Origin of the sequence: Streptomyces sp. NRRL S-920 (genome assembly GCF_000717945.1) — a bacterium.
Taxonomy (GTDB): Bacteria; Actinomycetota; Actinomycetes; order Streptomycetales; family Streptomycetaceae; genus Streptomyces; species Streptomyces alboniger.
On record NZ_JODF01000038.1, the window covers coordinates 1 to 55,407 of the forward strand.

55 protein-coding genes (1 of these 55 only partly in view) are annotated in these 55,407 nt (G+C 71.0%); 26 read left to right on the top strand and 29 right to left on the bottom strand.

The genetic code is table 11. The features are described 5' to 3' along the window. Positions 1-195 (bottom strand): biotin carboxylase N-terminal domain-containing protein (locus IG54_RS38275; protein WP_037897644.1); only part of this gene is annotated, 195 nt, incomplete at its 3' end. 358 nt (positions 196-553) lie between these two features. On the opposite strand from IG54_RS38275, the gene IG54_RS0124675 reads away from it, so the two are divergent. Further along, positions 554-967, top strand: coding sequence for a hypothetical protein (locus tag IG54_RS0124675; RefSeq protein ID WP_234336335.1), 414 nt, complete (start codon positions 554-556; stop codon positions 965-967). Here the strand turns inward: IG54_RS0124675 and IG54_RS0124680 are convergent. The 4 genes from IG54_RS0124680 to IG54_RS0124695 all read right to left on the bottom strand — a co-directional run bounded on the left by IG54_RS0124680 (position 948) and on the right by IG54_RS0124695 (position 3,640). After that, on the bottom strand, positions 948-1,553 hold the full coding sequence (locus IG54_RS0124680) for a nucleoside triphosphate pyrophosphatase (protein WP_030788479.1): 606 nt from the start codon (positions 1,551-1,553) through the stop codon (positions 948-950). The two genes, IG54_RS0124675 and IG54_RS0124680, sit on opposite strands and share 20 nt — an antisense overlap. A gap of 34 nt (positions 1,554-1,587) precedes the next feature. Then, on the bottom strand, positions 1,588-1,716 hold the full coding sequence (mmpB, locus tag IG54_RS43480) for a morphogenic membrane protein MmpB (protein ID WP_267883665.1): 129 nt from the start codon (positions 1,714-1,716) through the stop codon (positions 1,588-1,590). Positions 1,717-1,813: 97 nt separating this feature from the next. After that, positions 1,814-2,020 (bottom strand): acyl-CoA carboxylase subunit epsilon, encoded by a 207-nt coding sequence (locus IG54_RS0124690; RefSeq protein WP_030788482.1) that lies wholly within the window; start codon positions 2,018-2,020, stop codon positions 1,814-1,816. 36 nt (positions 2,021-2,056) lie between these two features. Continuing rightward, positions 2,057-3,640, bottom strand: a complete 1,584-nt coding sequence (locus tag IG54_RS0124695) for an acyl-CoA carboxylase subunit beta (RefSeq protein WP_030788485.1) — start codon at positions 3,638-3,640, stop codon at positions 2,057-2,059. 124 nt (positions 3,641-3,764) lie between these two features. Here IG54_RS0124695 and IG54_RS0124700 point away from each other — a divergent pair, with 124 nt between their 5' ends. From IG54_RS0124700 to hutH, 5 genes are all read left to right on the top strand, one after another. After that, entirely contained in the window at positions 3,765-4,625 is an 861-nt protein-coding gene (locus tag IG54_RS0124700; protein ID WP_030788488.1) for a biotin--[acetyl-CoA-carboxylase] ligase, read from the top strand. Between the two features lie 220 nt (positions 4,626-4,845). Then, positions 4,846-6,009 (top strand): adenylate/guanylate cyclase domain-containing protein, encoded by a 1,164-nt coding sequence (locus IG54_RS0124705; RefSeq protein ID WP_030788491.1) that lies wholly within the window; start codon positions 4,846-4,848, stop codon positions 6,007-6,009. Between the two features lie 99 nt (positions 6,010-6,108). Further along, a complete protein-coding gene (locus tag IG54_RS0124710; protein ID WP_030788494.1) occupies positions 6,109-6,906 on the top strand; it encodes an enoyl-CoA hydratase/isomerase family protein in 798 nt (265 codons plus the stop codon). 51 nt (positions 6,907-6,957) lie between these two features. Continuing rightward, positions 6,958-8,124, top strand: a complete 1,167-nt coding sequence (locus IG54_RS0124715) for a GGDEF domain-containing protein (RefSeq protein WP_030788497.1) — start codon at positions 6,958-6,960, stop codon at positions 8,122-8,124. 140 nt (positions 8,125-8,264) lie between these two features. Continuing rightward, positions 8,265-9,803, top strand: coding sequence for a histidine ammonia-lyase (hutH, locus tag IG54_RS0124720; RefSeq protein WP_420712279.1), 1,539 nt, complete (start codon positions 8,265-8,267; stop codon positions 9,801-9,803). Between the two features lie 320 nt (positions 9,804-10,123). Here hutH and IG54_RS0124725 read toward each other — a convergent pair whose 3' ends face one another. Beyond that, positions 10,124-10,414 carry an LPXTG cell wall anchor domain-containing protein gene (locus IG54_RS0124725; protein ID WP_030788503.1) on the bottom strand — a complete coding sequence of 97 codons (291 nt, stop codon included), beginning with the start codon at positions 10,412-10,414 and terminating at the stop codon, positions 10,124-10,126. A gap of 128 nt (positions 10,415-10,542) precedes the next feature. Between IG54_RS0124725 and IG54_RS0124730 the strand changes: the two genes are divergently transcribed. The 6 genes from IG54_RS0124730 to IG54_RS0124755 all read left to right on the top strand — a co-directional run bounded on the left by IG54_RS0124730 (position 10,543) and on the right by IG54_RS0124755 (position 19,771). Beyond that, the gene (locus IG54_RS0124730; RefSeq protein ID WP_030788505.1) at positions 10,543-10,878 is read left to right on the top strand and encodes a hypothetical protein; all 336 of its coding nucleotides are present in this window, start codon (positions 10,543-10,545) and stop codon (positions 10,876-10,878) included. Between the two features lie 328 nt (positions 10,879-11,206). After that, entirely contained in the window at positions 11,207-12,469 is a 1,263-nt protein-coding gene (locus tag IG54_RS0124735) for a L,D-transpeptidase (RefSeq protein WP_030788508.1), read from the top strand. Positions 12,470-12,666: 197 nt separating this feature from the next. Then, positions 12,667-15,993, top strand: a complete 3,327-nt coding sequence (locus tag IG54_RS0124740) for a S8 family peptidase (protein ID WP_030788510.1) — start codon at positions 12,667-12,669, stop codon at positions 15,991-15,993. A gap of 543 nt (positions 15,994-16,536) precedes the next feature. Then, positions 16,537-18,717 (top strand): hypothetical protein, encoded by a 2,181-nt coding sequence (locus IG54_RS0124745; RefSeq protein WP_030788513.1) that lies wholly within the window; start codon positions 16,537-16,539, stop codon positions 18,715-18,717. Position 18,718: 1 nt separating this feature from the next. After that, on the top strand, positions 18,719-19,243 hold the full coding sequence (locus IG54_RS0124750; protein ID WP_030788516.1) for a hypothetical protein: 525 nt from the start codon (positions 18,719-18,721) through the stop codon (positions 19,241-19,243). Positions 19,244-19,411: 168 nt separating this feature from the next. Further along, a complete protein-coding gene (locus IG54_RS0124755) occupies positions 19,412-19,771 on the top strand; it encodes a hypothetical protein (protein WP_030788519.1) in 360 nt (119 codons plus the stop codon). A gap of 36 nt (positions 19,772-19,807) precedes the next feature. Here the strand turns inward: IG54_RS0124755 and IG54_RS0124760 are convergent, their stop codons facing one another. Further along, complete coding sequence (locus tag IG54_RS0124760) at positions 19,808-20,200, bottom strand: YybH family protein (protein WP_030788522.1); 393 nt, start codon at positions 20,198-20,200, stop codon at positions 19,808-19,810. Positions 20,201-20,325: 125 nt separating this feature from the next. Between IG54_RS0124760 and IG54_RS0124765 the strand changes: the two genes are divergently transcribed. Genes IG54_RS0124765 through IG54_RS0124775 form a run of 3 tightly spaced genes read left to right on the top strand, consistent with a single transcriptional unit; the run spans position 20,326 to position 22,101 of the window. Next, positions 20,326-20,748 (top strand): winged helix-turn-helix transcriptional regulator, encoded by a 423-nt coding sequence (locus IG54_RS0124765; RefSeq protein WP_078594455.1) that lies wholly within the window; start codon positions 20,326-20,328, stop codon positions 20,746-20,748. Positions 20,749-20,806: 58 nt separating this feature from the next. Then, positions 20,807-21,262 (top strand): ASCH domain-containing protein, encoded by a 456-nt coding sequence (locus IG54_RS0124770; RefSeq protein ID WP_030788528.1) that lies wholly within the window; start codon positions 20,807-20,809, stop codon positions 21,260-21,262. A gap of 5 nt (positions 21,263-21,267) precedes the next feature. Next, the gene (locus tag IG54_RS0124775; RefSeq protein ID WP_051819912.1) at positions 21,268-22,101 is read left to right on the top strand and encodes an alpha/beta fold hydrolase; all 834 of its coding nucleotides are present in this window, start codon (positions 21,268-21,270) and stop codon (positions 22,099-22,101) included. On the opposite strand, the gene IG54_RS0124780 is transcribed toward IG54_RS0124775, so the two are convergent. After that, on the bottom strand, positions 22,083-22,469 hold the full coding sequence (locus IG54_RS0124780; RefSeq protein WP_030788536.1) for a VOC family protein: 387 nt from the start codon (positions 22,467-22,469) through the stop codon (positions 22,083-22,085). The genes IG54_RS0124775 and IG54_RS0124780 overlap by 19 nt on opposite strands. Before the next feature lie 176 nt (positions 22,470-22,645). Further along, positions 22,646-23,698 (bottom strand): NAD(P)-dependent alcohol dehydrogenase, encoded by a 1,053-nt coding sequence (locus IG54_RS0124785; RefSeq protein ID WP_030788538.1) that lies wholly within the window; start codon positions 23,696-23,698, stop codon positions 22,646-22,648. Between the two features lie 118 nt (positions 23,699-23,816). On the opposite strand from IG54_RS0124785, the gene IG54_RS0124790 reads away from it, so the two are divergent. Both IG54_RS0124790 and IG54_RS0124795 read left to right on the top strand, forming a co-directional pair. Then, positions 23,817-24,779 carry a helix-turn-helix domain-containing protein gene (locus tag IG54_RS0124790; RefSeq protein ID WP_030788541.1) on the top strand — a complete coding sequence of 321 codons (963 nt, stop codon included), beginning with the start codon at positions 23,817-23,819 and terminating at the stop codon, positions 24,777-24,779. Between the two features lie 102 nt (positions 24,780-24,881). Beyond that, positions 24,882-25,322, top strand: a complete 441-nt coding sequence (locus IG54_RS0124795) for a helix-turn-helix domain-containing protein (protein ID WP_030788543.1) — start codon at positions 24,882-24,884, stop codon at positions 25,320-25,322. A 6-nt stretch (positions 25,323-25,328) separates the two neighbouring features. On the opposite strand, the gene IG54_RS0124800 is transcribed toward IG54_RS0124795, so the two are convergent. The 5 genes from IG54_RS0124800 to IG54_RS0124820 form a co-directional block, all read right to left on the bottom strand. Further along, entirely contained in the window at positions 25,329-25,937 is a 609-nt protein-coding gene (locus IG54_RS0124800) for a ClpP family protease (RefSeq protein WP_030788546.1), read from the bottom strand. Positions 25,938-25,951: 14 nt separating this feature from the next. Then, positions 25,952-26,611: a ClpP family protease gene (locus IG54_RS0124805; RefSeq protein WP_030788548.1), complete on the bottom strand. Its 660-nt coding sequence runs from the start codon at positions 26,609-26,611 to the stop codon at positions 25,952-25,954. Positions 26,612-26,736: 125 nt separating this feature from the next. After that, on the bottom strand, positions 26,737-28,005 hold the full coding sequence (locus IG54_RS39705) for an HNH endonuclease signature motif containing protein (RefSeq protein WP_158708923.1): 1,269 nt from the start codon (positions 28,003-28,005) through the stop codon (positions 26,737-26,739). A gap of 40 nt (positions 28,006-28,045) precedes the next feature. After that, complete coding sequence (gene msrA, locus IG54_RS0124815) at positions 28,046-28,750, bottom strand: peptide-methionine (S)-S-oxide reductase MsrA (protein ID WP_030788554.1); 705 nt, start codon at positions 28,748-28,750, stop codon at positions 28,046-28,048. Positions 28,751-28,862: 112 nt separating this feature from the next. Then, the gene (locus tag IG54_RS0124820) at positions 28,863-29,981 is read right to left on the bottom strand and encodes a hypothetical protein (protein WP_030788557.1); all 1,119 of its coding nucleotides are present in this window, start codon (positions 29,979-29,981) and stop codon (positions 28,863-28,865) included. A gap of 124 nt (positions 29,982-30,105) precedes the next feature. On the opposite strand from IG54_RS0124820, the gene IG54_RS0124825 reads away from it, so the two are divergent. Continuing rightward, positions 30,106-31,269: a cystathionine gamma-synthase gene (locus IG54_RS0124825; protein WP_030788568.1), complete on the top strand. Its 1,164-nt coding sequence runs from the start codon at positions 30,106-30,108 to the stop codon at positions 31,267-31,269. 41 nt (positions 31,270-31,310) lie between these two features. On the opposite strand, the gene IG54_RS0124830 is transcribed toward IG54_RS0124825, so the two are convergent. The 3 genes from IG54_RS0124830 to IG54_RS0124840 all read right to left on the bottom strand — a co-directional run bounded on the left by IG54_RS0124830 (position 31,311) and on the right by IG54_RS0124840 (position 32,644). Next, entirely contained in the window at positions 31,311-31,562 is a 252-nt protein-coding gene (locus tag IG54_RS0124830) for a hypothetical protein (RefSeq protein WP_030788571.1), read from the bottom strand. After that, positions 31,559-32,041 carry a sigma factor-like helix-turn-helix DNA-binding protein gene (locus IG54_RS0124835; protein ID WP_030788575.1) on the bottom strand — a complete coding sequence of 161 codons (483 nt, stop codon included), beginning with the start codon at positions 32,039-32,041 and terminating at the stop codon, positions 31,559-31,561. The genes IG54_RS0124830 and IG54_RS0124835 overlap by 4 nt, the downstream gene beginning before the upstream one ends. Positions 32,042-32,125: 84 nt before the next feature. Further along, complete coding sequence (locus tag IG54_RS0124840) at positions 32,126-32,644, bottom strand: MarR family winged helix-turn-helix transcriptional regulator (RefSeq protein ID WP_030788578.1); 519 nt, start codon at positions 32,642-32,644, stop codon at positions 32,126-32,128. 157 nt (positions 32,645-32,801) lie between these two features. Between IG54_RS0124840 and ilvA the strand changes: the two genes are divergently transcribed. The 3 genes from ilvA (at position 32,802) to IG54_RS0124855 (ending at position 36,039) form a co-directional block, all read left to right on the top strand. Beyond that, positions 32,802-34,031 (top strand): threonine ammonia-lyase, encoded by a 1,230-nt coding sequence (gene ilvA, locus IG54_RS0124845; RefSeq protein WP_030788581.1) that lies wholly within the window; start codon positions 32,802-32,804, stop codon positions 34,029-34,031. Positions 34,032-34,183: 152 nt separating this feature from the next. Continuing rightward, positions 34,184-35,191: a daunorubicin resistance protein DrrA family ABC transporter ATP-binding protein gene (locus tag IG54_RS0124850; protein ID WP_030788585.1), complete on the top strand. Its 1,008-nt coding sequence runs from the start codon at positions 34,184-34,186 to the stop codon at positions 35,189-35,191. Beyond that, entirely contained in the window at positions 35,188-36,039 is an 852-nt protein-coding gene (locus tag IG54_RS0124855) for an ABC transporter permease (RefSeq protein ID WP_030788589.1), read from the top strand. The genes IG54_RS0124850 and IG54_RS0124855 overlap by 4 nt, the downstream gene beginning before the upstream one ends. 61 nt (positions 36,040-36,100) lie before the next feature. Here the strand turns inward: IG54_RS0124855 and greA are convergent, their stop codons facing one another. Beyond that, on the bottom strand, positions 36,101-36,598 hold the full coding sequence (gene greA / locus IG54_RS0124860) for a transcription elongation factor GreA (RefSeq protein ID WP_030788592.1): 498 nt from the start codon (positions 36,596-36,598) through the stop codon (positions 36,101-36,103). Between the two features lie 176 nt (positions 36,599-36,774). After that, the gene (locus tag IG54_RS0124865) at positions 36,775-37,173 is read right to left on the bottom strand and encodes a DUF4307 domain-containing protein (protein ID WP_030788594.1); all 399 of its coding nucleotides are present in this window, start codon (positions 37,171-37,173) and stop codon (positions 36,775-36,777) included. Between the two features lie 115 nt (positions 37,174-37,288). On the opposite strand from IG54_RS0124865, the gene mca reads away from it, so the two are divergent. Both mca and IG54_RS43075 read left to right on the top strand, forming a co-directional pair. Beyond that, the gene (gene mca / locus IG54_RS0124870) at positions 37,289-38,170 is read left to right on the top strand and encodes a mycothiol conjugate amidase Mca (RefSeq protein ID WP_078594456.1); all 882 of its coding nucleotides are present in this window, start codon (positions 37,289-37,291) and stop codon (positions 38,168-38,170) included. A 19-nt stretch (positions 38,171-38,189) separates the two neighbouring features. After that, positions 38,190-38,441: a hypothetical protein gene (locus tag IG54_RS43075; RefSeq protein WP_234336338.1), complete on the top strand. Its 252-nt coding sequence runs from the start codon at positions 38,190-38,192 to the stop codon at positions 38,439-38,441. A 20-nt stretch (positions 38,442-38,461) separates the two neighbouring features. On the opposite strand, the gene IG54_RS0124880 is transcribed toward IG54_RS43075, so the two are convergent. The 8 genes from IG54_RS0124880 to IG54_RS0124915 all read right to left on the bottom strand — a co-directional run bounded on the left by IG54_RS0124880 (position 38,462) and on the right by IG54_RS0124915 (position 48,193). After that, positions 38,462-38,896, bottom strand: a complete 435-nt coding sequence (locus tag IG54_RS0124880; protein ID WP_234336336.1) for a peptidase inhibitor family I36 protein — start codon at positions 38,894-38,896, stop codon at positions 38,462-38,464. A gap of 93 nt (positions 38,897-38,989) precedes the next feature. Continuing rightward, positions 38,990-40,267, bottom strand: a complete 1,278-nt coding sequence (locus IG54_RS0124885; protein WP_030788606.1) for a wax ester/triacylglycerol synthase domain-containing protein — start codon at positions 40,265-40,267, stop codon at positions 38,990-38,992. Between the two features lie 28 nt (positions 40,268-40,295). Continuing rightward, the gene (locus IG54_RS0124890) at positions 40,296-41,501 is read right to left on the bottom strand and encodes a beta-ketoacyl-[acyl-carrier-protein] synthase family protein (protein ID WP_030788608.1); all 1,206 of its coding nucleotides are present in this window, start codon (positions 41,499-41,501) and stop codon (positions 40,296-40,298) included. Further along, complete coding sequence (locus tag IG54_RS0124895; RefSeq protein WP_030788612.1) at positions 41,498-41,773, bottom strand: acyl carrier protein; 276 nt, start codon at positions 41,771-41,773, stop codon at positions 41,498-41,500. Before IG54_RS0124895 ends, IG54_RS0124890 begins: the two co-directional genes overlap by 4 nt. A 110-nt stretch (positions 41,774-41,883) precedes the next feature. Further along, on the bottom strand, positions 41,884-43,143 hold the full coding sequence (locus IG54_RS0124900) for a wax ester/triacylglycerol synthase domain-containing protein (RefSeq protein WP_234336337.1): 1,260 nt from the start codon (positions 43,141-43,143) through the stop codon (positions 41,884-41,886). 104 nt (positions 43,144-43,247) lie between these two features. Then, positions 43,248-44,576 (bottom strand): WS/DGAT domain-containing protein, encoded by a 1,329-nt coding sequence (locus tag IG54_RS0124905; RefSeq protein WP_158708924.1) that lies wholly within the window; start codon positions 44,574-44,576, stop codon positions 43,248-43,250. A 16-nt stretch (positions 44,577-44,592) separates the two neighbouring features. Then, complete coding sequence (locus IG54_RS0124910; protein WP_030788621.1) at positions 44,593-44,847, bottom strand: acyl carrier protein; 255 nt, start codon at positions 44,845-44,847, stop codon at positions 44,593-44,595. Positions 44,848-44,959: 112 nt separating this feature from the next. Further along, a complete protein-coding gene (locus tag IG54_RS0124915; RefSeq protein WP_030788624.1) occupies positions 44,960-48,193 on the bottom strand; it encodes a tetratricopeptide repeat protein in 3,234 nt (1,077 codons plus the stop codon). 136 nt (positions 48,194-48,329) lie between these two features. Here IG54_RS0124915 and IG54_RS0124920 point away from each other — a divergent pair, with 136 nt between their 5' ends. Continuing rightward, positions 48,330-50,351 (top strand): thioredoxin domain-containing protein, encoded by a 2,022-nt coding sequence (locus IG54_RS0124920; RefSeq protein ID WP_030788627.1) that lies wholly within the window; start codon positions 48,330-48,332, stop codon positions 50,349-50,351. A gap of 94 nt (positions 50,352-50,445) precedes the next feature. On the opposite strand, the gene trhA is transcribed toward IG54_RS0124920, so the two are convergent. After that, positions 50,446-51,162, bottom strand: a complete 717-nt coding sequence (trhA, locus tag IG54_RS0124925) for a PAQR family membrane homeostasis protein TrhA (RefSeq protein ID WP_030788630.1) — start codon at positions 51,160-51,162, stop codon at positions 50,446-50,448. A 279-nt stretch (positions 51,163-51,441) separates the two neighbouring features. Here trhA and IG54_RS0124930 point away from each other — a divergent pair, with 279 nt between their 5' ends. Beyond that, the gene (locus IG54_RS0124930; RefSeq protein ID WP_030788632.1) at positions 51,442-53,286 is read left to right on the top strand and encodes a phosphoenolpyruvate carboxykinase (GTP); all 1,845 of its coding nucleotides are present in this window, start codon (positions 51,442-51,444) and stop codon (positions 53,284-53,286) included. Between the two features lie 195 nt (positions 53,287-53,481). Further along, complete coding sequence (locus tag IG54_RS0124935; RefSeq protein WP_051819905.1) at positions 53,482-55,194, top strand: hypothetical protein; 1,713 nt, start codon at positions 53,482-53,484, stop codon at positions 55,192-55,194. Positions 55,195-55,287: 93 nt separating this feature from the next. On the opposite strand, the gene IG54_RS0124940 is transcribed toward IG54_RS0124935, so the two are convergent. Continuing rightward, a protein-coding gene (locus IG54_RS0124940; protein WP_030788636.1) for a hypothetical protein crosses the window boundary here: on the bottom strand, positions 55,288-55,407 show its 3' portion. It continues 291 nt past the right edge of the window; only the last 120 of its 411 coding nucleotides appear in the window; its start codon lies beyond the right edge, outside the window; its stop codon occupies positions 55,288-55,290.

Sequence of the window (55,407 nt, forward strand, 5' to 3'; positions counted from 1 at the left end):
CACCTTGGAGATGTCCAGGTAGCTGGTGGCCGGAGTGTCACCGCCCAGCGCGAACGCCTCATCGGCCGCCCGCACATGCAGAGCGTCCCGGTCGGGATCTGCGTAGACGGCAACACTCGCGATCCCCGCATCCCGGCATGCCCGGGCAACACGGACAGCGATTTCGCCACGGTTGGCGATGAGCACCTTGCGCACGATGGCTCCCTCCTTGAAACAAGCCGAGTTTAGGGACTGCCGACACGGCCTTACGACCCGTCCCCAAGGGTGAGCTTGCCCACACGGAGTGTGATGCGAGGTCCCCTCGTCCCGCGAAAACCCTTGTCGTACCGGAGTACGCAGGGGTCCTGCCCGGCAGCCTAGCCCTCCGGTGTGGCCAAGGTCTCTGTGAGGCCGCGCTGCGGGACGCCCGCATTCTTTGTGGAGTCCCTACGAATGGCCCAATGATTCTTTGCCCGCCGCACAGCCCTTGTCCCGGCGTTTACCGGTGGGTAGCGTGCGCGACAGCTCGACGTACCAGCGGTAACAGAGGGACGAAAGAGGGGTGGGGGCCGTGATGCGCAGACCGGTGGCCTGGGCGGGCGCGATCGTTCTCCTCGCGGAGGCGGTCGGCATCGCGCTCCTCAACTGGTTCCTCGGCCTCGTCGTCGACAAGCAGGAGATGTCGCTGGCGGGCCTCGACCCGCACGCGATGACCGTCTCGACGTGGATCGCGGGTCTCGTCTTCGGCGGCTACCTCGCGCTGTGCGGCGTCATGCTGGCCTTCGTCGGCGGCCGCGACCGCGCCCCCGGCCGCTTCGGGCGCCTCCTGCTGATCAGCTGCGCCGTCGTGCACGGGGTGCTCGGCGCCTTCTGCGTCGGCCTGGTGGGCTGGCTCGCGTTCGCGTTCATGATGGTCGTACTCGGCCTGATCGTGCTGCCGCTGGTGGCCTACGACAGGGTCGGCCGGGCTACGCCCACAACTGCGTGATGCCCACGCCCAGTTGGTCGAGCAGGCGGCGCAGCAGCGGCAGGGAGAGGCCGATCACGTTGCCGTGGTCGCCCTCGATGCCGTCGATGAAGGGTGCCGAGCGGCCGTCCAGCGTGAACGCCCCCGCCACGTGCAGCGGTTCGCCGCTCGCGACGTACGCGGCGATCTCCTCGTCGGAGGGCTCGCCGAAGCGGACCACCGTCGACGCCGTCGCCGACGCGTACTGCCCGGTGGCCGTGTCGTAGACGCAGTGGCCCGTCTGAAGGACGCCCGCGCGCCCGCGCATGGACTTCCAGCGGGCGGTCGCCTCCTCCGCGTCGGCGGGCTTGCCGAGCGCCTGCCCGTCCAGCTCCAGGACCGAGTCGCAGCCGATGACCAGGGCGCCCTTGGCCTCCGGCCGCGCGGCGACCACGGAGGCCTTGGCCTCGGCCAGGGCGAGGGCCAGCTCGGCGGGGGTCGGCGCGGAGACCTTGTCCTCGTCGACGCCGCTGACGATCACCTCGGGTGCCAGCCCCGCCTGCCGGAGCAGACCGAGGCGGGCGGGGGACTGCGAGGCGAGCACGAGACGGCGTGGCTGATCACTCATGCGGTCAGCGTAGGCGCTCGCGGCCTCGGGACGTTCAGTGGATGCCGAGGACGAACATCGCGATCAGCATGGCGAGGGCGAGGACCAGGCCCGCACGGCGCATCTTGGCCTGCATGTCGCGCATGTCCTTGGGCGGGTTGTTCTCGGGGTCCGACCACAGCATGACTCCGATACTGCGGCGGGGCGGGCCGGGGCGCCTGAGTACGCGTACTCAAGTTCCCCCGCCCGGCCCGGCCGGCCGACCCGCGTACCCGATACGACTACGCGGGCCAGTACGTGCGGCCCCACGCCGTGGGACCGGGCGCGGGCAGCCGGTGGCGGGCCACTCGCGCGGGATCGGCCCACGCGTCGGGCGGCGAGGGCGCGCCGGACGGCTGGTTGGCCACCGCCGCGGCGCGCGCCTGGACCACCGCGAGTGCGGCGGCCAGCTCCTCCGGGGTCGGGTTGCCTCGTACGACCTTGATCATGACCGCTCCCTGGGGGGACTGGAGGGGGACAGGGGGCTAGAGGGGGATGTTGCCGTGCTTCTTCGGGGGCAGGGACTCCCGCTTCGTCCGCAGCTGACGCAGTCCGCGTACGAGATGGGAGCGGGTCTCCGACGGCATGATCACGGCGTCGACGTAACCGCGCTCGGCCGCGGCGTACGGGTTGAGCAGGGCGTCCTCGTACTCCTGGATCAGCCGGGCCCGGGTCTCCTCCTGGGCCGCCTCGTCACCCGCCGCGGCGATGGTGCGGCGGTGCAGGACGTTCACCGCGCCCTGCGCGCCCATCACCGCGATCTGCGCGGTCGGCCAGGCGAGGTTCAGGTCGGCGCCCAGGTGCTTGGAGCCCATGACGTCGTAGGCGCCGCCGAAGGCCTTGCGCGTGATGATCGTGATGAGCGGGACGGTGGCCTCGGCGTAGGCGTAGATGAGCTTCGCGCCGCGGCGGATGATGCCCGTGTGCTCCTGCTCGACGCCCGGCAGGAAGCCCGGCACGTCCACGAAGGTCAGGACCGGCACGTTGAAGGCGTCGCAGGTGCGCACGAAGCGGGCGGCCTTCTCGGAGGCGTCGATGTCCAGACAGCCGGCGAACTGCATCGGCTGGTTGGCGACGATGCCCACCGGGTGGCCCTCGACGCGGCCGAAGCCGGTGAGGATGTTCGGCGCGAACAGCGGCTGCGTCTCGAAGAACTCGCTGTCGTCCAGGACGTGTTCGATCACGGTGTGCATGTCGTACGGCTGGTTCGCGCTGTCCGGGATCAGCGTGTCCAGCGCGCGGTCCTCGTCCGTGGGCGTGAGGTCCGCCTCCTCGGGGAAGGCGGGCGGCTCGCTGAGGTTGTTCGAAGGCAGGTACGACAGCAGGGACTTGACGTACTCGATGGCGTCCTTCTCGTCGCCCGCCATGTGGTGCGCCACGCCCGACGTCGAGTTGTGGGTACGAGCGCCGCCCAGCTCCTCGAAGCCGACGTCCTCGCCGGTGACCGTCTTGATGACGTCGGGCCCGGTGATGAACATGTGCGAGGTCTGGTCGACCATCACCGTGAAGTCGGTGATGGCGGGGGAGTAGACCGCGCCGCCCGCGCACGGCCCGACGACCAGGGAGATCTGCGGGATCACCCCGGAGGCGTGGGTGTTGCGGCGGAAGATCTCGCCGTACATGCCGAGGGCCATGACGCCCTCCTGGATGCGGGCGCCGCCGGAGTCGTTGATGCCGATGACCGGGCAGCCGGTCTTCAGCGCGAAGTCCATGACCTTGACGATCTTCTGCCCGAAGACCTCGCCGAGCGCGCCGCCGAAGACGGTGAAGTCCTGCGAGAACACGGCTACGGGGCGGCCGTCGACGGTGCCGTAACCGGTCACCACGCCGTCGCCGTACGGCCGGTTCTTCTCCAGGCCGAACTGGGTCGAGCGGTGCTGCGCGAACTCGTCGAACTCGACGAAGGAGCCCTCGTCGAGCAGCAGGTCGATCCGCTCGCGTGCCGTCAACTTGCCCTTGGCGTGCTGCTTCTCGACCGCGCGGGCCGATCCCGCGTGCGTCGCCTCCTCGATGCGGCGCTGGAGGTCCGCGAGCTTTCCGGCGGTCGTGTGGATGTCGATCTCGGACATAGGGATGCGGCTCCCTGCCTGCTCAAAGGTGCGTATGGCGGCTTACGGCTGGCTACTGCCCCGTAGCGTATCGGCGCGGATACGGTTCGGCAGTGCGGCGTTTACCACACCTAGGGTGGCTTGCATGACGCCGTCAGATGCTGAAGACAATCGCTGGTCCGACCTCGGACGACCGCCCCTGAACGCCGCCTCCCTGCGGCGGACCCTGCTGCGGGAGGGCGGGCTGTGGACCTCTCTGGACGTGGTGCCCGCCACCGGGTCCACCAACACCGACCTCGCGGCGCGGGCCGACGAACTGGCCGAGGGGGCGGTGCTGGTCGCCGAGGAGCAGCGCGCGGGGCGCGGGCGCCTGGACCGGCAGTGGTCGGCGCCGGCCCGCTCCGGGCTCTTCTTCTCCGTCCTGCTCAAGCCCGCGAAGGTGCCGGTCGAGCGGTGGGGGTGGCTGCCGCTGCTCACCGGCGTCGCCGTCGCGACGGGGCTCTCCCGGGTGGCCGGGGTGGACACCGCACTCAAGTGGCCCAACGACCTCCTGGTGACTGTCGGTGAGGAGGAGCGCAAGGCCGGGGGCATCCTCGCCGAGCGGGCCGGCGCGTCCGGCGCGGGCGTCGTCATCGGCATCGGCCTCAACGTGACGCTGCGTGCGGACGAGCTGCCCGTCCCCACGGCCGGTTCCCTCGCGCTCGCCGGGGCGGGCACGACGGACCGGGACCCCTTGCTGCGGGCCGTGCTGCGCTCCCTTGAGCAGTGGTACGGGGTGTGGCGGAAGGCGGACGGCGACCCGGCCGCCTCCCGGCTCCAGGAGGCGTACGCGGCGGGGTGCGCGACGCTGGGCCGACGGGTGCGCGCCGAGCTGCCGGGTGACCGGGCGATCATGGGCGAGGCGGTGGCGGTGGACGGCGACGGCCGCCTGGTCCTCGCCACGGAGCAGGGGATGCAGGAGCCGGTAGGAGCGGGCGACATCATCCACCTGAGGCCGGCCCCGTAAGGGCCCCGCAAGGGGCGCGGGGAACGGCGCGAGCAACCACGACGAACCCGCAGATGTCCCGCAGGGGCCCGCGCGGAACCACCCCGCACAGCACCCAGGCCCCCGGCCAGGAAAGGGCAGGCCCCCGACTCCCGGGGAGTCGGGAGTGAGCTGCGGCACACCTGCCGTAAAGTTGGCGCCGGTCGATACCTGACCGCGGCAGATCGGAAGGGCAGCAGGCGTGACCGTCGATGACACGGGCTCCGGCGCGGGCGCACAGCGCGGCCCCGACGCCGCCGGGACGGACGCCTCCGCGATCCCCGAGGTGGAGGACGACAAGGCGGACGGCGACTCCGCGAAGAACCCCCTCGCCCTCCAGCTCGAACAGCTGATCCTCGGAGCAGACCGCCGCTACACCCCCTTCCAGGCGGCCCGCAGCGCGGGCGTCTCGATGGAGCTGGCGTCCCGCTTCTGGCGAGCCATGGGCTTTCCCGACATCGGCCAGGCCAAGGCGCTCACGGAGGCCGACGTGCTCGCGCTGCGGCGGCTCGCGGGCCTCGTCGAGGCGGGACTGCTGAGCGAGGCCATGGCGGTGCAGGTGGCCCGGTCGACCGGGCAGACCACCGCGCGGCTCGCCGAGTGGCAGATCGACTCCTTCCTGGAGGGTCTCACCGAGCCTCCCGAGCCGGGCATGACCCGCACGGAAGTCACGTATCCGCTCATCGAGCTGCTCCTGCCCGAGCTGGAGGAGTTCCTCGTCTACGTCTGGCGCCGCCAGCTCGCCGCCGCGACGGGCCGCGTCGTGCAGGCCGCCGACGACGAGGAGATGGTCGACCGGCGGCTCGCCGTCGGCTTCGCCGATCTGGTCGGCTTCACGCGGCTGACCCGCCGGATGGAGGAGGAGGAACTCGGCGAACTCGTCGAGGCCTTCGAGACCACCGCCGCGGACCTCGTGGCCGCGCACGGCGGGCGGCTCATCAAGACCCTCGGCGACGAGGTCCTGTACGCCGCCGACGACGCGGGCACGGCCGCGGAGATCGCGCTGCGCCTCATCGAGACCATGGCCAACGACGAGACCATGCCGGAACTGCGCGTCGGGATGGCCTTCGGCACCGTGACGACGCGCATGGGCGACGTCTTCGGTACGACGGTCAACCTCGCGAGCCGCCTCACGTCGATAGCGCCCCGGGACGCCGTCCTGGTGGACGGGGCGTTCGCGGAGGACCTGACGCGCACGGGCGACGCCCCCGCCTCCGAGGCGCAGGCCGCGGAGGCGGCCGCCGCGGCGGAGAAGGAGGGCGAGGACCCGCCGTCCTACCGGTTCGCGCTCCAGCCCATGTGGCAGCGCCCCGTGCGCGGCCTCGGCGTCGTCGAGCCCTGGCTCCTCGCCCGCCGCACGCCCTGATGTGCCCCGCGCACGGACGCCGTGACGCCTCTTCCCGGCGCCGGGCCCGGCTGACATGATCTCCGGGTAACGGTCGTTAACCACGAGGAGGCGTCGGTCATGGGTGACGAGCAGCGGTACGGGGAGTACGTGGCGGTCAGGCGGCACGGTCATGTCGTCGAACTCGTCCTGGACCGCCCCAAGGCCATGAACGCCGTCTCCTCGGAGATGGCCCGCTCCGTCGCCGCCGCCTGCGCCGCCCTGTCCGAGGACCGGGACGCCCGGGTCGTGGTCGTGACGTCCACGCATGAGCGGGCGTTCTGCGTGGGCGCCGACCTCAAGGAGCGGAACTCCCTCAGCGACGCCGAGTTGCTGCGGCAGCGGCCCACCTCCCGGGCCTGCTACACCAGCGTCCTGGAGCTGCCCATGCCGACCGTCGCCGCCGTGCACGGCTTCGCGCTCGGTGGCGGGTTCGAACTCGCGCTCTCCTGCGATGTGATCGTCGCCGACCCGAGCGCGGTCGTCGGGCTGCCCGAGGTGTCCGTCGGCGTCATTCCGGGCGGTGGCGGTACGCAGCTCCTGCCGCGTCGCGTCGGTGCCGCCCGCGCCGCCGAGCTGATCTTCTCGGCGCGGCGCGTGGAGGCGGCCGAGGCGCGGGAGTTGGGGCTGGTCGACCTGCTGGTGGGCGAGGGCGAGGCGCGCACGGAAGCGCTCGCGCTGGGCGCCCGCATGGCCGCCAACTCACCGGTCGGCCTGCGGGCCGCCAAGCGTGCCCTGCGGCTGGGGCACGGCCTCGACCTGCGCGCGGGCCTGGAGGTGGAGGACGCGGCGTGGCGGACGGTGGCGTTCTCGGGCGACCGGGCGGAGGGCGTCGCGGCGTTCAACGAGAAGCGGAAGCCGGAGTGGCCCGGGGAGTAATGAATTATGTCCCGAAGTTCCACATTGCCGTAAACGTCATAGCCTGGAGTGATGGGTGAGGATGTCCGGCTGCGGGCCGTGGTGGAGCTGGCGCAGGGAATGGCCGCCGCGCAGACTCCGCGTGAGTCCTGGCGGGCCGCCGCCCTCGGCGCCTGTCGCGGGCTGAGCGGCAGCTTCGCCGCGCTGTCCGTGTGGGAGCGGGACCTGGGCCGGCTGCGGGTGCTCGTGAACGCGGGCGAACGGGCCGAGGGCGAGGAGGAGTTCCCGGAGGGGGAGGCCTACCCCGTCCACCAGTTCCCGGAGATCACCGAGTTCCTGCACGAGCGCTGGGTGGGCGGCGGCGAGCCGAACGCCTGGGTCGAGACGGCCGAGGGGCCGCGGGGCGGGCACTCCGCGGGCTACTGCCACCAGCGCGTCACGGCGCTGCGCCGCCGCGGCCGGGGCTGCTGTGTGGTCGCGCCGATCGTGCTGCACGGGCGGGCGTGGGGCGAGCTGTATGTGGCCAGGCCGGTGGGGGCGCCCGTCTTCGGCCGGTCCGACGCCGACTTCGCCACCGTCCTCGCGGCGGTGGCCGCCGCCGGGATCGCCCAGACCGAGCGCCTGGAGGAGGCGCGCAGGCTGGCCTTCACCGACGCGCTGACGGGGCTCGCCAACCGGCGGGCGGTGGACCTGCGCCTGGACGAGGCGGTGGAGCGGCACCGCGCCGACGGGGCCGTGGTGAGCCTGGTCGTCTGCGACGTGAACGGTCTCAAGCGGGTCAACGACACCCGGGGCCATGCCGTGGGCGACCGCCTCCTCGAACGCTTCGGCTCGATCCTCTCGCTGTGCGGGGCGATGCTGCCGGGGACGCTGGCGGCGCGGCTCGGCGGCGACGAGTTCTGCCTGCTCTCCGTGGGGCCCACCGCGGATGAGGTGGTGCGGGTCGCCGACGAACTGTGCGTACGGGCGGCCGAGTTGGAGCACGGCGACGGGGTCGCCTGCGGGGTCGCCTCCACCGGGGACCCGATCGGCCCGGTGCGCTCGGCCCGCCGCCTGTTCCGCCTCGCGGACGCGGCCCAGTACCGCGCGAAGGCCGCCCACGCGCCGAAGCCGGTGGTGGCGGGCCGCGAGGGCCCGGCAGGCGCCCAGGACGCGGTGATCCGCCTCGCGGACTCGCCGCCGCGGACGGACGAGCCGGGGGAGCGCCGCAGGTTCCGGGGGCGGGGGACGCCGGGCTGAGGGCCGACCCCCGGGGCAAGCGGCTCGTGTGGACCCGGGGCAAGCGGCTCGGGCGGACCCGGGGTAAGTGGCTCGGGCGGGATCCACCCGTGACACCTGGCGATTCAATCCGTACGCTGCTGAATATGGATATGCACAGCGTGGGCACCGTGGCCCTAGGGACGTCCGGGACGACCGCGGCGGACGTCATCGCCGTCGCGCGGGGGAACGCGCGGATCGAACTGACCGAGGAGGCGCGGAGCGCGCTCGCCGCCTCGCGCGAGATCGTCGACGCGCTCGCGGCCAAGCCCGACCCCGTCTACGGCGTCTCGACCGGCTTCGGCGCCCTGGCCAGCCGCCACATCGGCCCCGACCTCCGCGCCCAGCTCCAGCGCAACATCGTCCGGTCGCACGCCGCCGGCATGGGCCCGCGCGTGGAGCGCGAGGTGGTCCGCGCGCTGATGTTCCTGCGCCTGAAGACGGTCTGCTCGGGCCACACGGGCGTACGCCCCGAGGTCGCGCAGACGATGGCCGACGTCCTCAACGCCGGGATCACCCCGGTCGTCCACGAGTACGGCTCACTCGGCTGCTCCGGCGACCTCGCTCCCCTCAGCCACTGCGCGCTGACGCTGATGGGCGAGGGCGACGCCGAAGGCCCCGACGGCGAGCTGAGGCCCGCGGGCGAGCTGCTCGCCGCGCACGGCATCACCCCGGTCGAGCTGCGCGAGAAGGAGGGCCTGGCCCTCCTGAACGGCACCGACGGCATGCTGGGGATGCTCGTCATGGCCCTCGCCGACCTGGAGAACCTCTACAAGTCGGCCGACGTCACGGCGGCCCTCACCCTCGAAGCCCTGCTCGGCACGGACAAGGTCCTCGCCCCCGAGCTGCACGCCATCCGCCCGCACCCGGGCCAGGCCGCGTCCGCCGCCAACATGCTCGCGGTCCTCGCCGGTTCGGGCCTCACCGGCCACCACCAGGACGACGCGCCGCGCGTCCAGGACGCGTACTCGGTGCGCTGCGCCCCGCAGGTCGCGGGCGCCGGCCGCGACACCATGGCGCACGCCCGCACGGTCGCCGAACGCGAGCTGGCCGCCGCCGTCGACAACCCCGTCGTGCTGCCCGACGGACGGGTGGAGTCCAACGGCAACTTCCACGGCGCCCCGGTCGCGTACGTCCTCGACTTCCTCGCGATCGCCGCCGCCGACCTCGGCTCGATCGCCGAACGTCGCACGGACCGCCTCCTCGACAAGAACCGCTCGCACGGCCTGCCGCCCTTCCTCGCGGACGACGCGGGCGTCGACTCGGGCCTGATGATCGCCCAGTACACGCAGGCGGCCCTGGTCAGCGAGATGAAGCGGCTCGCGGTCCCCGCCTCGGCCGACTCCATCCCGTCCTCCGCCATGCAGGAGGACCACGTCTCCATGGGCTGGTCGGCCGCGCGCAAACTGCGTACGGCCGTCGACAACTTGACCCGCATCGTGGCGATCGAGCTGTACGCCGCCACGCGCGCCGTCGAACTGCGCGAGGGCCTCACCCCGGCCCCCGCCACCCGCGCGGTCATCGAGGCCGTCCGCAAGGCGGGCGTCGAGGGGCCGGGCCCGGACCGCTTCCTCGCCCCGGACCTGGCGGCGGCGGACGCGTTCGTCCGCTCGGGCGCACTGCTCGCGGCGGTGGAGCCGGTCACCGGGCCGCTGGCCTAGAGCGCACTCCGACCGGCAGGCCCCCGCACAGGGCCTGCCGGATGCGGGGCGTGGGCGTGCTCCAGGGGCGCGTCGACCACCGGCAGCGCGTGCAGGGCCGCCTGCCGGGCGAGCCAGTGGGAGTACGACGGCCCGCACCTCGCGCCCGGCCGCGGCGCCCTCGGGGTCCAGGGCCTCGGCGGTGGCGATCTGTAGGTCCAGGACCGTGGTGACCACCCGGACCGCGGCGACCACGTCGTCGAATTCGACGACGAACGCCTACGACTCCTCGGCCAGTTGGGCGGCGGCCCGGCTCTTGCCGATACCGGACACGCGGCCGTTCAGTACGCCGCGCCGCGCGCCGCGGCCGACCGCTCCCTGCGTACGGAGTAGGCGACGAAGCCCGCTCCCAGGCCGAGGAACGCCGTCCCGCCGACCACGTACGGAGTCGTGTCGAAGCCGCCGGTGTCCGCGAGGCGGCCGGTGGACGCGGTCGTCTCGTGGTGGGGTGCCGCCGAGGTCGCGGGGCTGTTGTCCCGGGCGCTCTCGTGCGGCCCGGTGGAGGTCGCGTTCGCGGAGGGGACGAACCACAGGGCGCCGAGGAGGGCTCCTGCGGCGGTGGCGGTCAGCATGGATCGACGTGCGGACACGGAATCGGATCCCCCTTGTGGTGCTGGCGAATTGGCCGTGTGGGCCGATGGTAGTGAAAGGCGCGGGTCGCGGGAAAGTCGCGGGGGAGGCGGGCCGTACGCTCCCTCGTATGACTGGAGACGAGACATCACGGTTTGTACGGCTGCGGGTTGAAATGGTGGTCGAGGTGGAGGACGCCGGGAAACTGACCGGCGCGGCGCTCGGGCGCATCGCGGAGGACGAGCGGATGCCCGCCGAGGAGCGCGCGCACGCCGAGGCCGCCGTCAAGGAGGACGGCGCCGAGGCGCTCGCCTATCTGGTGGATCCGTTCGACCTGGTCAGCGAGGTCCCCGGGATCGAGCTGACCCAGGCGTCGTGGAGCAGCGAGATGATCGACTACGACCCCGATTCGCCGGACTGGGACCCGGACGAGGATGATGACGACGAGGACGACGAGTTGGTGTAGACCGGCAGCACGCTCCGGATCGGGCGACCTGGATCAGGCGATCCGGATTAGCCGATCCGGAATCGGGGACCCCGGACAGCGACCGCCGTCCGGGGTCCCGCCTCGTCCCGCCCCGGCACGGTGATCGGTTTTCCCGCGGGCGGTCCCATGCCGCACAGTGGTGGCAGGGGGCGGTTCCAGTACCGCGGAGGTGGTGTTCCCCACATTCCGCGCGGTAGTGGAACGGGACGAACCGGGCAGGACGTTATGCGGGGTTACGAGGGACTCTCGGGGGCGGGCCGGGGATCCGGCGGCTTTCGGGGATTCGGCAACTATGGAGATGCGTGTGATGACGGACAGTAGGCGTCGCAAGCCGGGACGCGGACGCAAGGGCCTGGCGGCCGTGTCCGCTCTCGTCGGCGGCGTGCTCGTGCTCTCGGCGTGCAACGGCGACGACGGCGACAAGGCCTCCGGCGGCAAGGAGTCGCAGAACCAGGTCGACGAGGCGGCGGCCAAGAAGACCTCCGCCGCCCAGATCAGGATCGCGCCGAAGAACGGCTCCGACAACGCCAGCATCAACAGCGCGGCCAAGGTCACGGTGAGCGAGGGCACGCTCACCGCCGTGACCATGAAGAGCGCCGAGGGCAAGGCCGTGGCCGGTCAGATATCCGCTGACAAGAAGAGCTGGAAGCCCAGCGCCCAGCTCGAACGCGCCACGAAGTACAAGATCTCGGCCACCGCCACGGACTCCGAGGGCCGCAAGGCGCACGAGAACTCGACGTTCACGACCGTCTCGCCGGCCAACAGCTTCATCGGCAACTTCACGCCGGAGAACGGCTCCACGGTCGGCGTCGGCATGCCCGTGTCGATCAACTTCGACAAGGGCATCACGAACAAGAAGGAAGTCCAGTCCGCGATCAAGGTGTCGTCCACCAGCGGCCAGGAGATCGCCGGCCACTGGTTCGGCAACAACCGCCTGGACTTCCGCCCCGAGGAGTACTGGAAGGGCAACTCCACCGTCACGCTCAAGATGAGCCTCGACGGCGTCGAGGGTGCCGACGGTGTCTACGGCGTGCAGCAGAAGACCGTCCAGTTCAAGATCGGGCGTAACCAGGTCTCCATCGTCGACGCCAAGACGAAGACGATGAAGGTCACGCGGGACGGCAAGGTCGTGAAGACCATCCCGATCTCGGCGGGCTCGCCGGAGAACAAGACGTACAACGGCAAGATGGTGATCTCCGAGATGTTCAAGGAGACCCGCATGGACGGCGCGACCGTCGGCTTCAAGGACGGCGACGGCAAGGGCGAGTACGACATCAAGGACGTGCCGCACGCCATGCGCCTGTCCTCGTCGGGCACGTTCATCCACGGCAACTACTGGGGCTCGCCGTCGATCTTCGGCAATGCCAACACCAGCCACGGCTGCATCGGCCTCGAGGACGCCAAGGGCGCGGGCGACAAGAGCAAGCCCGGCGCGTGGTTCTTCGACAACACCATCACCGGTGACGTCGTCGACGTCCGCAACACCGGCGACAAGACCATCGCCCCGGACAACGGCCTGAACGGCTGGAACATGGACTGGGCGCAGTGGAAGGCCGGCTCCGCCGTCTGATTGCGCACGGTCGTACGCACGTGACCGCGGCCCGCACCCCGACCGGGGCGCGGGCCGCAGTCACGTCCCGGTAACAACCCTCTGGCACCAACTCTCCACTTACTCCCCACTATTGAGCAGATGTTCGACTCTGGGCATACTTCGCTCATCGAGGGGCGACAGCCCCTGTGACTCCAGGGGGAGACTTGCACAGACAAGTGAAGAGAGCGTGCGGGGCCGGCATCGCCGCGGCGGTCGCCGTCGCACTCGCGGCGGGCATGACCAGCCCGGCCGGCGCGCAGCCCATACCGGCGGGGGACGCGATCGGCGCGCAGGGCGCGGCCGGGGGCAAGCAGCGCGTCACGCTGATCACCGGCGACCGGGCCGTCGTGGACGCCAAGGGCCGCGTGGTCGGCCTTGAGCGCGCCAAGGGGCGGGAGCACATCCCCGTACAGGTGCGGCGCAGCGGCGGGCACACGCTGCTGATACCCGCCGACGCGCAGCGTCTGATAGCCGACGGCAAGATCGACCAGCGGCTGTTCGACGTCACCGAGCTGAACAGCAAGCGCAACCGCGCGGCCCAGAAGAAGGGCCTCAAACTCATCGTCGGCTACAAGGGAGCCGCGGCCGGCGCCAAGGCCGACGTCCGCTCCGCCGGTGACACCACGGTCCGCAGGACCCTGAAGTCGCTGAACGCCGACGCGGTCACCACCCCGAAGGACGACGCCGCCGACCTGTGGGCCGCGCTCACCAGCGGCAAGGGCGACGCCCGCACCGCCGCGTCCGGCGTGAGCCACGTCTGGCTCGACGGCGTCCGCAAGGCGAGCCTCGACAAGAGCGTCAAGCAGATCGGCGCCGACAAGGCGTGGGCCGCCGGGTACGACGGCAAGGGCGTCAAGATCGCGGTGCTCGACACCGGCGTCGACTCCACCCACCCGGACCTCAAGGGCCAGGTGGTCGGCGAGAAGAACTTCACGCCGTCGCCCGACGCCAAGGACCGCTACGGCCACGGCACGCACGTCGCGTCCACCGCCGCCGGTACCGGCGCCAAGTCGGGCGGCAAGCTCAAGGGCGTCGCGCCCGCCGCCAAGCTCCTCAGCGGCAAGGTCCTCGGCGACGACGGCTACGGCGAGGACTCCGGCATCATCGCGGCCATGGACTGGGCGGTGGCCGAGGGCGCGGACATCGTCAACCTCAGCCTCGGCGGCGGCGACACCCCGGGTGTCGACCCGCTCGAAGCGCAGGTCGACAAGCTCTCCGCGGACAAGGGCATCCTCTTCGCGATCTCCGCGGGCAACGACGGCGAGCCCGGTTCCGTCGGCTCGCCGGGCAGCGCCGACTCCGCGCTGACCGTCGGCGCGGTCGACGACAACGACAAGCTGGCGGACTTCTCCAGCCAGGGCCCGCGGGTCGGCGACGGCGCGATCAAGCCCGATGTGACGGCTCCCGGTGTGGACATCACCGCGGCCGCCGCTCCGGGCAGCGTCATCGAACAGGAGGTCGGCCAGAAGCCGGAGGGCTATCTGACGATCTCCGGTACGTCGATGGCGACCCCGCACGTCGCGGGCGCCGCCGCGCTGCTCAAGCAGCAGCACCCCGACTGGAAGTACGCCGAGCTGAAGGGCGCTCTGACCGCGTCCACGAAGGACGGCAAGTACACGCCGTTCCAGCAGGGCTCGGGCCGTATCGCCGTCGACAAGGCCATCAAGCAGACCGTCTACGCCGACCCGGTGTCGGTGAACTTCGGCGCGCAGCAGTGGCCGCACACCGACGACAAGCCGGTCACCAAGAAGGTGACGTACAAGAACGCCGGAAAGGACGACATCACCCTCGACCTGACCGTCTCCGGCAAGGACCCCAAGGGCCGCACGGCTCCGGCCGGTTTCTTCGCCCTCGGCGCCAAGAAGGTGACCGTCCCCGCGGGCGGCTCGGCCTCGGTCGACCTGACCGCCGACTCCAAGCGGGGCGCCGCCCTCGACGGCACGTACTCCGCGTACGTCGTGGCGAGCGGTGGCGGGCAGTCCGTGCGGACGGCCGCCGTCGTCGAGAACGAGGTGGAGTCGTACGACCTGACGCTCAAGTTCATCGGCCGGGACGGCGCTCCCGCCACGTCCTACGACGGTGACCTGGAGGGCGTCTCCGGGCTCGCCAAGGACAAGTCCTACAACCCGTTCGACGCGTCCGGCACCGTCAAGGTGCGGGTGCCCAAGGGCGGCTACATCCTGAACTCCGGGATCTACGTGGACCCGGAGGACTTCACCAAGGGTGCCGACTGGATCGCGCAGCCCAAGCTGAGCATCACCAAGGACACCACGGTGACGCTGGACGCGCGGACGACGAAGCCGGTGGACATCACCGTGCCGGCGGCCGGCGCCAAGATGGGGTTCGCCGCTCCGGACTACACGGTCGACACCCCGCAGGCGAACTACAGCTTCGGCTGGTGGCTCGACTCGTACACCAACTTCCGTACGAAGCACCAGGGCGCGCAGGTCACCGACGGCTCGCTGTTCCAGCAGTGGACCGGGCACTGGACCAAGGGCGACGAAACTGAGTACGACATCGTCACCGGCGGCAAGGTCAAGGAGGTCGCGACCGGGTACACCAGGCACTTCAAGGCGGCCGAGCTGGCCAAGGCGAAGGTGAACGTCGGCGCGCCGTCCTCGGGCAAGAAGGGCGCGCTGAGAGCCATGGGCAGCATCCCGAGCAACGGCAGCGGCTCCTCGATCGGTCTGCCGCGCCCGTTGCCGACCACCCGGACGCTGTACCTGTCCACCGTGGACAAGGCGCAGTGGGAGATCGACCTGGAGCAGTACGGGACCGACGCCGACGGCCAAACGATCATCGATGCCGTCTACACGCTCGGCGCCCCGCAGGTCTTCAAGGGCGGCCAGAGCTACGAGAAGACCTTTAACACGGCCGTGTTCGGGCCGCGTCTCGGCGGCGACTTCGGTGTCTTCCGTGAGGGCAACGAGATCGGGGGCTACCTGCCGCTGTTCGCCGACGGCAAGGGCCACGCGGGTTCCTCGCTCTACACGTCGGTGAAGACCACGCTGTACCGCAACGGCACCAAGGTCGGCGAGAACGACGACCCGCTGGTCGGCGGCGCGCCGTTCAAGGTGTCCTCGGGCGATGCCGCGTACGAGCTGAAGACGTCCGTGAAGCGCAGTGTGAAGGTGGCCGCCGCCAGCACCCGCGTCGACGCGAGCTTCAAGTTCCGCTCCAAGAAGGTGGACAGCGCGAAGCTCCCGGCCTCCACGGTGCGGTTCAGTCCGGCGGTCGATCTGCGCAGCAGGGCGGAGGCCGACAAGACGCAGTCCGTGCCGGTCACGGTCCAGGGTGCGGCGGCCGGCGCGAACCTCAAGTCGCTGTACGTCTACGTCTCGTACGACTACGGCCAGACCTGGAAACAGGTCAAGGTGGTCAACGGCAAGATCTCGGTGAAGAACCCCGGGAAGGACAAGGGGATCTCCTTCCACGCCAAGATCACGGACAAGAAGGGCAACAAGTCGAAGGTCACGATCCTCAACGCCTATTACGGCAAATGACCGTCTAACGCCGCGCCGAAGCCGGTCGCTGGTCTGGTCTGTCCGGGCCGCTGCGGGAAAACCGTGGCGGCCCGGACGGGGAATGTCTGACCGGGAGAGGGATGCACGAGGCGCTGTGGTCTGTGTCCACTTGAGTGGAACATGAGATTCCAATGAGGGCGGTATCGGTCAGTCTACTTCAGGCCGAAGCTTCCTTTGGTGGAGATAGGTCCTGAATGCCCTCGCATCAGGTAATGGATCATCCCGCCTGTCCGGTTTTGTGTGGCAGCACGCTTTTCGGTCACACGGGTGGTGTGATCTACCGGCAGAGATAAATGCGGGGTTACTGTCCCGCTACCTCCGAAACAGATCCGGAGATGCGGGCGCCACCCGATGCTCCGGTTTCCTGGGCCGTTAGTGCATCAAAGGCAGTGCCCACACCGCCTTACCCGAAGGACCACGATAGTGAATCGTCGGTGCCGAACAAAGTCGACGGCTACGCCGCGACGCCACACCACCCTCCATGCGGCGTGCATAACTGCTCTTCTCGCCGGAACCCTCGCGGTGCCGGGCGCCCTGGGGGCTTCTCCTGTAGAGGCTGCCGAAGCCTGCCAGAGCGGCATCGCGACCTACGTACATGACCGGACCCCCGGTACTGCCCCGGTACTGCGCAAGTACCTGGACTGGGACCCGCTGACCGGTAATGCCGCTGGGTCCCTCATCGACTCCGGCGAGACGGCGGAGCTCGATGAGCACAGCCAGTTCTTCACTGGCGGCAAGGGCATCATCTACGTAATCACGGCGGCCGGTGGACTCAAGACGTACAAGGACAACACCGCCACCGGCGGCAGCCTCCTCACGCCGGTGCACGACTACGGCGGCGACTGGAATGGTTACGAACAGGTGTGGTCAGGCGGTGGCAACCGGCTCTTCGCCCTGAGTGTCGGCGGTGCGTTGGATGTCTACTCCGTTGACGACCCGACCTCGGGAACCGGAGCGATCAAGAAGATCAAGACCGTCCTCGGCACCGACTCCGCAGTCGCCGAGATCGGGCGGGCGGACGACGTGTGGTCGGTCGGGGCGACGGTCTACACCTTGAAGCGTGGCATTGCCGACAGGCCAGGCACCGTCAAGGCGTGGCCCTATGCCGAAACCGCCACAGGATCTCCCTTCTCCGCAGGGTCCACCACTGTCATCACCGGCATCGGAACCAAGGAGACCCGTGGATGGAGCCCCGGTCCGGGCACTGTCTACACAGTGGGTGACACTCCCGACTACACCGGGATCGCCCGCAGTTACACCGGATCGGCGCCCATGTCGCTGGCCAATGCTGAGGTGGGCGCCGGCTTTTACGGTGATGTGCACGCTGACCTCGCGTCGTGCCTGGCCAGTCCCTCAGAGGATGTGAAACCCGCCGTGGGGCCAGAGAGCCCGGAAACCGAGACGCCTCCCGAGGCGGTCAACGATGAATCTCCTGACCCAGCGCCGCAGGACCCTACTGAATTCTCCGGGAAATTCATCCTGGGTGATGGCAGACCTGCTGCGGGCCTGCCGGTCAAACTCGAAGCTGTCGACGTGCTCGTCGACACCCTCGGAGAAGAGCAGATTCCCGCACTCGGTGAGACCGTGACCGCTGACGACGGTTCCTGGCACATCAAATTGCCGCAAACCTTGCCGGAATCGGTCAAGGCGACAGCGACCGCCAATGGCGGAGCCGTCAATGCAAAGGCCACCGTTTTCGGGAAGACGGAATCCGACGTGCCACTGATAGGTACGCGTCACGTGTCCGCGGTGCCGGCCGGCGCACCGGCAGCCGCTCGCGCCCTCGTCACCAACGCCGTGGAAGTTATGGACGCTCCGGAGAAGCTGCTCCCTCTCACCGACGACATGAAAGAGGAGCAGCCGGAGCCCACCGAAGCGCAGTATGCCCTCAGCTGGGCTTCGAGAAATGAAAGCACTTCGGTGGACACGCTGGGGGACAAGCCTCTTCCCGAGTACCAGAGCGACACCGGTGGCTTGCCCACAGACGATCCCTATGTCGTAAAGGGGACAGACATCAAATCGATGGCTGTGGGGCCCATGGACGGTGGCTGTGACAGGGTCGGTAGCAAGATCTATGCCAAGAAGATCTATTACACGGTGGTCGGGGAAGGGCATGCCTACTGGGACACCAAGGCCACGGTGGACTACGACTCGAAGCTGTCCTCGACCGTAGAGACAGCCGCGAAGATCGGGGGCAAGTGGCAGATAGACGGGTCAGTCACGCTCGGTTCCTCGATGTCGGCGACGACTGGTTACACCAACCGAGGACCCTACTTTGCCAAGCAGTGGAAGGTCCCGCTGGAGTACAAAAAGAGGAAGACCACCTACAAGTGCAATTACGGGCGCGACACGTACTATACATACGAAATGATGGCGGGCCGCTATAAGGTGCCCTCCGGTGGTGCCGTCGGTAAGTACGGCAAGAACGTTTCTTCCAAGGACGGTGCATATGGCTATCGCCGTTCACCGAAGAGGCATCGCGCATATGTGCAGCCGCAGAGCTACTTCCAGATCAACAAGAATCGCAGCACCAAGTGGTCATCCTCCGTCAGCGCTTTCGGTGTCAAGCTGGGGGCCAGCACTCAGTACGACAAAGAACACAAGCAGCGCATAACAGCTGGAAAGCGGAAGACCTCACGCCACGATATCTGGGGAAAGAATGACAAGGTTTCGGGTAAGCCGGGCGTGTTCTACTCCTATTAGGATGTTGGCGCTACTTGCCGCACTCGCGCTCGTGGGCTGCACGTCAAGCACACAGGTGGACGCGCCGAGACCGGGAACCGCCCTGGCCGCCGACGGTGCCCAGTCGAGCGGCGTCGTGGGCAACAAGCATGCCCACGTGGGAGATGTCTGGTACTTCGCGCTCCCGGTGCCTAATAATACCTCCGCGAATCCCATCGAGATCACGGAAGTCTCCGTCCAGCACATTCCATCCGGGGTGAAAGTGCTGAGTTATGGCGCGTATGACCTGGAGGATACTGAGGGGCTCCCTATTCTCACCAAGAAGAACGGGCCGCACACGCCCGACTTCGAGAAGCTCAAGAATTACGCCGCAGAGCCGGTGAAGGTCGCTGCCAGAGCGGAAAGTGACATCTTCTATCTGGCGGAGATGCGGATCACCGCGCCTCCAAAGGACTCTGCCCGAAAGTGCCGTTTCGCTTACAATCAGGGCGGCCAGGCTTACACTCAGGCATTGGACTGTGAGGTCGAACTCAAGGTGGGCAAGTAGCTTCCTTCGAGGTGTAGACCTTCATCTGTGCCGGCCAGCTGGGCTCTTGGGTATTCGTGAGAGCCTGGGAGCCCGGCTGCCTCTGCCGCCCAAACCTGCGCATATCCGCAAGGGCTGCCAACACTTGAGTTCCGGTGGCTTCTTTCATTCCCGCACACAAGGAGTTCCATGAGACGTTCCCGCGCGGCTTCGCTTGCCACGGCGGCCTTCCTCTCGGCCGTCACTCTCGCCACCGCGATTACCCCTGCCGCAGCGCAGACCACGACAGGGGCGTGTGACCAGTCCGTAGTGAGCGTGAAGGTCAGTGGCCGCTTGACCGTGTGCACGTGGGACGACGGCCGTATTCGTCTTGTCGGAACACTGCGCGACAAGACGCTCAGTGACGGCGCGACGCTCCTCGGCGTAAAAATTGGGACCTACTCACGTGAGTGGGTTATATGTGGCAGTGATATCCCTGTCGATACCGACTACCAGCCGAGCGGCGCGGTGTCCCTCCGTTGGCAGACCATCAGTGCGGCCAACTGCTGAACACGCTTCCCGTCCGTGGCGGGGCCAAGGGTTTGGTCACGGTGAAACCGGCGCGGCGCCGAAGGGACTGTCGATCACGTATCGCCAGTACCCGTGGGCGCCGCGCCGTGCCACGTCCGTGGCGGTGGAGCGCACCACGCCGTCGCCGATCTCCCAGTCGACGACGAGCAGGGCGATCTCCCCGGCGACGTGCACGTGCCGGGGTGTCACGGAGATCGGCAGGCCGAGGGCGAGGAAGGGGCCGTTGGCGGCGGCGATCTCCGCGCTGCCGTGAACGGCGGTGCCGGTGTCGGGCACGAAGGCGGCCCGCTCCTCGTAGAGCTCGCGCACGGCCTCGGGGTCGCCGCTGTTGAACCGCTCGGCGAACGCCGCGGGGACTTCCTCGGCACGGGTGGGCAGGGGCGGGGGTGTCACTGTGGATGTCGGCATGGGCGAAACGGTAGGAGGCGTGCTCGTGGCTCACCGAACGGAAAGCGGCGTCGGCGGCTCCGGCGGCCCCGGGGCTCCCGGACGACGCGCGGGCCCGGGTCACGGCCCCGAGCCCGGCCTGCCCCGTGGAGATCACTCTCGCCGCCCTGCGCGGCCGTTGGACGACGCTCGTGGTCCGCGAGCTGCTGCGGCACGAGCGGCATACCTACAGCGAACTGGCATCCGCGCTCCCGGAGTTGTCCGACAAGGTGCTGACGGACCGGCTCGCCCAGCTCGTCACCGCGGGCGCCGCCGAGCGCACCCGCATCCCCGGCTGGCCCCCGGCGGTCACCTACGAACTCACCCCGCACGGCCGCGCGCTGGGCCCGGCACTGCAAGCGCTGTGGGACTGGGGGCGTCCCGCCCGCCCCAGGAGTGAGCCGCGCGGGCACGAAGGCCAGGAGTACGCCGTCGAGGTCGGCCGACGTCGGGACCATGTCGCCCAGCTGGTCCGCGGGAGATCGTGGCCTCGCCGAGGCCCGCGGCGCGGGTGGTCTGCGCGGTGGTGACAGCGGGGCCGTACTCGGCGACGGCGGCCAGGGAGATCGCGGCGATTACCCTGCTCCCATGACCACGTCATCGCAGGGCGGCCCGGGTGCCCACGCCTTGCTCCCCGCGGCGGAGTTCGCCTTCCCCGGACCACTGCGCGACCGGATCGTGGCGGCGATCCCGGACGGCTCCAAGACGTCGACGACGGGCCTCCTGGCCGATTACGAGCGCGGGGGCGACCCGCTCCCGGCGGCCGGTGAACGCGCGGTCGTCGTCGACTCCGGCGACCGGCCCGTGGCCGTCATCGAGACGCCAGAGGTACGGGTCGTGCCGCTGGCCGACGTGGACCTGGCCCACGCGGTGGACGAGGGCGAGGGGTACACGACCGTCGCCGCCTGGCGCGCCGGGCACGAGAGGTTCTGGCACGGCGCCGGGCTGCGCGCCGCGCTCGGCGACGCGACGTTCACCGTCGACGACGGCACCGAACTCGTCCTGGAGCGCTTCCGCCTCGCCGTCGACCTGCGCGGGCAGTGACGGCCGTGCCCTTCGCCGAAGCGGCCGACGGCGCCGCACTCCACTACCTGCTGCACGGCTCCGGTGAGCCGTTGGTCCTGCTGGCCGGGCAGTCGAACAACCACCACTGGTGGGATCCCGTGCGCGCCGACTTCGCCGCGCGCTTCACGACCCTCGTACTCGACCACCGCGGCACCGGCGAGAGCGACCGGCCCGACACGGACACGTACAGCACGCCGGGTTTCGCCCGGGATGTCGTCGCGGTCCTCGATCACGCGGGGATCGAACGCGCCCATGTCTACGGCACCTCGATGGGCGGCCGCATCGCGCAGTTCCTGGCCGCCGACCACCCCGAGCGCGTCGGCCGGCTCGTCCTCGGCTGTACGTCGCCGGGGGCCCCGCACGGCGTCGAGCGCGGCCCCGAGGTCCGGGCGGCCCTGACCCAGGCCGACCCTGACGCCGTGCGCCGCGCTCTGCTGGAGCTGATGTACACCCCGGGCTGGCTCGCCGAGCAGGAGCGCGAGCACCCGGGGCGGGAGTTCCACACCCTCGGCGACCCGACCATGCCCGGCCACGCCCGCCGCCGCCACCTGCGCGCCAGCGCCCGCCACGACGCGTGGGACGCACTGCCCCGGATCCAGGCCCCGACGCTCGTCGTCCACGGCACGGACGACGCGTTCAACCCGGCCGCCAACGCCCCGCTGCTCGCCGCCCGCATCCCGGACGCCAGGACCTTCCTCGTCCCCGGCGCCCGGCACGCCTACTTCGAGGAGTTCGCGGACGTGGCGACCGAACCGGTGCTGGCGTTCCTGGACGGGGGCGCCCCGCCCCGGAGCCCGGGTCAGCCGCCGCTGCCGTAGGGCTTGGTCAGGATCTCCAGCTTGTGCCCGTCCGGGTCGTTCCAGTAGACGCCCCGGCCGCCGTCGTTCGTGTTGATCTCGTTCGCGCGGTGGTGGTACGGGTCGGCCCAGTAGGGCAGGCCCCGCTCCTTGATCCGCCCGAAGATCGCGTCGAACTCGTCCTCGGAGACCAGGAAGGCGTAGTGCTGCGGGACGATCGGCCCCTTGCCCCCGTCGAAGAAGTCGAGGGTGACGCCGTTGGGGATCTCCACCGGCATGAACGGCCCGTACTGCGGGCTCACTTCGAGCCCGAGCAGGTCGGCGAGGAACTGGGCCGACGCCTCCATGTCCGTGGCGCTGACGATCGTGTGGTTCAACTCGACGGTCATCGGGAGACCTCCTCGTGTCCATGCGGCTACGGACAACGCTAGGCCCCGCCTCACGGGCGGCGTATCGGTCACCGGGCCCTGTCGGGTGCGCCTTGTGTACTAGGACCGGCGACCCAGACGCGTTCAAGCCACACGCACTCCGGTCCGGTCTGTCGCTCGGCCTGCGGTCCGCCCGCTCAGATCGTCGCGGTGTCGATCACGAAGCGGTAGCGGACATCGCTGGCGAGGACACGCTCGTACGCCTCGTTGATCTGGTCGGCGCGGATCAGCTCGATCTCCGAGCCGAGGCCGTGCGCGGCGCAGAAGTCCAGCATCTCCTGGGTCTCCCGGATGCCGCCGATGCCGGACCCGGCGAGGGTCTTGCGGCCGGCGATCACCGAGAAGAGGCTGAGGGAGACCGGCTCCTCGGGGGCGCCAACGTTCACGAAGGCGCCGTCCGTGCGCAGCAGGCCCAGGTACTTGTCGAGCGGCAGCGGCGCGGAGACCGTGGAGAGGATCAGGTCGAAGCGGCCGGCGAGCGCCTCGAACGTGGCGTCGTCACTGGTCGCGTAGTAGTGCTCGGCGCCCAGTCGCAGGCCGTCGTCCTTCTTGCGCAGGGACTGGGAGAGGACGGTCACCTCGGCGCCCATGGCGTGCGCGATCTTGACGGCCATGTGGCCGAGACCGCCGAGGCCGACGACGGCGACCTTCGTGCCGGGGCCCGCCTTCCAGTGGGCGAGCGGGGAGTACACGGTGATACCGGCGCACAGCAGCGGCGCGGCCACGTCGAGCGCGAGCCCGTCGGGGATGCGCAGGGTGAACGCCTCGTCCACGACGATGTGCGTGGAGTAGCCGCCGTAGGTCGGCTCGCCGTTCTTCTCGAGCGCGTTGTACGTGCCGACATTGCCCGCCGTGCAGTACTGCTCCAGGCCGGCCACGCAGTTCTCGCAGCGGCGGCAGGAGTCGACCATGCAGCCGACGCCGACGCGGTCGCCGACGGAGAACTTGGTGACGCCGGGACCGACCTCGGCGACGATTCCGGCGATCTCGTGGCCGGGCACCATCGGGAAGATGCCCTCGCCCCAGCCGTCGCGGGCCTGGTGGATGTCCGAGTGGCAGATACCGGCGTACTTGATGTCGATCAGGACGTCGAACTCGCCGACGGCGCGGCGCGGGATCGTGGTCCGCTCCAGGGGTGCGTCGGGGGCGGGGGCGGCGTAGGCGGAAACGGTGGTGATCTGCTCAGTCATGGCTACGACACTGCCAATGACCTGCGCGTTCACCCAGACACCCGTTCTGCCTACGTCCAGCGGTCCTACCACTGGCGGGGTCAGGCTCGTGGTCGTACGACGCGGGATACTGGTCCGTATGGACGAATCACCCGAGATGCCGGGGGCTGCCGGGTCGCAGGAGGCTGCGGGGCCGCTGGAGGCAGCCGGGGCGCCCGGGGCGGTCGCGGCCGCGCCTCTGGACGCCCGGGCCGAGCTGAGCGAGTTCCTGCGCACCCGCAGAGCCCGGCTCCAGCCGCAGGACGTGGGGCTGCCCAGCTTCGGGCGGCACCGCCGCGTGCCCGGCCTGCGCCGCGAGGAGCTGGCGCAGCTCGCCGGGGTCTCGGTCGCGTACTACACCCGTCTCGAACAGGGGAACGGCCGCAACGTCTCGGGCGAGGTGCTCGACGCCATCGCGCGCGCCCTGCGCCTGACCGACGCCGAGCACGCGCACCTCACGCGCCTCGCGAAGCCGAAGACCGTGAAGAAGAAGCGGGCCACCCGCCAGCAGCACCTGCGGCCCGCCCTCCAGCAGCTCCTCGACTCCATGGACACCGTGCCCGCGTTCGTCGTCGGCCGCCGCACGGACATCCTCGGCTGGAACGCGCTCGCCGCGGCGCTCCTCGGAGACTGGGCCGAACTCCCGCCCGGCGAGCGGAACCTGGCGCGTTTCTGCTTCCTCGACCCGCGCTCGCGCGACCTCTTCGTGGACTGGGAGCTGAAGGCGTCCGACGTCGTCAGCTACCTCCGGATGGATGCCGGCTGCTATCCCAACGACCCGCTGCTGTCCGGCCTGGTCGGCGAACTCTCCGTGCGGAGTGAGGAGTTCAGGAGCCTGTGGGCCACGCACGACGTGCGGGAGAAGGGCCACGGCGTCAAACGGCTGCGCCACCCCCTGGTGGGCGAGCTGTCCCTCTCGTACGAGACGCTGCGGCTCCCCGACGACTGCGACCAGTCGCTGATCATGTACCACGCGGAGCCGGACTCGGCGTCGGCGCAGGCGCTGCGGCTGCTGGCGAGCTGGGGCAGGGACGCGTCGTCGGTGGGTTCGGCGAGAAAGTAGAGCCGCTACGGAGGACGGGCACTCCCGCTACGCGTACGAGATTTCGCGGGTGGCAGAACGCTCGGCGCTGCCCGCCGGCGTGATCGCTCCTAGGCTGGGGGAGTGAGCAGCCAAGAGCGGCAGAAGCCGAACGAAGCCCGCGTCATCCCCCTGCGCCCGGTGAAGGCCGCGCCCGCTCCTCAGGGCGGCCGTCAAGGCGGTCCTCAAGGCGGTCAGGTCGGCCGTCAAGGCGGTGCGGAGGCCAAGGAACCCCTCTGGCGGGACGTCGTGGGCGACGTGCTGCGCCAGGAGCGCCTCGCGCAGGCGCGGACGCTCAAGGACGTGGCCGACGCCGCCCGGATCTCCATGCCGTACCTCTCCGAGCTGGAGCGCGGCCGCAAGGAGGCCTCCTCCGAGGTCCTCGCGGCCGCCGCCCACGCGCTCGGGCTGCGCCTGTCCGACCTGCTCTCCCTGGCCCAGGGCCAGTTGGCCGGCCTCCCCCGTGCGAGGCCGGCCGGGACCGCCCTGGCGGCGTACCAGGGCGAGGTGCGCCTGGCCGCGTGACGCCGGTCAGGCGGCGACGGGCAGGGCCCGCCTGCTGAGTACCTGATCGGCGAGGCCGTACGCAACGGCCTCCTGCGCGGTGAAGACCTTGTCCCGGTCCATGTCGGCGCGCAGGGTGGCGACGTCGTGGTGCGTATGCCGGGACAGCACCTCCTCCACCTGGGAGCGGATCCGCAGCATCTCCTGTGCCTCCAGGGCGAGATCGGACACCGTCCCCTGCCGGCCGCGGCTCGCGGGCTGACCGAGCAGCACGCGCGCGTGGTCGAGCACGAACCGCCTGCCGGGGTCGCCGCCCGCCAGCAGCACGGCGGCGGTGGAGGCGGCCTGGCCGACGCAGAACGTCGAGATCGGCGCGGAGATGAAGCTCATCGTGTCGTAGATGGCCATGAGCGAAGTGAAGCTGCCACCGGGCGAGTTGATGTAGATGGCGACCTCACGCTCGGGCGCGGAGGACTCCAGGTGGAGCAGTTGCGCGATGACGACGTTGGCGACGCCGTCGTCGATCTCCGTGCCGAGGAAGATGATGCGCTCGGAGAGCAGGCGGCTGTAGATGTCGTAGGCGCGTTCGCCCTGGGGGGTGCGCTCGACGACCGTGGGAATCGTGTACTGACTCATGTCCGCTGTCTCCCTCAGATCCCGAGCCCGATGCGCCGCTTCGACCCGGCGGGCCGCACGTCCTCCAGGGACTCGACCACGCGGTCGACCATCCCGTACTCCTTGGCCTGCTCGGCGGTGAACCACCGGTCGCGGTCACCGTCCCGGGAGATCGTCTCGGCGCTCTGGCCGGTGTGCTCGGCCGTGATCCGTTCGATGGCCCTCTTCGTGAACTCCAGGTTCTCGGCCTGGATGGCGATATCGGCGGTCGTGCCGCCGATGCCCGCCGAGGGCTGGTGCATCATGATCCGCGCGTTGGGCAGCGCGAACCGCTTGCCGCGCGTCCCCACGCTGAGCAGGAACTGGCCCATGCTGGCGGCGAATCCCATGGCGAGGGTGGAGACGTCGTTCGGGATGAGCCGCATGGTGTCGTAGATGGCGAGCCCCGCGGTCACCGACCCACCGGGGCTGTTGATGTACAGACTGATGTCGGTCTTGGGATCCTCCGCCGACAGCAACAGCATCTGCGCGCAGACGCGGTTGGCGGACACCTCGTCGACCTGCGTCCCGAGGAACACGATCCGCTGGTTGAGCAGCTGGGCTGCGAGATGATCGTCGAACCGCGAAGGAACGGTCTCCCCGTCCTCACCCCGCGGCCGCACGACCGCCTCCCAGCCACTGCCGAGTACTGACATCGGACCTCCCTCAACTCCCGCGGCTCCAACACCGCGCCGTGCCCCCACTGTTGCCCGCCACGACCGCGACTGTCAGAAATCTCGGCTGGGGGCAGATTCGCTGAGGGCAGAGGGGGCCGGACCGCTCAGCCGCCGACGCGGTCACCCGCCTTCCGGCCCCGGGGCGCATACGCCCGTTCGTGCAGTTCACGCGCCACTTCGAGAAGGGTCGCGCGCACCTCGTGACGGCTCCTGCCGCGGGTCTTGACCGCGTGGCAGTTCGGGCAGAGGGCGATCATCTGGCTCGGATGGTCACGGCCCTCACCGGCGATCTCGACGACGTGGTCCACCTCGAGCAGGGGATCACCGGAGTCCGTCACGTCGTCCGGCTGCCCACCGCAGGCCGGGTTCTCGCACTGCCCCGCGCTGCGGAGGAGTACCGCCCGCCGGGCCGACGACGAACGAATGGGGTCGCGGGAGACGCTCTCGCGCCGCCGGCCGCGTCGTGACTCCTCCCGCCGCTCCACGAGCGTGCACAGCCTTTCGTACCGCGCGGCCGCCGTGACCAGGTCTCCTGACGAAGGCGCTCCTGACGAAAACGCTCCTGCCGTATGCGCGGACGCGTGCCGGTCGTCCGCCACCGACTCGTCGTACAGGCCGACCGCACGCAACAGGGGAACCTCGTCGAGGTCCTCGAAGAAGCGCTCCGTGAGGGTCTGGATCACTTCCACGCGGGCCTGACCGGAGGTGCGCATGAGGTCGTACAAGGGCTGGGCGAGGCCCCCGACAGGCCGCTGCGCGGCGAACCAGCGACGGGGTACGGCGGCATCGCCGTGCGCGAGCGGGACGGGCCCCTCGTGGCCTTGGAGCGTCCACAGCCCGGCGTGGTAGAGCGCGAGCACCGGGTAACCGGGACGGGCGCGCTCTCCCCGCAGCCCGAACTCCTCCAGGAGGCCGCCCACGGCCCCGCTCGTCTCGTCCCAGGACACCCCGCGCGGCTCGCCGCGGAGCGCGCGGCCGACCGCCCACAGGAGAGTGATCGGCTGATAGAGACGCGGGCCGGTCTCCGTGTGGGCGACGCGCAGTCGGGCGACGCGGCCGATGAGTTCGTCGGGGGAAGCGGTGTCGGCGACCGTCTCCTGTGACACCACCTGGAACCCCAACGCCCCCAGCAGCTTCACCGCGTGATCGCGCCCGCCGGAGAACTCGGCGGCGGTCAGCGGCACTTGGCCCGGGAGGTATCCATGGGCGGCGCCGACGACCGCCTTCGAGTCGTAGTACCGCCCCTCGACCTCCAGCAGATAGGCGCGGGACGCCTGGAATCCGTACCGCCGCAGGAATGCGCCGCGGCCGATCCGGTCGAACTCCCCGACAGCCCGCAGGACTTCCGCTCTGCCTATGTCACTCAGCGCCATGCCCGTCACGATAGACGGACGCCGTGGGAGCGCCGCGGGATCAGTTCTCGGTGGGGGCCGGGGCGATGCCCGTCGGGCAGGAGCGGCCCCAGTTCGTCTGTGAGGGGGTGTCCAGGAGGGCGCCCGTGCCGCCGATGCCGCAGTAGCCGTCGGGGTTCTTGTCCAGGTACTGCTGGTGGTAGGGCTCGGCCGGCCAGAAGGGCTTGTTGTCCGCGGGCAGGATCGTCGTCGTGATCGTGCCGTGGCCCGCCGCCGTCAGGACCTTCTGGTACGCCTCCAGGGACGCCTTCGCCCCCGCCTCCTGCTCGGGTGAGTGGGTGTAGATCGCCGAGCGGTACTGCGTACCCACGTCGTTGCCCTGGCGGAAGCCCTGCGTGGGGTTGTGGGACTCCCAGAAGAGCTTCAGGAGCGACGCGTACGAGACGCGCGTCGGGTCGAAGACGACACGGACCGCCTCCGTGTGGCCCGTCAGGCCGGAGCAGACCTCTTCGTAGGAGGGGTTCTCCGTATAGCCGCCCTGGTAGCCGACGTACGTCGTCCAGACGCCCTCCGTCTGCCAGAACTTGCGCTCCGCGCCCCAGAAGCAGCCCAGCGCGAAGTCCGCGACGGCCAGGCCCTCGGGGTAGGGGCCGAGCAGTGCGTTGCCGAGGACCGTGTGGCGCGAGGGGACCTCGAATTCCGGGGTCGCCCGGCCCTTCAGGGCCTGCTCGGGGGTAGGCAGCTCGGGCGTGCGGCCGAAGATCATGCGGGTCTCTCCTCGTGCGGGGCCTGACAGGGCGCGTACCCCTTCGCAGAGGGGTGCATCAGGGGAACGTGCTGGGCCGGTCCCCGCATTCCGGCGTTGCGATCCGGGCCGCTCAGAGCGACAGCGTCGCCGGGCTCCCGCCGTTCGCCTCGTACCCGGCGACGGCCAGCGCGCGGTACACCGCGTAGCTCCCGGCCGGGTCGGAGGTCAGGGTCCAGGGCAGCGCGCCGACGTGGCCGTCCACGTGCACCAGCTGGTGCATGGCCTCCGCCCAGCGCTCGCAGCGGACCAGGAAGAACACCAGGAGGTGGCGGACGTGCGCCAGCATCGGGTCGTCCGGGCGGGCCGCGTGCACCGCGAAGAGAGCGCCCTCGACGGCCTTCGTGACGACCTCGCTCTCGTAGAAGCCGCGGACCAGATTCACCTCGGGCATGTGTTCGTAGACGGCGAAGAGCGGGAGCGCCGCGAGGAGGGAGGCGCGGGGGGCGCGCGCCGCGGCCGCCTCCGCGAAGCCGTACGCGAGGTCGCGCGAGCCGTGCCACTTCTCGCACCAGTAGTGCAGCGCCGCCAGATGCGCGCCCATGTGCGCGGGCGCGCGGTCCAGGATCTTCAGCCACAGCTGCTCGAACTCCTCGCGGGGATACGCGAGACCGCGCGCGATGGACAGCTCGATGATGTACGGAACGGGGTCACCGGGGGCGAGCAGCGCCGCCTGCGCGCACGCCTCCTTGGCCTCCTCCAGGATGATCCGGAACTCGTCCGTCCCCTGGGCGGCCGTCCGCCACGCCTGCTGGACCAGGAACTCCGCGTGCACCGCGGCGCCACCGGCGTCCTTGGGAGCCTCCGCCCGCCACACCCGCAGCCACTGCCCGCCGGGGCTGTCGCTCACGCCGCCCGGCCGCTGCTGGAGCTCCAGCGAGGCCGCGCCCGCGAAGGCCTGCACACGCTGCCAGCGCTGCTCGCCGTGCGTCTCCGTGCCCGCGAGGAGCTGCGAGGCGGCCTGCCACCCCTGCGTGCGCTGCACGAGGTCGAGGACTTCGAGGAGATCGGCGTCCTCGCCCGGCATGCGGATGTCCAGCTCCTCCTGGCGCAGGAAGCCGTAGTGCGCCGGGTCCGCGGCGTCCGGTGAGCCGGGCTCGACCTGCCGGATCCCGCCGCGCCTGCGCAGCAGCACGGGCCCGAGGACCGCGCCGATCATGACCACAGCGAACAGGAACCAGAGAATCTCCATGGCTCAAGCGAACCAGACGGGTCCGACAATTGGCCAACCTGCCGGGACGTACCCGTACCGACTTGGACGGAAGGACCCTCTCCCCCGGGCGGAAGGGCCCGCCCGCGCACTACGCTCAGGCCGCATGAGTGACTTGCACAGCACGCCCGGCACACAGAATTTCGAGACCGTGGCGATCCACGCGGGCAACACGGCCGACCCGCTCACCGGCGCCGTCGTCCCGCCCATCTACCAGGTGTCGACCTACAAGCAGGACGGCGTCGGAGGCCTGCGCGGCGGCTATGAGTACAGCCGCAGCGCGAACCCGACGAGGACCGCCCTGGAAGAGAACCTGGCCGCGCTGGAGGGCGGCCGCCGCGGGCTCGCCTTCGCCTCGGGCCTCGCGGCGGAGGACTGCCTCCTGCGCGCGCTGCTCAGCCCCGGCGACCACGTGGTCATCCCCAACGACGCGTACGGCGGCACGTTCCGCCTCTTCGCCAAGGTCGTCTCGCGGTGGGGCGTCGAGTGGTCCGTGGCCGACACCTCCGACCCGGAGGCGGTGCGGGCCGCGGTGACCGAACGTACGAAGGCGATCTGGGTGGAGACCCCCTCCAACCCGCTGCTCGGCATCACCGACATCGCCGCGGTCGCGCAGATCGCCCGCGACAGCGGGGCGCGCCTCGTCGTCGACAACACCTTCGCGAGCCCCTACCTCCAGCAGCCCCTCGCCCTCGGCGCGGACGTCGTCGTGCACTCCATGACGAAGTACATGGGCGGCCACTCGGACGTCGTCGGCGGCGCGCTCGTCGTCGGCGACGAGGCGCTCGGCGAGGAGCTGGCGTACCACCAGAACGCGATGGGGGCCGTCGCCGGGCCCTTCGACGCCTGGCTGGTGCTGCGCGGCATCAAGACCCTCGCGGTGCGCATGGACCGGCACAGCGAGAACGCCACCAAGGTCACCGAGATGCTGACCCGGCACGCGCGCGTGACGCGCGTCCTGTACCCGGGCCTTCCGGAGCACCCCGGTCACGAGATCGCCGCCAAGCAGATGAAGGCGTTCGGCGGCATGGTGTCGTTCCAGGTCGAGGGCGGCGAGGAGGCGGCCGTCGAGGTCTGCAACCGCGCCAAGCTCTTCACTCTGGGTGAGTCCCTGGGCGGTGTCGAGTCCCTGATCGAGCACCCGGGCCGCATGACGCACGCCTCGGTGGCGGGCTCGGCCCTGGAGGTCCCGGCGGACCTGGTGCGCCTGTCGGTGGGCATCGAGTCCGCGGACGACCTCCTGGCGGACCTCCAGCAGGCGCTGGGCTAGCCCGTTCGACACGGACATCCCCACCGCTGAGGGCCCGACCGCTACCAGCGAGTAAGCGGCGGAGTCGTCTCCGAAGGCGGCTCCGCCCACGGCTGTGCGACGGAAGCCCACACGGCGAACGCCACCACGCAGGCCAGCAGAACCACCCACATGAACCTGCGCAGCACCACGCGCCGCCGCAGCATCCGCCCGCCCCGCCGCACGGCGTCATCGAAGAGCCCCGGCGGCACCGACGCCTGCGCACTCTCCAGGAGCCGCCTGACGGCCGTCTCCTTGCGCTCGTACTGGCTCATGAGGGCACCGCCCCGCTCAGCGCCCCCGTCGGCGCGGGGCCGCGGGGCGGATGCAGGGCCGTCGCTATGGCGCGGGCGCAGATCGCCGCGACCCGCTCGGCCGGCAGCCCGAGGAGCGCCGCCGTCTGTTCCTCGGCCACGCCCTCGTACATCCGGAGCACGAGAATCAGCCGCTCCTGGGGGCTCAGCCGGGCCAGGACGCCGCCGTGGCCGCGGTGGTGGCGCCAGGCCCCGCGCGCGAAGCGCAGGGCGAGCTGCTGGCGGGTGCGGTCGTACGGGTCCTCGCCGCGCAGCCGATCCCACGCCGCGTACGTATGTGCGAGGGCGGCGGTCAGCAGGACACGCGCGCGTGGGTTGTCCGCGGGGCGCTCGGCGGTGAGCAGCGTCGCGGCATGCAGGAGCCTGCCTGCCGCGCCCGCGACGAACGCCTCGAACTCCCGGGCACGGCGGGCGTCCTGGAACGCCTGCCGTTCTCGCACCGCGCCTCCCGGCCGGAAGGAAGGAGGGGAACCCCGCACAAGGGGGCGACCCGCTCTCATATGAGGCCAGGGGCGGGGCCGGGGTCAAGACTCCGGAGTGGCCGGAACCTCTCCAGCGGGCGACGCGTGTGACGTCTGGCGAGCCGAGAGGGCGGAGTTGAAGCGTGTGAGGAGCGCGCAGAAGCTCTCACGCTCCTCCGGCGCCCAGTCCTGCGTCAGTTCGGCCATCAGCTCGCGCCGCGAGGAACGCACCTCGTCGAGCCTGGCCTGGCCGCGCGGCGACAGCTGGAGCACCACGGCGCGGCCGTCCTCCGGGTGCGAGGTGCGCTTGACGAGCCCGGTGTCGACCAGCGGGGCGACCTGCCGGGTGACCGTCGAGGAGTCGATGCCCATGCTCGCCGCGAGCGCCTTGACGCCCATCGGCCCTTCCTTGTCGAGGCGGTTGAGCAGCAGATAGGCGGCGCGGTCCATGGAGTTGCGGACCTGTCCTACCCCGCCGAGGCGGGTCTGCTCCGCGCGGCGGGCGAAGACCGCCACCTGGTGTTGCAAGCTGTCCAGAAGGCCGGGTTCACTGGCGGTCGTCATGTCCGGAGTTGTGGGCATGGCCGGGGGCTCACTTCATGCGAGGGCGGTGGGTTGGGGGACAGGGTACGCGGCCGGGAGGCGGACCGTACCTGCGCTGCGCAAACCTACGCGCAGAACGGTCTCGGCCTTTGGTCACCGCGGGAGGACTCGGGCGGCGGCTGCGAGACTTGGCGTCATGAGCTATCGCACGCCTCACTCCTTGCCGTCCGTCACCCTCGACGATGTGCGCGGTGCGCGGAAGATGCTCTCCGGAGTGGCCCGGATGACGGCGATGGAGGGCAGCAGGCACCTGTCCCAGCTGGTCGGCGCGCCCGTGCACCTCAAGTGCGAGAACCTCCAGCGCACGGGCTCCTTCAAGCTGCGCGGGGCGTACGTGCGGATCGCGGGCCTGCTTCCCGAGGAGCGCGCCGCGGGCGTCGTGGCCGCCAGCGCGGGCAACCACGCGCAGGGCGTGGCCCTGGCGTCCTCACTGCTCGGCGTGCGCTCCACGGTGTTCATGCCCGCCGGGGCGCCCCTGCCCAAGGTCGCGGCGACCAGGGAGTACGGCGCCGAGGTGCGCCTGCACGGCCAGGTCGTCGACGAGACGCTGGCCGCCGCGCAGGAGTACGCGCGCGAGACGGGCGCCGTGTTCATCCACCCCTTCGACCACCCCGACATCATCGCGGGCCAGGGCACGGTCGGCCTGGAGGTCCTGGAGCAGTGCCCCGAGCTGCGCACCCTCGTCGTCGGCGTGGGGGGCGGCGGCCTCGCGGCGGGCATCGCGGTGGCCGTCAAGGCGCTGCGTCCGGACGTGCGGCTCGTCGGCGTGCAGGCGGCGGGCTCCGCGGCCTACCCGCCCTCGCTCGCCGCGGGGCACCCGGTGTCGATCGACAACCCCGCGACCATGGCGGACGGCATCAAGGTCGGACGCCCCGGCGATGTGCCGTTCCGGCTGGTCGAGGACCTGGTCGACGACATCGTCACGGTCTCCGAGGACGAGCTGTCCAGCGCCCTGCTGCTCTGCTTGGAGCGCGCCAAGATGGTCGTCGAGCCGGCCGGGGCCAGTCCCGTCGCCGCCCTGCTGAGCAGCCCGAAGTCGTTCGAGGGGCCGGTCGTCGCGCTGCTCTCGGGCGGCAATGTGGACCCGCTCCTGATGCAGCGCATCCTGCGCCAGGGCATGGCCGCGGCGGGCCGCTACCTGTCGCTGCGGCTGCGCCTGACGGACCGCCCCGGCGCCCTGGCCAACCTCCTCGGTGTGCTGACCGTGATGGATGCCAACGTCCTCGACGTGAGTCACGTACGCACCGATCCGCGCCTCGGTCTCACGGAGGTGGAGGTGGAGCTGCACCTGGAGACGAAGGGCCCCGAGCACTGCGCCGAGGTAGGTAAGGCGTTGCGCGACGCGGGCTACACGGTCATCGTCTGAGGCGCGCGCCGTGAGCGTGCGCGAAGGCGGGCCGAGACACGAGCGGTGAGCCCGCGTGATGCTCGTACAGGCGTTTGCCAGGCGCGGAGGGCCCGGCAAACCTAGACTTCTCCCAGAAAGTCCCTCACCGCCGGACCTCTGGGAGAACCCATATGCCGGGCGCCATCTACGCCGAAGGCCTGGTGAAGACCTTCGGTGACGTAAGGGCTCTGGACGGCGTCGATCTGGACGTCCCCGAGGGCACCGTACTCGGGCTCCTCGGGCCGAACGGCGCGGGGAAGACCACCGCGGTGCGCTGTCTGACGACGCTCCTGACACCCGACAGCGGCAGGGCCGTCGTCGCGGGGATCGACGTGCTCAAGCACCCGAACGAGGTGCGCCGGTCGATCGGCCTGTCCGGTCAGTTCGCCGCCGTGGACGAGTACTTGACGGGCCGTGAGAACCTCCAGATGGTGGCGAAGCTCTACCAGATGAGGGCGAAGGATGCCAAGGTCAGGGCGGGCGAGCTGCTCGAACGGTTCAACCTCGCCGACGCCGCGGACCGCCCCTCCAAGACGTACTCGGGAGGCATGCGCCGCCGCCTCGACCTCGCGGCCGCGCTCGTCGTCTCGCCGCCGGTGATGTTCATGGACGAGCCCACCACCGGCCTCGACCCGCGCAACCGCCAGCAGCTGTGGGAGGTCATCCAGGAACTCGTCTCGGGCGGTACGACACTCCTGCTGACCACCCAGTACCTGGAGGAGGCCGACCACCTCGCGCACGACATCTGCGTCGTCGACCACGGCCGCGTCATCGCCCGCGGCACCTCCGACCAGCTCAAGGCCCGCACCGGCGGCGAGCGCGTCGAGGTCGTGGTGCACGAGCGCGAGCACATCCCCACCGCCTCCGAGGTCCTGCGCGGCTTCGGCAAGGGGGACGTCACCGTCGCCGAGCACACGCGCAAGCTGACCGTGCCCGTCACCGGCGGCGCCAAGCTGCTCGCCGAGGTCATCCGCGAGCTGGACGCGCGCGGCATCGAGATCGACGACATCGGCCTGCGCCGCCCGACCCTCGACGACGTCTTCATCTCCCTCACCGGCCACGTCGCCGCGCTGGAGGACGAGGGCAACGGCGCGAGCGCCGCGGCCAAGGCCAAGCGGAACAAGGAGGCCGGCATATGAGCACCGCCACCGACGCCGTGCCCTCGGCGGGCCCCAGGCCCGCGGGCGGCATCGGCCAGTCCGTCAGGGACTCCCTGGTCGTCGCCCAGCGGAACCTCATCCGTATGTCCAGAATTCCTGAGATGGTGATATTTGGGCTGATTCAGCCCATCATGTTCGTGGTGCTGTTCAGCTACGTCTTCGGCGGCTCCATGAAGATCGGCGCCAGCACCGACCCCTCCGTGTACCGCAACTTCCTGATGGCGGGCATCTTCGCCCAGACCGTCACCTTCGCCACCGCGGGCGCGGGAGCCGGTATCGCCGACGACATGCACAAGGGCCTCATCGACCGCTTCCGGTCACTGCCCATGGCGCGCGGCGCCGTCCTCACCGGCCGCACCATCGCCGACCTCGTACAGACCGCGCTGACCCTGCTGGTCCTCGCGATCGTGGCGCTGCTCGTCGGCTGGCGCATCCACGAGGGCATCGGGAAGGCGCTCGGCGCCTTCGGCCTGCTGCTCCTGCTCGGCTACGCCTTCACCTGGGTCGGCGCGCTCATCGGCCTCTCGGTGCGCACTCCGGAGGCGGCCACGTCGGGCGGCCTGATCTGGCTCTTCCCGGTCACGTTCATCTCGAACGCGTTCGTGGACTCCAGCCAGATGACGCCCTGGCTGCGCCACGTCGCCGACTGGAACCCCTTCAGCGCCACCGTCCAGGCCTGCCGCGAGCTGTTCGGCAACCCGGGCGTCTCGGCGTCCACGTCCTGGCCCATGCAGCATCCGGTCTGGGCCTCGGTGATCTACTCGGTCCTGATCATCCTGGTCTTCCGCACGCTGGCGGTCCGCAAGTACCGCTCGGCGACGGCCTGACACGCGACGGGCCCCCGGCACCTCAGGTGCCGGGGGCCCGCCCTTGCCGCGACGCTACGGCTCAGCCCTGGTACGGCTTGGCCTCAAGGATCTTGACCGAGGCGAGCTTGCCGTTCGGCAGTTCGTACTGCGCGTCCTCGCCGATCTTCTTGCCGTTCACGCCCGAGCCCAGCGGGGACTGCGGCGAGTACGTCTCGATCTCGTCGCTCGCGTACTCCCGGGAGGCGAGCAGGAACGTCACGGTGTCGTCCTCGTCGCCGTCGAAGGCGATGGTCACGACCATGCCGGGCGCCACCACGCCGTCCGCGGCCGGGGCCTCACCGACCTTGGCGGTCTCCAGGAGCTGGGTCAGCTGGCGGACGCGGAGCTCCTGCTTGCCCTGCTCCTCCTTGGCCGCGTGGTACCCGCCGTTCTCGCGCAGGTCCCCCTCCTCGCGCGCCGCCGCGATCTTCGCGGCGATCTCGGTGCGCGCGGGACCAGACAGGTACTCCAGCTCGGCCCTGAGCTGGTTGTACGCCTCCTGGGTCAGCCAGGTGACGTTCTCGCTGGTCTGGGTCACAGGTGCTCCTCGTAGGTACTGGGAATACAAAGCATCGCCCTACCCAGAAGGATGTTCCCTCACGGGTGGGCGAAACCACGAGCCTAACAATTCCGGTGCGCCAGGGGGAGGACATAAGCCATCAGAATCACGTCAACGCAGGTGACGGCGGTAAAGCCGGCCCCGCGGGCCGCGTGTCAGTCGGCGTGGCAGCCCAGCAGCTCGACGCTGGTCGCCCTCGACGTCGTACGGAGCGTGACGACCTTGTCGATACGACCCTCGTGCTGGTCGAAGCGGAAGTCCGCGCGGCCGACCTCGGCGCCGGATTCCGCCTGTGAGCGCAGGGTGCAGTAGCCCTTGGCGCCGGCGTCCTTGCGCACCTCAAGGTGCGCCTCGACGGCGGTGGCCGAAACGACGTCGAACTTGATGACCTCGGCGCTGACCTTCGTACCGTTGATGTAGTCGTAGCCGAACCAGCCGACGACGCCGAGCAGGACCACGCCCAGCACGGAGCCCACGATCTTGAGCTTGCGGTCGGCGGCCTCGTCAGCCGTGCGCGAGCGACCGTACCGCCCTTGGGGAAGCCCCGCCGCCATGATCGTCCTCCAGGAACAGGGGATGCCGGAATTTTCCGCCCCCCGGTTCCGTCACTATAGAAGCCGCGTGATGCGCCGGATGACCGAGGGCGCCCAATACCTTGAGGATCGAGTCTTGACTGAGCAGCTTCGACTGATGGCCGTGCACGCCCACCCCGACGACGAGTCGAGCAAGGGCGCGGCCACCATGGCCAAGTACGTGTCCGAGGGGGTGGACGTGCTCGTCGTGACCTGCACGGGCGGTGAGCGCGGCGACATCCTCAACCCGAAGCTCCAGGGTGACACCTACATCCAGGAGAACATCCACGAGGTGCGCAAGAAGGAGATGGACGAGGCGCGCGAGATCCTCGGCGTCAAGCAGGAGTGGCTCGGCTTCGTCGATTCGGGGCTCCCCGAGGGCGACCCGCTGCCGCCGCTGCCCGAGGGCTGCTTCGCGCTGGAGGACGTGGACAAGGCCGCGGGCGAGCTGGTGCGCCAGATCCGCGCGTTCCGCCCGCAGGTGGTCACGACGTACGACGAGAACGGCGGCTATCCGCACCCCGACCACATCATGACCCACAAGATCACGATGGTGGCGTTCGAGGGCGCGGCGGACGCCGAGAAGTACCCGGAGAGCGAGTTCGGCCCGGTCTTCCAGCCGCAGAAGCTCTACTACAACCAGGGCTTCAACCGCCCGCGCACCGAGGCGCTCCACCAGGCGATGCTCGACCGCGGCCTGGAGTCGCCGTACGGCGACTGGCTCAAGCGGTGGGACGAGTTCGAGCGCGTCGAGCGCACGCTGACCACGCACGTCCCGTGCGCCGACTTCTACGAGATCCGCGACAAGGCCCTGATCGCGCACGCCACGCAGATCGACCCCGACGGTGGCTGGTTCCGCGTCCCGATGGAACTCCAGAAGGAGGTCTGGCCGACGGAGGAGTACGAGCTGGCGAAGTCGCTCGTCGACACTTCCCTCCCCGAGGACGACCTCTTTGCGGGCATCCGCGACAATGCCTAGCGTGAACGCACATCTGGCAATGACGCATCTCGTCCCTCTTGCCAAGGAGGTCGACGACGACAAGGTGACCCCCGGCGTCCTCGGGTTCATCGTCTTCGCGGTGATGGCCCTGGCCGTGTGGGGCCTGATGAAGTCGATGAACCGGCACATGGGCAAGGTCGACTTCAAGGAGCCGGAGACCGGGCGGCCGCAGCCGCACGACGAGCCGGTCGCCGCGACGACCGGCTCGAACGCGACCGCCGACGAGAAGAAGCCGGGCGGCGGAAGCTAGCTCTCGCCAGGCGGCGGGAGCTAGTCCTCGCCGGGCGGCGTGCCGCAGCTCGGGCCGCCCGGCCCGTCGAACTGCACCGAGCTGAAGAAGTCCTGGTAGGTGGGGAAGAAGTTCCCCTTGCCCGTCGGGCCCGAGGAGGTCACGGCCGTGCAGCCGCTGTAGTGCGCGTCGGACCAGAGGTAGATGGTCGAGGCGGTGCGGTTCCAGTCCGACTTGGCCCGGTCGTTCATGCCGAGCGCCGCCAGGTCCGGGGTGTTCCCCCTGACTTTGATCATGTCGCCGGTGCCGTCGAGGCCCGAGAACATGCAGTAGTAGCCGTCGGGGCACCGGTCGTACCCATCAGCCGCGTGCGCGCTGGTGCCCGGGACTACGGTGGCGGCCGCGGCGGCCACCCCCACGACCAGTACCGACAGCTTGTTCCTCATCTTGTTCCTCATCGTGATGCCCTTGCGCATTCCGATCCGCCTTTCCACGGCTCTCCAGACCTTCCAGCCTTGTGGATGCGCGGGTCGGTCCGCCACCCCCCGCAGGGGTGACGCCGCTGCCGCCTACGCCGCTGAGGCCAGCGCCGCCAGTTCCTCCGCCACGGCGTCGGCGATCAGCCCGGAGTCGTCCGGGCCGAGGTGGCTCACGACGGTGAGCAGATAGGCGTCGGCGGTCTGCACGAGGCTGAGGCTCGTGGTGCCGGGGGAGGAGAGCGCGGGCAGGGAGACGACGCCGCTCAGGCGCCGGCCGAGCAGATGGCTCGGGTTGTCCCGCCATTTGAAGGCCGTGCACACGGCCGTGGTGACCTCGGGCCGGATCATGCGCTTGGCCAGCGCCGCGGTGAGCCAGGGCACCGCGCGCGCGGCGCCCTCCAGGACGGGCAGGGCCGCGTGGTGGGTCTGGCGGCGCTGGTGCAGGTCCGCCATCAGGTTCTGGCACGTGTGCAGGCGCCCGGCCGCGGAGTCGGCGCCGAGGGGCAGCGGGATGCGGACGGCGGTGATGAAGTTGCCGAGCTGCTGCGCCTCGTACCGGTCGCGCAGGTCCACCGGCACCGTCGCGTAGAGGGGCGCGCGCCCCCGGGGCCAGGACGAGGTGGTGCCGTAGCAGGTGGGGAGGGCGCCCGCCACGGCACCGAGCAGCAGTTCGTTCAGGGTCGCTCCGCGTCCCCCCGCGGGCCGGCGGCGGGCCGAGCGCATCACGTCCGGGTCGAGCCGGGTGACAGCGAGGGACGGGTGGGCCTCGCCGGATGCCAGCGGCAGGCGCTGCCCCAGGGCATTGCTGTCACGGCACTCTCTGAAGAGGGCCGCCGGGCGGACCCGGGGGCGCTCCGGGCGTGGCGTGGGAATCAGCGGCGAGGGACTCGGTGCCGCGGGCGGTGGTACGGGCGCCCGGGGCGCGGCGAGCTTGGAGTCGTCCATGAGGAGGCGAAGCAGGGTCGCCATGGAACTGCCGTCGATGAGCGCGTGATGGGCGAGCAGCACCAGGGCGTGTTCGCCGTTCGGAGCGGGCTTCGGTACCAGCAACTGCCACAGCGGCCGGTCGGGCCGTAGCCGCCGGCCGACCGAGGCGGACAGGAGCGGGCGCAGCTCCTGCTCGCAAGCGACGACGTGCGCGGCGGGGTCGAACGGCCTCCCGGCCGCCCAGCGGTGGCCCGAGAGGGCCGCCGGTCCGCGGGGCGCCTCCAGGACCTGACGCATCCGGTCGAGCCCTCCCCATCGCTCGCCGACGCGGGAGCGCAGCTCGGCCAGGTCGAACGGCTCTCCCGTGAAGAGCGCGGCCGTACCGATCGTCCCGGACAGCCCGGTGCGCACGAAGCCCTCGTCGAGTCCCGACAGCCTCATGGGTACGACCCTTCGCTCTTCATCGGCGTCAGCGCTCGGCCGAGTCGAGGACGACACAGGAATTGTGCCCACCGAAGCCGAAGCTGTTGCTGAGCGCCGGTCCCGCGGACAGCTTGCGCGGCTGGACGACGACGTCGAGATCGCACTCGGGGTCCAGCCGGGTGAGGTGGGCGGTGGGCGGCACGACTCCTTCGTGCAGCGACAGAGCGGTGATCACGGCTTCCAGGGCTCCAGCGGCCCCGAGGGCGTGCCCGGTCACCGACTTGGCGGCGGTCACCGGTACGGCGGCGGGGCCGAACACCGACGCGAGGGCGCGGGCTTCCGCCACGTCGTTGAGGACGGTGCCGGTGCCGTGCGCGTTGACGTGGGTGACGGCGTCGGGAGCGATACCGGCGTCGGCGAGCGCCTGCTCCATGCAGGCTGCCGCGCCGCTGCCGTCGGGATGCGGTGCCGTGAGGTGGTAGGCGTCGGAGCTGCACCCGTATCCGATGAGGGTGGCGTAGACGCGCGCGCCGCGGGCGCGCGCCAGGTCGAGCCGTTCGAGGACCAGGAACGCCGCCGCCTCGGCGAGGAGGAATCCCTGCCGCTCCGCGTCGAACGGCCGTGAGGCGCGGGCGGGTTCGGTGCGGTCGGTGACCATGGCGCCGGACCGCGCGAAGGCGAGCGCGGTCGTCGCGGTGAAGGGACTGTCGTGGCCGCCGGTCACGACCACGTCGGCGCGCCCGGCCCGGATCATGTGCATCGCCTCGCCCACGGCGTGCGTTCCCGAGGCGCACGCGGTGGAGAGGGTCAGGGTGGGGCCGGTGACACCGGCCTTGGAACTGATCCAGTACGCACCGGCGTTGGGCATCACCCGCGCCGGGTAGAACACGTCGGGCTTGCCGATGCCGTGCTCCTGGCTGATCAGGCCGCCGTACGTGGTGCCGGTGACGACCGCCCTGCGGGCGGCGGGGACGTGCAGGCCCCCGGCGTCCGTGACCGCGTCCATGGCGGCGCACACCGCCATCTGCACGGAGCGGTCCGCTCGGCGCGCCTCCTTCGGGGCGAGGTAGCCCTCGGGAGTGAAGTCGGCCATGGGGTACGCGGGGTGCACGACGGTGGCCTCGTCGTCGAAGGCGTGCAGCGTGGCCGCGCAACGGGAGCGCAGGAGGTTCTCCCACAGCTCACCCGTCGTCGCCCCTGCCCCGCAGCGAACTCCGAGGCCCGTGATCGCGACAGCGTCGTTGCGTGTCATCCAGTGACCACGCCCGGGGCGGGCCGGGTGCGCTGCTTCACGATGAGAGCGGCGACGTCACCGACCGTGGACACCGCGGCGGGGTCGGCTCCCTTGAGGGACACGCCGAAGAGTTCCTCCGAGGCGACCTGTAGTTCGGTGACGTCCAGGCTGTCGGCCCCGAGGTCGGCCACGAGCCGGGCGTGCGGGACGACGTGCTCCTGGGGGACGGACATGATGTGCGCGCAGAGGGGACGCAACTCGGCCCATACGCCCGCTTGTTCATCTTCCACGGCCGCGTTCACTTCTGTTCCCACGGTGCTTTTCCCTTTCTCGGATCTTCCGGAGTGTCAGGTCTTTTGGTACGTCAGGTCTTTCCATGGCGTCAGGTCTTGCGATGGCGTCATGACATCCGCGCCAGGGTCTCGAATTCGTCCACCACGGCGTCCGCGAGTTGTTGAGCGCTGTCGGGGAGCAAGTGGCAGACCACGGTGAGCGTGCAGGCGGTATGGCTCTGCATCAGATGGAAGCTCGCACTGCCCGGCCGGTGCAGCGGCGGCAGCCCCACGACGTGCTGAAGTCCGTTGCCGTGAAAGGCGGATGACGCGTCACGCCATTTCATGGCGGTCGTCACCGTCGCCACGAAGGTCGGCTCCGAGGCACTGCCCGCCATCCGCGCGGTCAGCCAGGGCGCCACACGGTGGACCGTTTCTGCCATGGGGAGCAGCGCGGCGGCGTGGACGCCGGACCGTGCGGGCACCGCTCGCAGCGAGGTCTGGCAGACCCGCAGGCGGGCGACGGGGTCGTCATGGTCGAGGGGCAGCGCCACTTGTACGGCCGTCGAGCCGTTGCCCAGAGCGTCCTGGTCGTCCCGGGCGCGCAGGTCGCTCGGTACGGCCGTGAACACGGGCCGCGTGCGCGGCCAGTGGCGTGGAGGGCCGAAATGGGCGCGCAGCCCCCCGGCCACCGCGCCGACCAGCAGTTCGTTCAGCGTCGCGCCGCGCGTGTCCACGGGGTGCCGGCGCGCGGCGCGGATCGTGGGGGCGGGCAGTGTGCGTACGGCGACCGAGGCGGACGTCCGGCGAGGCGACGGTGTCGGGAGGGCCTGCCCGCGGGTCGCCAGCGCCCTGAGTTCCCTGGTCACGGCGCCGAACCGGACGCGGGGCCGCGCCGTGCTGCTCGCGGTCCGCGCCGGGGCGGCGTCGTCCATCAGAAGGCGCAGCAGGGTTTCGAGGGAACGCCCGTCCAGCAGTGCGTGCTGGGCGACCAGTGCCAGCGCGAACCCGCCGTCCGGGCCACCAGGGACGACGTAGAGCCGCCAGGGCGGCGCCCCGTCGGGGAGCGGGCGGCCCACCACGTCCGCCCACAGGTCGTCGAGCTTGCCCGGCGCGGCGAGGACGTGCGCCTCGGGCTCGAACGGCCCCCGTACGACCCAGTGCAGGCGGCGTCGACGCGGTGCTCGCCGCTCACCCGTGCTTGTCGCGAGCGAGGTGTCGAGCTGGTGGCTCATCCGTCGCAGTGCCGTCCATCGTTCGGCGACCCGTGCCCGGACTTCGCGGAGGTCGGGCTCCTCGCCGGTGAAGACCGCCGCCGCGCCGATGACACCGGGGCAGCCGTTGTGCAGCAGCGTCGCATCGTGGAAGGAGAGCCTCATGCGATCCATGGCCGACATCTCCTCCGCTGGGGGCATCCTCTGGGGATCTTCCTTGTTCCGGGCGCTGTTGGCCTGACTCGACCGCTGCTCGCAGTCACAGAAGGCAACGAGATTCACAGCGGGGAGTTACGACCGGCGGTGCTCACCGTGGAGCCGACGGACGTCAGTTCGCGTTCGAACGCGGCCGCCAGCAACCGGGCTTGTCCCGGAGGGGTGTTGCTGATCACGGAGAGGGTGTGCGTGCCCGCGTAGCTCGTCAGGGTCAGGCTGACCGCCTCCGGGTTCTGCACCTGGGGCAGGGTGATCGCCTTCGCCAGCGGCGCGCCGTCCAGGGACCACGGGCCCCGAGGCCATCTGATGGCCGTACAGACCACGGGGGCCCACCGGCGCGAATTGGCTCGCACGGCGAGCAGGCGCAGCCCCCAGGGGCCCAGACGGGCGGCGGTGCTGAGCAAGTGCGTGGCGGCGGCCGCGGTGTGCGCGGAGTCGGGAGCGGCCGCCACGGCCCGGCATGCCGCAAGCCGTTCCCGGGGGTCGTCGATGGCCATGGGGAGCGGTATCCGCACCGCCGAGACGACGTTGCCCAGCGTGTTGGGCTGCTCCGGCGTGCGCAGGTCCACGGCGAACAGGCCGTACAGCGGGCGGGTGGCCGCGGCCCAGTGGTCCGGCTCGCCGTGGACGGTTCGCAGGGCGCCCGCGGAGGCCGCGAGCAGGATCTCGTTGAGGGACGCGCCGAGTCCGGGCAGGGCCCGGCGGGCCGCTCGTACCGCGTCCGTGTCCACGTCCACCCAGGCGAGATCCCTCTTCGCCCCCGGTGGGCCGGAAGGCAGCGGCAGGGCCTGCCCCGTACGCAGCGCGTCCAGCGGTCGGCCGGTGCTCCGGGGCCGCTCGGCCGGCGCCGCGCGTCGAGGTCCGGGGATGACCTGAGGCGCCCGGACGGCCCGCGCGCGCCCCGTGGCCTTGGCGCCGCGAGGGTGACCACCGTCGAGGAGACCGCTCAGCAGCAGCTCCAGGGAACGGCCGTCCATCAGGGCGTGATGGGCGGTCAGGACGAGCCCGAACCACTCCTGTGCGCCGGTCTGCCGCGCCGTCCGTACGAGCCGCAGGCGCCAGGGCGGCAGTCCGTCGGGCACGGGCTGGGTGACCAGCCGGCCGAGCAGGTCCGTGAATGCCCTACCGCCCGCGCCCTCATCCGTATCCAGGACGTGCTCGCGGACGTGGGCGCGGACGTCGAAGCCGTCGAGCGGCACCCAGCGGTGCGGGCGCAGCCACGTCGGCCGCGCGGGCCGTAGCAGAGTCCGGCGCAGCAGAGGGAGGCCGCCCCAGCGCTCGACCACCCTGTCGCGCAGATCATCGAGGGGTGGCGGTGCTCCCGTGAACAACGCGGCCATGGCGATGGGGGGTTTGGGGTGGGGGCCCGCGCCGCAGAGAAGTTCGTCCACAGGTGACAGGGCAATACTATTTTTCATAAGAAGAGCCGACGGACAACGAGGATTCGACGGCGGCGGCGATCTCGCCCAGCGTGGTGTCCAGGGTGAGTTGGTCCTCGCTGAACGGCCGGCCGATCCTGCTCTCCAGGGTGATGGCGAATTCGACCTGCGCGAGCGAGTCGAGATCCACGTCCTCCACGGTCGTGGCGGGCGTCAACTCCTCTTCCGCGCACTGGAATTTGTCCACGAGGATATCCACGACAGTGCTGTATCCCTTGGTCATCGAATCTCCTTGAGGTCAGCTCGGACCGGCATACCGACGGCCCCTGCGACCTCCCATCCTTACGACGCCACTCGGCATAACAGCCCGCCCATGGCTATTTCACCTATAAGGATTAATCACGCGGCACCTCCACCCCCATCACCTCCCGGGCATGCCGGTTGGGCACCATGCCGAGGCGCCACGCCTGCCAGCCCGTCTCCAGCTCGGTGCCCCGCTCCAAAAGCAGCCCGTACGCCTGGAAGTAGTCGGCGAGCTTGCCGTCGCGGGTCGGGTGGTCGGCGCGGGCGAGCTGGTTCAGCTCCTCCTGGGCGACCGCCGTGCCGATCTCCCAGCCGCCCGGCGAGGCGTACGGCAGCAGGGTGCAGCGCAGGAAGCGGGCCCAGTCCTCGCCGCGGCGGTCGCCGTACGAGGTGAACAGGACGATCGCCTCGTCGCACAGGGCCAGCGCCTGCTGGGTGCGGGAGTTGCCCGCGTCCACGACCGCCAGCTCCAGGCACGTCCAGGCCTCGCCGTGCGCGACGCCGATCCGCTGGAAGTCGGCGCGGGCGTCGACCAGGAGCTGGCGGGCGAACCCGGAGTTGCGCAGCGAGCCGGTCTGGGCGGCGCGCTGGTCGCGGGTGACGCGCGCCGAGTGGTGGCGGGCGCACGCGAGCCCGTATACGTCCCGCATCCGGGAGAACATGGTGCGCGCCCGCTCCAGGTCGCGTACCGCCTGGTCGAGGCTGCCCATCTCCTCCAGGGCCTGGCCGAGGTAGTACAGCGACCAGGCCTCGCCCCGCGCGTCCTCGTTGTCGCGGTGCCGGGACACCGCCTGGCGCAGGCCGTCGACCGCAGGCGAGGGGTCGCCGGCCACCAGGCGGGCCCGCGCCAGCTGCGTCATGGCCCAGGCCTCGCCGCGCGCGTCGCGCGTGCGGCCGTACAGGTCGAGGGCGTCGCGCAGCTCCGTCTCCGCACGCGGTACGTCGCCCATGCGCAGCCGCAGCTGCCCGAGCTGGAAGTGCGTCCACGCCTCGCCGTGCACGGAGCCACCCGCGCGGTGCAGGGTGAGCGCCCGCTCCAGCATGTCGAGGGCGTGCGCGAGATGGGCGCGGTCGCGCTCCACCGCGGCGAGCGCGTGCAGCGTCCAGGCCCGGTCACCCGCCAGCTCGTCGGAGGCCTGGAGGTCCAGCGCCTCCGTCAGCCGGGCCGCGGCCTCCGTGAGGTTGCCCTGGTGGTGCAGCGTGATGCCGAGGGAGCCGAGCGCACGGGCCGCGGCGGCGTCCTGGTGGGCCTCGAAGTAGAGGTCGACGACGGAGTTCAACGTCGTACGCGACTGATCCAGCTCGCCGAGCTGACGGGCCGCGATGCCCGTGCGCCACTGCACGCTGCGGCCGAGGAGGCCCTGGTCGATGGCCTGGGTGAGTTCGTTGATCTCGCCCAGGCGGTAGAGGTCGCCGCGCAGCAGGCAGTAGTCGCACAGGGCGCCGAGGAGGTTCAGGACGGCCCGCTGGTCGACGCCCTCCGCGTGCCGCAGCGCCGCCGTGATGAACGTCGACTCGTCGTCCAGCCAGCGCAGCGCCGCGTCGAGGGAGGTGAAGCCGTGCTGCCCGGCGGTCCCCGACCGGAAGACGGTGTTCGAGCGGGTGGACGTCTTGCCGTCGACCAGGCGGATCACCGTGTCGGCCAGCTCGCCGTAGCTGACGATGAGCCGCTCCTGCGCGGCGGTGCGCTCGGCGGGCTCCTCCTCGTCCAGCAGACGGGCGAGGGCGAAGGCGCGTACGAGGTCGTGCAGGCGGTAGCGGCCGCCCCGGAGCCGGTCGACCAGGCCCGCGTCGGAGAGCGCGGTGAGCCTGCGGCCCGCCTCCTGCTCGTCCGTGGCGAGCAGCGCCGCCGCCGCGGCCGGGCCGAGCGAGGCGCGTCCGGCGAGCGCGAGGCGGCGCAGCAGGCGCCGGGCGGGCTCGGACTGGTCGGTGTAGCGCAGCCACAGGACGCGCTCGATGGGGCCGACCTTGTCGGCGGGCCCGTACGCCGCGAGGTCCGCCGCGAGCCGGCGCGGGGTGCGCGGGCCGAGCGAGGACCCGGCGGCGCGCAGCGCGAGCGGCAGGCCGCCGCACAACTCCCGTACGGCCTCGGTCGATTCGGCGTCGTAGGGCCCCGAGGGATCCTCGGCGGACTCCCGCAGCAGCTCCTCCGCGCCCGCCTCGTCCAGCGCCTCGACCGGGAGCCGGTGCACCCAGGCGGGCAGGTCGGCGGGGATCTCCAGCGGCTGCCGCGCGGTGACGAGGACGAGGCTGTCCGAGCGCTCCGGGATCAGGGTGCGCACCTGCTCGGCGTCGCCCGCGTCGTCCAGGACGATGACCACCGCCATACCCGTCAGATACTGGTGGTACAGCTCGCTGAGCCGCTTGACCTGCTGTTCCTGCGAGGAACGCTCCCGGAAGAGCAGTTGCTCGCGCGGCGCGCCCAATCGATTCAGCAGGTGCAGCAGCGCGTCGCGCGTGGACAGCGGGGTCTCCCGCGGGGCGTCGCCGCGCAGGTCCACCACGCACGCGCCGCGGAACTGGTCCCGCAGATCGTGCGCGGCCCGCACCGCGAGCGCTGACCTTCCCGAGCCCGGGGCGCCGTACAGCAGGACGACCGTGGGCCGGGTGTCCGTGCTGGCGCGCGCCGCGTGCACCCACCGGGCGATCTGTCCCAGCTCGGCCCTGCGGCCCGCGAAATGCCCGTCATTCTGAGGGAGTTGGGAGAAGGACTGCTCCAGTGCGGAGCGCCTGCGCGCCGCCGCGCTCTTGTCCGTGCCGCGCAGCTGCGGCGCGGCCTTCTTCGCCGTCCCCGTGCCCGTGGAGGCGGCGAGGACCCGCTGCTGGTCGAGGAAGGGCCTGATGCCCCGCACCTCCAGCGCCGTCAGCCACTGGAGCCGCAGCTGTTCGGGCCCGCCCGGCTGGCTGAGCGCCCCGGCGCGACGGCTCGCCGCCGGCACGTGGGAGGCGGTCACCTTCAGGACCGTCGCCGCCGCGCCCGCCACCGCGACGACCGCGCCGGTGCCGAGCGCCGTGCCGACGCCCGTACCGAACGACAGGTCCGACACCCCGGCCGCGACGGCGGCAACCACCGCCACCAGAAGGGGAGTTCCGGCGCCCTCGCGCGCGTACCGCTGGCCGAAGGTGAGCCGCCCGGCATCCGCCTCGTCCAACGCCCGGGTGTACGTGTCGTACTCCTCGGCGGCCGTCTGCGCCATCGCGTCCAGGGCGCCGCGCGCCCGGGAGAGCAGTACGGCCCCGTCGACGCGCCCGCCCGAGCGCCGCACCTCCTCCTCCACGGCCCGTGCCAACAGCCGCTCGGCCTCGGCCCGATGGCTGTCCCGCATATGGGTTCCCCCTCCGAGAGCAACGGTTTCCTGCGGTCGCAAGTGTGCTGCGTACGGGGCTCCGATGCGAGGGAGTCGGCGGATCAGGGCCCGGCGTACGTGAGCCCGGCGCCCGGTGTGCGCGAGGATGGGGGGTATGCCGAACCGACTGGCCCAAGAGACGTCCCCCTACCTGCTCCAGCACGCCGACAACCCCGTCGACTGGTGGCCCTGGTCGGCCGAGGCCTTTCAGGAGGCCCGCGAACGGGGCGTGCCGGTGCTGCTCAGCGTCGGGTACAGCAGCTGTCACTGGTGTCACGTCATGGCGCACGAGTCCTTCGAGGACGAGGCGACGGCCGCGCTCATGAACGAGAAGTTCGTGAACATCAAGGTCGACCGCGAGGAGCGCCCCGACGTCGACGCCGTCTACATGGAGGCCGTGCAGGCCGCGACGGGCCAGGGCGGCTGGCCCATGACCGTCTTCCTCACCGCCGACGCCGAGCCCTTCTACTTCGGTACGTACTTCCCGCCCGAGCCCCGGCACGGCATGCCGTCCTTCCCGCAGATCCTCGACGGCGTGCACCGGGCGTGGACGGACCGGCGAGGCGAGGTCGCCGAGGTCGCCGGGAAGATCGTGCGCGACCTCGGGGAGCGGCAGCTCACGCACGGCACCGGCGAGAAGCCCGGCGAGGACGAGCTGGCGCAGGCGCTGCTCGGCCTGACCCGCGACTACGACGCGACGCACGGCGGCTTCGGCGGCGCGCCCAAGTTCCCGCCGTCGATGGCGGTGGAGTTCCTGCTGCGGCACTACGCCCGCACGGGCGCGGAGGGCGCGCTCCAGATGGCCGCCGACACTTGTGAGCGGATGGCGCGCGGCGGCATCTACGACCAGCTCGGCGGCGGCTTCGCGCGCTATTCGGTCGACCGGGAGTGGGTCGTGCCGCACTTCGAGAAGATGCTGTACGACAACGCGCTGCTGTGCCGCGCGTACGCCCATCTGTGGCGGGCCACCGGCTCGGACCTCGCGCGTCGCGTGGCTCTGGAGACCGCCGACTTCATGGTCCGTGAACTGCGCACCAACGAAGGCGGGTTCGCCTCCGCGCTCGACGCCGACAGCGAGGACCCGGCGACGGGCAAGCACGTCGAGGGCGCGTACTACGTATGGACGCCCGAGCAGTTGCGGGAGGTGCTGGGGGAGGCCGACGCGGATCTCGCGATGGCCTGCTACGGCGTGACGGAGGAAGGCACCTTCGAGGAAGGCGCCTCCGTTCTGCAACTCCCCGTCGCCGAAGCCCCGCTCGCGGAGGCCTCGCGGCTCGCGTCGGTGCGGGAGCGGCTGCTCGCCGCGCGTGCCGAGCGGCCCGCTCCCGGGCGTGACGACAAGGTCGTCGCCGCCTGGAACGGCCTCGCGATCGCCGCGCTCGCGGAGGCCGGCGCGTACTTCGACCGGCCCGACCTCGTCACGGCCGCCGTGGGCGCGGGCGATCTCCTCGTACGTCTGCACATGGACGACCGTGCGCGGCTCGCCCGCACCTCGAAGGACGGGCGCGTCGGCGCCAACGCGGGCGTCCTGGAGGACTACGCGGATGTCGCCGAGGGCTTCCTCGCGCTGGCCTCCGTGACGGGGGAGGGGGTGTGGCTGGAGTTCGCCGGGTTCCTGCTCGACCACGTCCTCGCGCAGTTCGTCGACGAGGAGAGCGGGGCGCTGTACGACACGGCGGCGGACGCGGAGCGGCTGATCCGGCGGCCGCAGGACCCCACGGACAACGCGGCGCCCTCCGGGTGGACGGCCGCGGCCGGGGCCCTGCTGTCGTACGCGGCGCAGACGGGGGCCTCGCCGCACCGGACCGCGGCGGAGCGGGCGCTCGGGGTCGTCAAGGCGCTCGGGCCTCGCGTGCCGCGGTTCATCGGGCACGGTCTCGCGGTCGCCGAGGCGGCGCTGGACGGACCGCGCGAGGTGGCCGTCGTGGGGGAGGTCCTCGGCGACCTGCACCGGACCGCGCTGCTCGGCACGGCGCCGGGGGCGGTGGTGGCGGCGGGGCCGCCCGGCTCCGACGAGCTGCCGCTGCTCGCGGGCAGGGGGCTGGTGGACGGGCGTCCGGCGGCCTATGTCTGCCGTGGCTTCGTCTGCGACGCGCCGACGACCGACGCGAGTGCGCTCGCCGGGATGCTCGCGTAGCGCTGGGTATCCGTCCGTGCGGGCGGAAGCGGCCGCGGCTGAAGAGCCGCGGCCGCCGGGTGGAGTAAGGGAGGAGAAATGACAGGGGGAGGGGTCAGCCGTGTTGGTAGGCCACGATTGAGATGCCGATGTAGTGCACGGCGAAGGCCGCCAGCGTCAGCGAGTGGAAGACCTCGTGGAAGCCGAAGAAGCGGGGCGAGGGGTTCGGCCGCTTGATGCCGTAGATCACGCCGCCCGCGCTGTAGAGCAGCCCGCCGACGACGACCAGGACGAGCACGGCGATGCCGCCCGTGCGCATGAAGTCCGGCAGGAAGAAGACGGCCGCCCAGCCCATCGCGATGTAGCACGGCGTGTAGAGCCAGCGGGGGGCGCCGACCCAGAACACGCGGAAGGCGATGCCCGCGACGGCCGCGCCCCAGATGCCCCAGAGCAGCCACCGCCCCTTCGCGTCGGGGAGCAGCAGCATCGTCAGCGGGGTGTAGGTGCCCGCGATGATCAGGAAGATGTTGGAGTGGTCGAGTCTGCGCAGGACCCCGTCCGCTCGCGGGCTCCAGTTCCCCCGGTGGTAGAGCGCGCTCACTCCGAAGAGGAGGCAGGCGGTCAGGGCGAAGATGCCGCAGGCGATCCGGCCGCGGGTGGAGTCCGCGAGCGCGGTGAGCACCAGGCCGGCCACGACCACCGCGGGGAACATTCCCGCGTGCAGCCAGCCGCGCATCTTGGGCTTCACGGGCAGCGGCATGTCCTGTGGGGGCGGGACGAGCGAGGGGGCGTCCTCGGGTTCCGGGATCGCTTCGGAGACGGAGGCGGTCATGCTCGGCATCGTACCTACGCCCCCGTAAGTCGGACATCAACCGCACGTGAACCGGTCATCAAATCGGATGGAACCGCCCTCCGGGCACCCGAAGCCGTACAAGTGGCGATGCTCACGCCGCTCAGGTGTGAGGCCCTCTGGACAGATGCGCGGCCGCGTCGGATGATCAAATGAGTGCGGTCGGCACCGGATGAGCGCCAGAGGATCTACACGTGAAGCGTCCGGGTCGCAGCCCCCACGGGGCATACATCCTCAAAAACCCCTCGATTAGGAGCAATCGTGGCGCGCGATATCGCGGCTCCCAGCACCCCGACCAACACCGTCCCGACCCGTCACAAGGAGCTGCTCTCCTGGGTCGAGGAGATCGCCGAACTGACGCAGCCGGACAGTGTGGTCTGGTGTGACGGCTCCGAGGCGGAGTACGAGCGCCTGTGCGAGGAGCTGGTCGCCAAGGGCACCTTCAAGAAGCTCGACCCGGTCAAGCGCCCGAACTCCTACTACGCGGCCTCCGACCCGACCGATGTCGCGCGCGTCGAGGACCGCACCTTCATCTGCTCCGAGAAGGAGGAGGACGCGGGCCCGACCAACCACTGGAAGGCCCCCGCCGAGATGCGGGAGATCTTCCGGGGCGCCGACGGGCAGGGCGGCGTCTTCCGCGGTTCGATGAAGGGCCGCACGATGTACGTCGTGCCCTTCTGCATGGGCCCGGTCGGCTCGCCGCTGTCCGCGATCGGCGTCGAGATCACCGACTCCGCGTACGTCGCCGTCTCCATGCGCACCATGACCCGGATGGGCCAGGCGGTCCTGGACGAGCTGGGCGAGGACGGCTTCTTCGTCAAGGCCGTCCACACGCTCGGCGCCCCGCTCGCCGAGGGCGAGGCCGACGTGCCGTGGCCCTGCAACTCCACGAAGTACATCTCGCACTTCCCCGAGGACCGCGAGATCTGGTCCTACGGCTCGGGCTACGGCGGCAACGCCCTGCTCGGCAAGAAGTGCTACGCCCTGCGCATCGCCTCCGTCATGGCGCGCGACGAGGGCTGGCTGGCCGAGCACATGCTCATCCTGAAGCTCACGCCGCCGCGGGGCGAGAGCAAGTACGTCGCCGCCGCCTTCCCGAGCGCCTGCGGCAAGACGAACCTCGCCATGCTGGAGCCGACGGTCCCGGGCTGGACCGTCGAGACCATCGGCGACGACATCGCCTGGATGCGCTTCGGCGAGGACGGCCGCCTCTACGCGATCAACCCCGAGGCCGGCTTCTTCGGCGTCGCGCCCGGCACCGGCGAGCACACCAACGCCAACGCCATGAAGACGCTGTGGGGCAACTCCGTCTTCACGAACGTCGCGCTCACCGACGACGGCGACGTCTGGTGGGAGGGCATGACGGAGGAGACCCCGGCCCACCTCACGGACTGGAAGGGCAACGACTGGACGCCGGAGTCCGCCACCCCCGCCGCCCACCCGAACGCCCGCTTCACCACCCCCGCCTCGCAGTGCCCGATCATCGCGCCCGAGTGGGAGGACCCCAAGGGCGTGCCGATCTCGGCGATCCTCTTCGGCGGGCGCCGCGCGAGCGCGGTCCCGCTGGTGACCGAGTCCTTCGACTGGCAGCACGGCGTCTTCCTCGGCGCGAACGTGGCCTCCGAGAAGACCGCCGCCGCCGAGGGCAAGGTCGGCGAGCTGCGCCGCGACCCGTTCGCCATGCTGCCGTTCTGCGGCTACAACATGGGCGACTACATGGCCCACTGGGTCAAGGTCGGCGCGGGCAAGGACCCGGCCAAGCTCCCCAAGATCTACTACGTCAACTGGTTCCGGAAGAACGCCGACGGCAAGTTCGTGTGGCCCGGCTTCGGTGAGAACTCCCGGGTCCTGAAGTGGATCGTGGAACGCCTCGATGGCAAGGCCGAGGGTGTCGAGACCCCCATCGGCATCCTGCCGACGAGGGACTCGCTCGACACCGACGGCCTCGAACTGGCCGACGCCGACCTGGAGTTCCTGCTCACGGTCGACAAGGAGGCCTGGCGCGAGGAGGCCTCCCTGGTCCCCGAGCACCTCAACACCTTCGGCGACCACACGCCCAAGGAGCTGTGGGACGAGTACCGCGCGCTGGTGCAGCGCCTCGGCTGACCGTCCCGAGCGCTCGTGGCAGGGGCCCCGCACAACGGCGTGCGGGGCCCCTCCCGTGCGTACGCACGTCATATACATGCACGTCACACAGTCCTCACATGTTTCAATGACCCCACACACGGCCCGCTGCTCGAAGCGTGCCGTCAAGACAGCCTGTGGGGGGCCAAGTTGAAGCACTCTCAGCGGTTACGGCGTATGACGGGCATCGCCCTCGCGGTGGCGCTCGGCTCGGCGGGCCTGGTGGCCGCCGGGACGCCCGCCGCGTACGCCGCCACACCGTCGGACGAGGCGGCGAAGCTGCCGATCTCCTCGTTCGGCGCCATGGTGGTCGACTCCGCGCACGAGCGCGTGTACGTCACCGACGGCCGCAAGTCCAGCGGTCCGGGCGCGGTCCTGGTGTACAACTTCCAGGGCCAGAAGGTGGGTTCGCTCGCCACCGACCACCCGGCGTCCGGCATGGCGCTGAGCGCGGACGGCGCGACACTGCATGTCTCGCAGGCCGGCGGCATCCTGAAGTTCGACACGGCGACGCAGGCCAGGGGCGACATCGCGTACACGCCGTACAACACCACCTGCGGCCGGGACGTGGCCGTGGCGGGCGGCAAGACGTGGTTCACGGAGACGCCGTACACCGAGGGGTACTGCGACCGTCCCGACAACAGCGCGCTGCTGTACGGGGTCAGCGGCACCTCCTCCGTCTCCACCGGCTGGAACAGCCAGGGACGCCTGAAGCTGGAGGCGGGCCCCGAGGCGCCGGACCGGCTCGTGATGGGGCAGGCGGGCGCGGACACCGGCGCCAATCCGTTCCTCACCACCTTCGACGCGAGCGGCGAGAACCTCGTACGGGGTCCCTCGCGGCGGTTCGCGGACGCCGACGGCAAGGGCGCGCTCGACCTGAAGGACATCGCCCAGAGCGCGGACGGCAAGCGCATCGCCGTCGCCGACGCGGCATACGGCACGCGGCTGCTCACGGCCGACGACCTGGCGGACGCCCCGGTCAACTATCAGCCGCTCCCGGAGGGCGCGAAGGCGTCGGCGGTGGCGTTCAGCGGCGACGGCAAGTACGTGGCGCGGGGCGCGGCCGCCTCGGGCAGCACGGCCGATCTGCTGATCCAGCCCGCCGACCCGGCGGACGGCACCACGGCCATGGAGTTCGCCTTTGAAGGGGCGCTCGACGGCTCGCGGGTCGTGCCGCGGGGCCTCGGCTGGGCCAAGGACGGCTCGCGGCTCTTCGCGGTGACCTCGGACATCAACGGCGGCCACTGGCTGCACGTCATCCAGCCGCCCGCCGCGCAGCACGACTCGCGCTTCACGGGCGGGCTCACCACCACGCCCACGAAGGCCGTCGTCGGTGAGCCGCTGGGCATCCGCGGCAGGCTGGAGCTGGACGGGCCCGCGCCCGCGGAGCCCCTGAAGGTGACCGCGGTCCGCAAGGACGCCGACGGCACCCAGGAGGTGGCGGCCGCCAAGGTCGCGGCCGACGGCAGCTTCACCGTGCTCGACGTGCCGGACAGGACGGGCGAGGCGACGTACACCCTGCGCTTCCTCGGCGATGTCACCCACCGCCCGGCCGAGGACGTCACGGTCACCGTCGACGTGGCGAAGGCGCCGACGGCGATCGAGCTGAAGGCACCCGCCGAGGCGACCCGCACGGGTGGCGTGGAGATCACCGGCAAGCTGACCGGGCAGGGCCGCGCGCTGCCGTCCGGGATCGGCCTGAAGGTGACGCGCACGGACCGGTTCGGCACGACGGGCGAGCTGACGTCCGCCTCGGTCGCGGCCGACGGCACGTTCCGTATCAAGGACCTGCCGAACAAGCGGGGCAGGACCGTCTACGCGGTGAGCTACGAGGGCGACGCCCTGCACGCGGGTTCGTCGGCCGAGGCCACGGTGAGGATCACCGGCTAGGCGCAGGTCCGGCCGGGGCCACCGTTCTGGTGGCACCCGGTCCGGTTTGGTGGCACCCGGTCCGTGGCCTCCCCGGCCGCGGACCGGGGCCGGTCAGGAGGCGCCGACCAGGCGCGTGGCGTCCGCGTGGGCGTCCATGCGCTCTGCGGCCAGGATCGCCGCCGCGGTGTCGGCGCGGGAGGCCGCCACGACCAGGGCGCGGCCCGCGAGGGC

What these genes read in the sequence shown, in the direction of transcription:
- IG54_RS0124675 (WP_234336335.1), top strand. Translation starts at nt 554, where the DNA reads ATGCGCAGACCGGTGGCCTGGGCGGGCGCGATCGTTCTCCTCGCGGAG.
- IG54_RS0124680 (WP_030788479.1), bottom strand. Translation starts at nt 1,553, where the DNA reads ATGAGTGATCAGCCACGCCGTCTCGTGCTCGCCTCGCAGTCCCCCGCC.
- mmpB (WP_267883665.1), bottom strand. Translation starts at nt 1,716, where the DNA reads ATGCTGTGGTCGGACCCCGAGAACAACCCGCCCAAGGACATGCGCGAC.
- IG54_RS0124690 (WP_030788482.1), bottom strand. Translation starts at nt 2,020, where the DNA reads ATGATCAAGGTCGTACGAGGCAACCCGACCCCGGAGGAGCTGGCCGCC.
- IG54_RS0124695 (WP_030788485.1), bottom strand. Translation starts at nt 3,640, where the DNA reads ATGTCCGAGATCGACATCCACACGACCGCCGGAAAGCTCGCGGACCTC.
- IG54_RS0124700 (WP_030788488.1), top strand. Translation starts at nt 3,765, where the DNA reads ATGACGCCGTCAGATGCTGAAGACAATCGCTGGTCCGACCTCGGACGA.
- IG54_RS0124710 (WP_030788494.1), top strand. Translation starts at nt 6,109, where the DNA reads ATGGGTGACGAGCAGCGGTACGGGGAGTACGTGGCGGTCAGGCGGCAC.
- IG54_RS0124715 (WP_030788497.1), top strand. Translation starts at nt 6,958, where the DNA reads ATGGGTGAGGATGTCCGGCTGCGGGCCGTGGTGGAGCTGGCGCAGGGA.
- IG54_RS0124725 (WP_030788503.1), bottom strand. Translation starts at nt 10,414, where the DNA reads ATGCTGACCGCCACCGCCGCAGGAGCCCTCCTCGGCGCCCTGTGGTTC.
- IG54_RS0124730 (WP_030788505.1), top strand. Translation starts at nt 10,543, where the DNA reads ATGACTGGAGACGAGACATCACGGTTTGTACGGCTGCGGGTTGAAATG.
- IG54_RS0124735 (WP_030788508.1), top strand. Translation starts at nt 11,207, where the DNA reads ATGACGGACAGTAGGCGTCGCAAGCCGGGACGCGGACGCAAGGGCCTG.
- IG54_RS0124750 (WP_030788516.1), top strand. Translation starts at nt 18,719, where the DNA reads ATGTTGGCGCTACTTGCCGCACTCGCGCTCGTGGGCTGCACGTCAAGC.
- IG54_RS0124755 (WP_030788519.1), top strand. Translation starts at nt 19,412, where the DNA reads ATGAGACGTTCCCGCGCGGCTTCGCTTGCCACGGCGGCCTTCCTCTCG.
- IG54_RS0124760 (WP_030788522.1), bottom strand. Translation starts at nt 20,200, where the DNA reads ATGCCGACATCCACAGTGACACCCCCGCCCCTGCCCACCCGTGCCGAG.
- IG54_RS0124770 (WP_030788528.1), top strand. Translation starts at nt 20,807, where the DNA reads ATGACCACGTCATCGCAGGGCGGCCCGGGTGCCCACGCCTTGCTCCCC.
- IG54_RS0124780 (WP_030788536.1), bottom strand. Translation starts at nt 22,469, where the DNA reads ATGACCGTCGAGTTGAACCACACGATCGTCAGCGCCACGGACATGGAG.
- IG54_RS0124785 (WP_030788538.1), bottom strand. Translation starts at nt 23,698, where the DNA reads ATGACTGAGCAGATCACCACCGTTTCCGCCTACGCCGCCCCCGCCCCC.
- IG54_RS0124790 (WP_030788541.1), top strand. Translation starts at nt 23,817, where the DNA reads ATGGACGAATCACCCGAGATGCCGGGGGCTGCCGGGTCGCAGGAGGCT.
- IG54_RS0124800 (WP_030788546.1), bottom strand. Translation starts at nt 25,937, where the DNA reads ATGAGTCAGTACACGATTCCCACGGTCGTCGAGCGCACCCCCCAGGGC.
- IG54_RS0124805 (WP_030788548.1), bottom strand. Translation starts at nt 26,611, where the DNA reads ATGTCAGTACTCGGCAGTGGCTGGGAGGCGGTCGTGCGGCCGCGGGGT.
- IG54_RS39705 (WP_158708923.1), bottom strand. Translation starts at nt 28,005, where the DNA reads ATGGCGCTGAGTGACATAGGCAGAGCGGAAGTCCTGCGGGCTGTCGGG.
- msrA (WP_030788554.1), bottom strand. Translation starts at nt 28,750, where the DNA reads ATGATCTTCGGCCGCACGCCCGAGCTGCCTACCCCCGAGCAGGCCCTG.
- IG54_RS0124820 (WP_030788557.1), bottom strand. Translation starts at nt 29,981, where the DNA reads ATGGAGATTCTCTGGTTCCTGTTCGCTGTGGTCATGATCGGCGCGGTC.
- IG54_RS0124825 (WP_030788568.1), top strand. Translation starts at nt 30,106, where the DNA reads ATGAGTGACTTGCACAGCACGCCCGGCACACAGAATTTCGAGACCGTG.
- IG54_RS0124830 (WP_030788571.1), bottom strand. Translation starts at nt 31,562, where the DNA reads ATGAGCCAGTACGAGCGCAAGGAGACGGCCGTCAGGCGGCTCCTGGAG.
- IG54_RS0124840 (WP_030788578.1), bottom strand. Translation starts at nt 32,644, where the DNA reads ATGCCCACAACTCCGGACATGACGACCGCCAGTGAACCCGGCCTTCTG.
- ilvA (WP_030788581.1), top strand. Translation starts at nt 32,802, where the DNA reads ATGAGCTATCGCACGCCTCACTCCTTGCCGTCCGTCACCCTCGACGAT.
- IG54_RS0124850 (WP_030788585.1), top strand. Translation starts at nt 34,184, where the DNA reads ATGCCGGGCGCCATCTACGCCGAAGGCCTGGTGAAGACCTTCGGTGAC.
- IG54_RS0124855 (WP_030788589.1), top strand. Translation starts at nt 35,188, where the DNA reads ATGAGCACCGCCACCGACGCCGTGCCCTCGGCGGGCCCCAGGCCCGCG.
- IG54_RS0124865 (WP_030788594.1), bottom strand. Translation starts at nt 37,173, where the DNA reads ATGGCGGCGGGGCTTCCCCAAGGGCGGTACGGTCGCTCGCGCACGGCT.
- IG54_RS43075 (WP_234336338.1), top strand. Translation starts at nt 38,190, where the DNA reads ATGACGCATCTCGTCCCTCTTGCCAAGGAGGTCGACGACGACAAGGTG.
- IG54_RS0124880 (WP_234336336.1), bottom strand. Translation starts at nt 38,896, where the DNA reads ATGCGCAAGGGCATCACGATGAGGAACAAGATGAGGAACAAGCTGTCG.
- IG54_RS0124885 (WP_030788606.1), bottom strand. Translation starts at nt 40,267, where the DNA reads ATGAGGCTGTCGGGACTCGACGAGGGCTTCGTGCGCACCGGGCTGTCC.
- IG54_RS0124890 (WP_030788608.1), bottom strand. Translation starts at nt 41,501, where the DNA reads ATGACACGCAACGACGCTGTCGCGATCACGGGCCTCGGAGTTCGCTGC.
- IG54_RS0124900 (WP_234336337.1), bottom strand. Translation starts at nt 43,143, where the DNA reads ATGGATCGCATGAGGCTCTCCTTCCACGATGCGACGCTGCTGCACAAC.
- IG54_RS0124910 (WP_030788621.1), bottom strand. Translation starts at nt 44,847, where the DNA reads ATGACCAAGGGATACAGCACTGTCGTGGATATCCTCGTGGACAAATTC.
- IG54_RS0124915 (WP_030788624.1), bottom strand. Translation starts at nt 48,193, where the DNA reads ATGCGGGACAGCCATCGGGCCGAGGCCGAGCGGCTGTTGGCACGGGCC.
- IG54_RS0124920 (WP_030788627.1), top strand. Translation starts at nt 48,330, where the DNA reads ATGCCGAACCGACTGGCCCAAGAGACGTCCCCCTACCTGCTCCAGCAC.
- trhA (WP_030788630.1), bottom strand. Translation starts at nt 51,162, where the DNA reads ATGACCGCCTCCGTCTCCGAAGCGATCCCGGAACCCGAGGACGCCCCC.
- IG54_RS0124935 (WP_051819905.1), top strand. Translation starts at nt 53,482, where the DNA reads ATGACGGGCATCGCCCTCGCGGTGGCGCTCGGCTCGGCGGGCCTGGTG.